Annotated in this window: 56 protein-coding genes (2 of these 56 only partly in view); 40 read left to right on the top strand and 16 right to left on the bottom strand. The window is 61.5% G+C overall.

Annotated features, from left to right (window positions below):
- The 4 genes from lpxK to H0Z09_RS09265 all read right to left on the bottom strand — a co-directional run.
- Window positions 1–881, bottom strand: partial view of a tetraacyldisaccharide 4'-kinase gene (gene lpxK, locus H0Z09_RS09280; RefSeq protein ID WP_186689883.1) — the 5' portion only. Its footprint begins 130 nt before the window's first position; only the first 881 of its 1,011 coding nucleotides appear in the window; its start codon is at window positions 879–881; its stop codon lies off the left edge, out of view.
- Complete coding sequence (locus H0Z09_RS09275) at window positions 881–1,309, bottom strand: biopolymer transporter ExbD (RefSeq protein WP_186689881.1); 429 nt, start codon at window positions 1,307–1,309, stop codon at window positions 881–883. Before H0Z09_RS09275 ends, lpxK begins: the two co-directional genes overlap by 1 nt.
- Window positions 1,306–1,941: a MotA/TolQ/ExbB proton channel family protein gene (locus H0Z09_RS09270; RefSeq protein ID WP_186690115.1), complete on the bottom strand. Its 636-nt coding sequence runs from the start codon at window positions 1,939–1,941 to the stop codon at window positions 1,306–1,308. The genes H0Z09_RS09275 and H0Z09_RS09270 overlap by 4 nt, the downstream gene beginning before the upstream one ends.
- Window positions 1,942–2,024: 83 nt before the next feature.
- Entirely contained in the window at window positions 2,025–4,250 is a 2,226-nt protein-coding gene (locus tag H0Z09_RS09265; RefSeq protein ID WP_238340212.1) for a DNA internalization-related competence protein ComEC/Rec2, read from the bottom strand.
- Window positions 4,251–4,384: 134 nt separating this feature from the next.
- Here H0Z09_RS09265 and H0Z09_RS09260 point away from each other — a divergent pair, with 134 nt between their 5' ends.
- From H0Z09_RS09260 to H0Z09_RS09240, 5 genes are all read left to right on the top strand, one after another.
- Entirely contained in the window at window positions 4,385–4,900 is a 516-nt protein-coding gene (locus H0Z09_RS09260; RefSeq protein ID WP_076950767.1) for a DUF2062 domain-containing protein, read from the top strand.
- A 172-nt stretch (window positions 4,901–5,072) separates the two neighbouring features.
- Complete coding sequence (locus H0Z09_RS09255) at window positions 5,073–7,826, top strand: response regulator (protein WP_186689879.1); 2,754 nt, start codon at window positions 5,073–5,075, stop codon at window positions 7,824–7,826.
- 279 nt (window positions 7,827–8,105) lie between these two features.
- Entirely contained in the window at window positions 8,106–9,095 is a 990-nt protein-coding gene (locus tag H0Z09_RS09250) for a 2-hydroxyacid dehydrogenase (RefSeq protein WP_186689877.1), read from the top strand.
- 71 nt (window positions 9,096–9,166) lie between these two features.
- Complete coding sequence (locus H0Z09_RS09245) at window positions 9,167–9,607, top strand: hypothetical protein (RefSeq protein WP_076950770.1); 441 nt, start codon at window positions 9,167–9,169, stop codon at window positions 9,605–9,607.
- Complete coding sequence (locus H0Z09_RS09240; protein WP_186689875.1) at window positions 9,604–10,008, top strand: META domain-containing protein; 405 nt, start codon at window positions 9,604–9,606, stop codon at window positions 10,006–10,008. Before H0Z09_RS09245 ends, H0Z09_RS09240 begins: the two co-directional genes overlap by 4 nt.
- Before the next feature lie 147 nt (window positions 10,009–10,155).
- Here the strand turns inward: H0Z09_RS09240 and H0Z09_RS09235 are convergent, their stop codons facing one another.
- Complete coding sequence (locus H0Z09_RS09235; RefSeq protein WP_186689873.1) at window positions 10,156–10,617, bottom strand: TlpA disulfide reductase family protein; 462 nt, start codon at window positions 10,615–10,617, stop codon at window positions 10,156–10,158.
- Between the two features lie 115 nt (window positions 10,618–10,732).
- Here H0Z09_RS09235 and arsC point away from each other — a divergent pair, with 115 nt between their 5' ends.
- Genes arsC through H0Z09_RS09220 form a run of 3 tightly spaced genes read left to right on the top strand, consistent with a single transcriptional unit; the run spans window position 10,733 to window position 12,097 of the window.
- Window positions 10,733–11,086, top strand: coding sequence for an arsenate reductase (glutaredoxin) (arsC, locus tag H0Z09_RS09230; protein WP_186689871.1), 354 nt, complete (start codon window positions 10,733–10,735; stop codon window positions 11,084–11,086).
- Window positions 11,083–11,697, top strand: a complete 615-nt coding sequence (gene wrbA, locus H0Z09_RS09225; protein ID WP_186689869.1) for an NAD(P)H:quinone oxidoreductase — start codon at window positions 11,083–11,085, stop codon at window positions 11,695–11,697. The genes arsC and wrbA overlap by 4 nt, the downstream gene beginning before the upstream one ends.
- On the top strand, window positions 11,681–12,097 hold the full coding sequence (locus H0Z09_RS09220) for a DUF2069 domain-containing protein (protein WP_186689867.1): 417 nt from the start codon (window positions 11,681–11,683) through the stop codon (window positions 12,095–12,097). The genes wrbA and H0Z09_RS09220 overlap by 17 nt, the downstream gene beginning before the upstream one ends.
- Before the next feature lie 41 nt (window positions 12,098–12,138).
- Here the strand turns inward: H0Z09_RS09220 and H0Z09_RS09215 are convergent, their stop codons facing one another.
- Window positions 12,139–12,810, bottom strand: a complete 672-nt coding sequence (locus H0Z09_RS09215; protein WP_065872088.1) for a DNA-3-methyladenine glycosylase I — start codon at window positions 12,808–12,810, stop codon at window positions 12,139–12,141.
- A gap of 68 nt (window positions 12,811–12,878) precedes the next feature.
- Window positions 12,879–13,703, bottom strand: coding sequence for a tRNA 2-thiocytidine(32) synthetase TtcA (gene ttcA, locus H0Z09_RS09210; RefSeq protein WP_186689865.1), 825 nt, complete (start codon window positions 13,701–13,703; stop codon window positions 12,879–12,881).
- 301 nt (window positions 13,704–14,004) lie between these two features.
- Between ttcA and H0Z09_RS09205 the strand changes: the two genes are divergently transcribed.
- The 8 genes from H0Z09_RS09205 to H0Z09_RS09170 all read left to right on the top strand — a co-directional run bounded on the left by H0Z09_RS09205 (window position 14,005) and on the right by H0Z09_RS09170 (window position 18,991).
- Entirely contained in the window at window positions 14,005–14,607 is a 603-nt protein-coding gene (locus tag H0Z09_RS09205) for a Yip1 family protein (protein WP_076950778.1), read from the top strand.
- A gap of 128 nt (window positions 14,608–14,735) precedes the next feature.
- A complete protein-coding gene (locus H0Z09_RS09200) occupies window positions 14,736–15,230 on the top strand; it encodes a SprT family zinc-dependent metalloprotease (protein ID WP_186689863.1) in 495 nt (164 codons plus the stop codon).
- 312 nt (window positions 15,231–15,542) lie between these two features.
- Window positions 15,543–15,935, top strand: coding sequence for a sulfurtransferase complex subunit TusD (gene tusD / locus H0Z09_RS09195; RefSeq protein WP_186689861.1), 393 nt, complete (start codon window positions 15,543–15,545; stop codon window positions 15,933–15,935).
- A 1-nt stretch (window position 15,936) separates the two neighbouring features.
- Window positions 15,937–16,287, top strand: coding sequence for a sulfurtransferase complex subunit TusC (gene tusC, locus H0Z09_RS09190; RefSeq protein ID WP_186689859.1), 351 nt, complete (start codon window positions 15,937–15,939; stop codon window positions 16,285–16,287).
- Window positions 16,287–16,565 carry a sulfurtransferase complex subunit TusB gene (gene tusB, locus H0Z09_RS09185; RefSeq protein ID WP_186689857.1) on the top strand — a complete coding sequence of 93 codons (279 nt, stop codon included), beginning with the start codon at window positions 16,287–16,289 and terminating at the stop codon, window positions 16,563–16,565. The genes tusC and tusB overlap by 1 nt, the downstream gene beginning before the upstream one ends.
- Window positions 16,562–16,897 carry a TusE/DsrC/DsvC family sulfur relay protein gene (locus tag H0Z09_RS09180; protein WP_186689855.1) on the top strand — a complete coding sequence of 112 codons (336 nt, stop codon included), beginning with the start codon at window positions 16,562–16,564 and terminating at the stop codon, window positions 16,895–16,897. Before tusB ends, H0Z09_RS09180 begins: the two co-directional genes overlap by 4 nt.
- On the top strand, window positions 16,894–17,895 hold the full coding sequence (locus H0Z09_RS09175) for a glycosyl transferase family protein (RefSeq protein WP_186689845.1): 1,002 nt from the start codon (window positions 16,894–16,896) through the stop codon (window positions 17,893–17,895). The genes H0Z09_RS09180 and H0Z09_RS09175 overlap by 4 nt, the downstream gene beginning before the upstream one ends.
- A gap of 88 nt (window positions 17,896–17,983) precedes the next feature.
- Complete coding sequence (locus H0Z09_RS09170) at window positions 17,984–18,991, top strand: glutathione S-transferase family protein (RefSeq protein WP_186689843.1); 1,008 nt, start codon at window positions 17,984–17,986, stop codon at window positions 18,989–18,991.
- Window positions 18,992–19,130: 139 nt separating this feature from the next.
- Here H0Z09_RS09170 and cysG read toward each other — a convergent pair whose 3' ends face one another.
- From cysG to H0Z09_RS09140, 6 genes are read right to left on the bottom strand one after another with little or no spacing between them, the layout of a single operon-like run.
- Complete coding sequence (cysG, locus tag H0Z09_RS09165; protein WP_076950785.1) at window positions 19,131–20,525, bottom strand: siroheme synthase CysG; 1,395 nt, start codon at window positions 20,523–20,525, stop codon at window positions 19,131–19,133.
- The gene (serS, locus tag H0Z09_RS09160; RefSeq protein WP_186689841.1) at window positions 20,526–21,806 is read right to left on the bottom strand and encodes a serine--tRNA ligase; all 1,281 of its coding nucleotides are present in this window, start codon (window positions 21,804–21,806) and stop codon (window positions 20,526–20,528) included.
- A gap of 16 nt (window positions 21,807–21,822) precedes the next feature.
- Window positions 21,823–22,197: a fluoride efflux transporter CrcB gene (crcB, locus tag H0Z09_RS09155; protein ID WP_071493379.1), complete on the bottom strand. Its 375-nt coding sequence runs from the start codon at window positions 22,195–22,197 to the stop codon at window positions 21,823–21,825.
- The gene (locus H0Z09_RS09150; protein WP_186689839.1) at window positions 22,194–23,519 is read right to left on the bottom strand and encodes a replication-associated recombination protein A; all 1,326 of its coding nucleotides are present in this window, start codon (window positions 23,517–23,519) and stop codon (window positions 22,194–22,196) included. The genes crcB and H0Z09_RS09150 overlap by 4 nt, the downstream gene beginning before the upstream one ends.
- A gap of 27 nt (window positions 23,520–23,546) precedes the next feature.
- Window positions 23,547–24,170 carry an outer membrane lipoprotein chaperone LolA gene (gene lolA / locus H0Z09_RS09145; RefSeq protein ID WP_076950788.1) on the bottom strand — a complete coding sequence of 208 codons (624 nt, stop codon included), beginning with the start codon at window positions 24,168–24,170 and terminating at the stop codon, window positions 23,547–23,549.
- Window positions 24,171–24,224: 54 nt separating this feature from the next.
- A complete protein-coding gene (locus H0Z09_RS09140) occupies window positions 24,225–26,633 on the bottom strand; it encodes a DNA translocase FtsK (RefSeq protein ID WP_186689836.1) in 2,409 nt (802 codons plus the stop codon).
- A 498-nt stretch (window positions 26,634–27,131) separates the two neighbouring features.
- Here H0Z09_RS09140 and aat point away from each other — a divergent pair, with 498 nt between their 5' ends.
- The 3 genes from aat (at window position 27,132) to infA (ending at window position 28,895) form a co-directional block, all read left to right on the top strand.
- Entirely contained in the window at window positions 27,132–27,812 is a 681-nt protein-coding gene (gene aat / locus H0Z09_RS09135) for a leucyl/phenylalanyl-tRNA--protein transferase (RefSeq protein WP_186689826.1), read from the top strand.
- A gap of 56 nt (window positions 27,813–27,868) precedes the next feature.
- The gene (locus tag H0Z09_RS09130; RefSeq protein WP_186689824.1) at window positions 27,869–28,576 is read left to right on the top strand and encodes an arginyltransferase; all 708 of its coding nucleotides are present in this window, start codon (window positions 27,869–27,871) and stop codon (window positions 28,574–28,576) included.
- A 100-nt stretch (window positions 28,577–28,676) separates the two neighbouring features.
- A complete protein-coding gene (gene infA, locus H0Z09_RS09125; protein WP_002553999.1) occupies window positions 28,677–28,895 on the top strand; it encodes a translation initiation factor IF-1 in 219 nt (72 codons plus the stop codon).
- 381 nt (window positions 28,896–29,276) lie between these two features.
- Here the strand turns inward: infA and clpA are convergent, their stop codons facing one another.
- On the bottom strand, window positions 29,277–31,547 hold the full coding sequence (gene clpA / locus H0Z09_RS09120) for an ATP-dependent Clp protease ATP-binding subunit ClpA (protein WP_186689822.1): 2,271 nt from the start codon (window positions 31,545–31,547) through the stop codon (window positions 29,277–29,279).
- Between the two features lie 29 nt (window positions 31,548–31,576).
- Window positions 31,577–31,945 (bottom strand): ATP-dependent Clp protease adapter ClpS, encoded by a 369-nt coding sequence (clpS, locus tag H0Z09_RS09115; RefSeq protein ID WP_076950793.1) that lies wholly within the window; start codon window positions 31,943–31,945, stop codon window positions 31,577–31,579.
- Between the two features lie 224 nt (window positions 31,946–32,169).
- On the opposite strand from clpS, the gene cspD reads away from it, so the two are divergent.
- Window positions 32,170–32,445, top strand: coding sequence for a cold shock domain-containing protein CspD (gene cspD / locus H0Z09_RS09110; RefSeq protein ID WP_186689820.1), 276 nt, complete (start codon window positions 32,170–32,172; stop codon window positions 32,443–32,445).
- 64 nt (window positions 32,446–32,509) lie between these two features.
- Here the strand turns inward: cspD and icd are convergent, their stop codons facing one another.
- Window positions 32,510–33,766 (bottom strand): NADP-dependent isocitrate dehydrogenase, encoded by a 1,257-nt coding sequence (icd, locus tag H0Z09_RS09105; protein ID WP_169375558.1) that lies wholly within the window; start codon window positions 33,764–33,766, stop codon window positions 32,510–32,512.
- A gap of 495 nt (window positions 33,767–34,261) precedes the next feature.
- On the opposite strand from icd, the gene H0Z09_RS09100 reads away from it, so the two are divergent.
- From H0Z09_RS09100 to nuoL, 20 genes are all read left to right on the top strand, one after another.
- On the top strand, window positions 34,262–36,487 hold the full coding sequence (locus H0Z09_RS09100; protein WP_186689818.1) for an NADP-dependent isocitrate dehydrogenase: 2,226 nt from the start codon (window positions 34,262–34,264) through the stop codon (window positions 36,485–36,487).
- A gap of 433 nt (window positions 36,488–36,920) precedes the next feature.
- Window positions 36,921–37,367, top strand: a complete 447-nt coding sequence (locus H0Z09_RS09095) for an NUDIX hydrolase (protein ID WP_186689816.1) — start codon at window positions 36,921–36,923, stop codon at window positions 37,365–37,367.
- A 59-nt stretch (window positions 37,368–37,426) separates the two neighbouring features.
- Complete coding sequence (mnmA, locus tag H0Z09_RS09090) at window positions 37,427–38,551, top strand: tRNA 2-thiouridine(34) synthase MnmA (protein WP_076950797.1); 1,125 nt, start codon at window positions 37,427–37,429, stop codon at window positions 38,549–38,551.
- Entirely contained in the window at window positions 38,548–39,171 is a 624-nt protein-coding gene (gene hflD, locus H0Z09_RS09085) for a high frequency lysogenization protein HflD (protein WP_016969254.1), read from the top strand. Before mnmA ends, hflD begins: the two co-directional genes overlap by 4 nt.
- Window positions 39,172–39,296: 125 nt before the next feature.
- Window positions 39,297–40,667: an adenylosuccinate lyase gene (purB, locus tag H0Z09_RS09080; RefSeq protein WP_186689814.1), complete on the top strand. Its 1,371-nt coding sequence runs from the start codon at window positions 39,297–39,299 to the stop codon at window positions 40,665–40,667.
- A gap of 83 nt (window positions 40,668–40,750) precedes the next feature.
- Window positions 40,751–41,917, top strand: coding sequence for a cupin domain-containing protein (locus H0Z09_RS09075; protein ID WP_186689812.1), 1,167 nt, complete (start codon window positions 40,751–40,753; stop codon window positions 41,915–41,917).
- Window positions 41,910–42,332, top strand: coding sequence for a GNAT family N-acetyltransferase (locus tag H0Z09_RS09070; RefSeq protein ID WP_186689810.1), 423 nt, complete (start codon window positions 41,910–41,912; stop codon window positions 42,330–42,332). The genes H0Z09_RS09075 and H0Z09_RS09070 overlap by 8 nt, the downstream gene beginning before the upstream one ends.
- Before the next feature lie 229 nt (window positions 42,333–42,561).
- The gene (locus H0Z09_RS09065; RefSeq protein WP_186689808.1) at window positions 42,562–43,299 is read left to right on the top strand and encodes a secretin N-terminal domain-containing protein; all 738 of its coding nucleotides are present in this window, start codon (window positions 42,562–42,564) and stop codon (window positions 43,297–43,299) included.
- 177 nt (window positions 43,300–43,476) lie between these two features.
- Complete coding sequence (aceA, locus tag H0Z09_RS09060) at window positions 43,477–44,802, top strand: isocitrate lyase (RefSeq protein WP_186689806.1); 1,326 nt, start codon at window positions 43,477–43,479, stop codon at window positions 44,800–44,802.
- Between the two features lie 559 nt (window positions 44,803–45,361).
- Entirely contained in the window at window positions 45,362–45,775 is a 414-nt protein-coding gene (locus H0Z09_RS09055) for an NADH-quinone oxidoreductase subunit A (RefSeq protein WP_015372409.1), read from the top strand.
- A gap of 10 nt (window positions 45,776–45,785) precedes the next feature.
- Complete coding sequence (locus tag H0Z09_RS09050; protein ID WP_076950803.1) at window positions 45,786–46,460, top strand: NADH-quinone oxidoreductase subunit B; 675 nt, start codon at window positions 45,786–45,788, stop codon at window positions 46,458–46,460.
- 72 nt (window positions 46,461–46,532) lie between these two features.
- The gene (gene nuoC, locus H0Z09_RS09045) at window positions 46,533–48,317 is read left to right on the top strand and encodes an NADH-quinone oxidoreductase subunit C/D (RefSeq protein WP_076950804.1); all 1,785 of its coding nucleotides are present in this window, start codon (window positions 46,533–46,535) and stop codon (window positions 48,315–48,317) included.
- A 2-nt stretch (window positions 48,318–48,319) separates the two neighbouring features.
- The gene (gene nuoE / locus H0Z09_RS09040; RefSeq protein WP_003232080.1) at window positions 48,320–48,817 is read left to right on the top strand and encodes an NADH-quinone oxidoreductase subunit NuoE; all 498 of its coding nucleotides are present in this window, start codon (window positions 48,320–48,322) and stop codon (window positions 48,815–48,817) included.
- On the top strand, window positions 48,814–50,172 hold the full coding sequence (nuoF, locus tag H0Z09_RS09035) for an NADH-quinone oxidoreductase subunit NuoF (RefSeq protein ID WP_186689804.1): 1,359 nt from the start codon (window positions 48,814–48,816) through the stop codon (window positions 50,170–50,172). The genes nuoE and nuoF overlap by 4 nt, the downstream gene beginning before the upstream one ends.
- 137 nt (window positions 50,173–50,309) lie before the next feature.
- Window positions 50,310–53,024, top strand: a complete 2,715-nt coding sequence (gene nuoG / locus H0Z09_RS09030; RefSeq protein WP_186689802.1) for an NADH-quinone oxidoreductase subunit NuoG — start codon at window positions 50,310–50,312, stop codon at window positions 53,022–53,024.
- Window positions 53,021–54,028 (top strand): NADH-quinone oxidoreductase subunit NuoH, encoded by a 1,008-nt coding sequence (gene nuoH, locus H0Z09_RS09025; RefSeq protein ID WP_169376054.1) that lies wholly within the window; start codon window positions 53,021–53,023, stop codon window positions 54,026–54,028. The genes nuoG and nuoH overlap by 4 nt, the downstream gene beginning before the upstream one ends.
- An 11-nt stretch (window positions 54,029–54,039) precedes the next feature.
- Window positions 54,040–54,588 (top strand): NADH-quinone oxidoreductase subunit NuoI, encoded by a 549-nt coding sequence (gene nuoI / locus H0Z09_RS09020; protein WP_076950807.1) that lies wholly within the window; start codon window positions 54,040–54,042, stop codon window positions 54,586–54,588.
- A 9-nt stretch (window positions 54,589–54,597) separates the two neighbouring features.
- Window positions 54,598–55,101, top strand: coding sequence for an NADH-quinone oxidoreductase subunit J (gene nuoJ / locus H0Z09_RS09015; RefSeq protein WP_057024313.1), 504 nt, complete (start codon window positions 54,598–54,600; stop codon window positions 55,099–55,101).
- A gap of 2 nt (window positions 55,102–55,103) precedes the next feature.
- Complete coding sequence (gene nuoK, locus H0Z09_RS09010; protein ID WP_003174727.1) at window positions 55,104–55,412, top strand: NADH-quinone oxidoreductase subunit NuoK; 309 nt, start codon at window positions 55,104–55,106, stop codon at window positions 55,410–55,412.
- Window positions 55,409–56,817, top strand: partial view of an NADH-quinone oxidoreductase subunit L gene (gene nuoL, locus H0Z09_RS09005; protein ID WP_169376055.1) — the 5' portion only. 445 nt of this gene lie beyond the right edge of the window; 1,409 of the gene's 1,854 nt are visible here — the first part of the coding sequence; its start codon is at window positions 55,409–55,411; its stop codon lies beyond the right edge, outside the window. Before nuoK ends, nuoL begins: the two co-directional genes overlap by 4 nt.

The following is a 56,817-nucleotide window of genomic DNA, read 5'->3' as shown; positions in this document are numbered from 1 at the left end:
GCGTCCTTCTCGGTCATGACCAGCGGTAATGACGGCGTAAAATTCAGCACCTGGGCGCTATACGGCGCATGGTCGGCGAACGCATGGGGTATCGGCTGCCAGTGTAGCGTTTCAAGGGTCTTGAAGAAACGCTGCGGGTTACCGATGCCCGCGACCGCATGCACCGCCTGGCCCGCGGCAAAGGAGTCGACCGGCCGGCGCTCGCCGGTCTTCAGATTGACCAGAGCGGTGGGCTGCAAGTGAAAGGCAAACCCATCGTCTCGATCACTGGCGGCGCCGTTATATAAAAGCGCATCGACACTTTGCAGCCGCTGCACCGGCTCGCGCAGCGGCCCCGCCGGCAAACAACGGCGGTTGCCCAGGCCACGGGCGGCGTCGATCAGCACCAGTTCAAGGTCACGGGCCAGGCGGTAATGCTGCAGGCCATCGTCGGAGAGGATCAGGTCGAGGGTTTCGCTGGCCAGCAGCGCCTTGACCGCCCGGCTGCGATCCGGGTCGATCATCAAGGGAACGCCGCAACGCTGCACAATCAACAAAGGCTCGTCACCGGCCACTTCAGCGCTGTGGCTGGCGTCGACCCGCCAAGGCAGCAGGGGTGGCTTGGCGCCATAACCGCGGCTGACAACCCCCACGCGCAAGCCGCTGCGCCGGCAGTGGTCGATCAGCCATAGGATCAGCGGCGTCTTGCCGGTGCCACCCACGGTGATATTACCCACCACCACCACCGGCACCGGCGATCGGTAGATATCGCCCTCGCCCGCCAGGAAGCGCGCGCGCTTGCGCTGTACCACCCGGCGGTACAGGGTTTCCAGCGGACGCAACAGCGCAAGCGCCGGGTGGCCCTCGTACCAGGCCTTGAGCAAACGATCGGATATGGCCATCAGGGCGCGCTCGCCGCCTCGATGGTGGTCATGCGCAGGTGGCTGAAACCGAGCTTGCCGGCGGCATCCATCGCAGTGATCACGGACTGGTGCGGGGTTTTGCCGTCGGCACTGATCGATAGCGGCATTTTAGTATCGCCGCCGGATTCTTTCTGCAAGGCGTCCATCAGGCTATTAAGGTCATTTTTCTCGAGCAACTGGTTATTCACCGAGAACACCCCTTCGGCGCTGATGGCGATGTCCAGCTGCTTGATCTCTTGGTCTTCGGCCGGCGAACCGCTCACGGCTTCCGGCAGGTCGACGCGCAGCTCGGTCTGCCGGTTGAAGGTAGTAGTAACGACAAAAAACAGCAGCAGGATAAACACCACGTCAATCAGCGACGCGAGGTTGATATCAACGTTTTCCCGGCGCTTACGGCGAAATTTCACGCGTTGCCCCCAACCAGGTCCACGTCACGGTCGCCCTGCACCACTTCCACCAGCTTGATGGCTTCCTGTTCCATGCCGACCACCAGTTCATCGATACGACGCTGCAGGAAACGATGGAAAAACACCGAAGGAATCCCGACCATCAGGCCCGCCGCCGTGGTGATCAGTGCCTTGGAGATGCCCCCCGCCAGCACGGCGGCGTTGGAGGTCATGCCGGCGCCCATGAACGAGCTGAAAATATCGATCATGCCCAGCACCGTGCCGAGCAGGCCGAGCAACGGCGCCATGGCGGCAATGGTGCCCAGGGCGTTGATGTAGCGCTCCAGCTCATGGATGACGCGGGCGGCGGCTTCTTCGATGCACTCTTTCATGATCTCGCGACCATGCTTGGAGTTGGCCAGGCCCGCGGCGAGGATTTCACCCAGCGGGGAGTTGGCGCGCAGCTCCTTGAGTTTTTCCTTGTCGAGCTGCTTGTTCTTGATCCAGGCCCAGACCTGACCCAGCAGATGCTCGGGAGTGACACGACTGGCGCGCAGGGTCCACAGGCGCTCGGCGACGATGCCAAGTGCGGCGATAGAACTCATGATGATCGGCAACATCATCCAGCCGCCGGATTTGACCAATTCCCACACAGTGAATGTCCCCTCGAAAAAGTGCGCCACTTTACCATATAGGTTCACCGGCCACAGACCCCATCGGCTGCGGCGACGAGCGCCTAGGGTAACCGCTCGCGCCAGAACCTTCGTTGACTGCGCGCAACAATCGGTGGCGCGAAGGCCCCCAATTGCAGGCGCACGGCCCCTTGCTCGGCGCTGTCATACACCTGGCTGCCCAAGCGCTGGTAACGTGCCATGACCTGCGGATGGGGATGGCCGAACGCATTGCCGCGCCCCCGTGAAATGAGCACGGAGCGCGGCTGGAGGCGTTCCAGGAACGCCCAGGACGACGATGTGCGACTGCCGTGGTGCGGCGCTTGCAACCAATCGGTGGACACCGCCAGGGGTGAGGCGAGCATGGCCCGTTCGGCCGCGCGATCAATATCGCCGGTGAGCAACAGGCGCTCGCCGTTGGCCTGCACCTGCAATACGCAGGACTTCGGGTTGCCGTTGATAGCGTCAGGCCATTGCCACAGTTCGAACGTGACACCGTCCCAACTCCACCGTTCGCCACTGACGCACGGCTGGGTGGCGAGAAACGCCGGCAGCCCCTCGGTCTCCCCGCCCACCACGCGCTTGATCGGCATTCCCCTGGCAACCGCGGCCGCGCCACCGGCATGATCCGCGTCGGCGTGGCTGAGCAACATCATGTCCAGTTCGCGCACCCCGAGCTTGCGCAACGACGGCAACACCACGCGGGCGCCCAGGTCAAAGCTTCCGGTACGCGGGCCGGCGTCATACAGCAAAGTATGGTGACGGGTGCGCAAGATCAGCGACTGCCCCTGGCCGACGTCCAGTTGCAGCACCTCCACTTGCCCGTGAGGTACCTCTTCGCGCGGGGGAAACGCCGCCAGCAACAGCATCGGCCAGCCCAGCACCCGAAACGGCAGGCCTTTTGGCAGCAATAGCAGCACGGCGCCAAGCAGGCTCACCAGCCAATACCCCAATGCAACCTCGGCGGGAATCCAGGCGGGCATCTGCCCTGCGAGCCAGGCCAGGGCGTCGAACAACCCACCCAGCGCGCCGCCCGCCAGCCACAGCAACCCTTCACCTACAAAGGGTAAAGGCAGCAATGCCGTGCCGAGCAACGCCAACGGCAAGACCACCAGGCTGATCCAGGGCACCGCCACCAGATTGGCCAGCGGCGCACTCAGGCTGATGGGCAGCCCCAACACCAGCAAGGCGGGAAACAATCCAATTGCAATCAGCCATTGTGGGCGGGTCCAGGCCTGCCACAGGCTCCAGGGCCCCAGCCGCCCACCGAATGCCAGGATCAGCACTGCCACCGCGGCAAACGACAACCAGAAACCCGGCTGCAGACTGGCCAGCGGCTCCAGCATCAGCACCCCATCGAGTGCCAGCAGCAACGGCCACCACAGCCCCAAATGCCGAAAGCGCAGCCTCCACAACAACACCAGCCCGACCATCACGCAGGCGCGCTGCACCGGCACGCCAGACCCGGCAAGCAAGCCATAACCCAGCGCGGCGCCGAACGCCAGGCCACACGCCCACGGCAGCCACGGCCAGGTGCGGGGCCAGCATCCATAGCGCGCCAACCCAGCGATCAACCCGTAGATCAAGCCCGCCAGCAAACCGATGTGCTGGCCGGAAATGACCAGCAGATGCACGGTGCCGGTGTCCTGCAATACCTGCCAATCGGTGGTCGCCAGCCCAGAGCCGTCGCCCAGCACCAGCGCAATCAGCCCCGCTTCACGGCCTTGGGCATCCACCGCCATCAGGCGCTGGCGCACGCTGTCGCGCCAAGCGTTTCGGGCAGGCGCCAGGCGCTCGCCGTCCTTCACCGTGCCCGTGGCGCCGATGCGCTGGGCCAGCAGCCAGGCTTCCTGGTCAAAGCCATGGAAGTTCAGCAACCCGGCCGGCCGCTTGAGGGTGATTGCCAGCCGCCAGCGTTCACCGCTGTGCACCGGCGGCCCACCGCGCCAGGACACCCGGATACGTTTGGGCAACCGGGCATTTCGCGACCGACTGTCGGCCAACTCGAAACGCACCGCCTCCCCCGTGCGTTGTGGCAGCCCGATGACTCGCCCTTCTACCCAGCGTGTCTGGCCGTCCAGCGCCGGCTTCAGGCGATCATCCAGCGCCGACTGCGCGCTGATGCACGCCCAGCTCAGCCCCAGCAGGAAAAACGCCAGCGGGTAGGTGCGAAACGGCAACAGCATCAATGCCAGCGCCAACACGGCAATCAGCCATCCGGTGGACGGCAATGCCGGTAGAAAGCGCAAGGCCAGCAGCCCCAGCGCCAACGCGAACATCCCTGTTCTCATGAATCATCCTTTTCAAGTGATCCACTAGTCTTAACCGGGAACCCGACGCTGCCTCTGATGTTTTGTCACAAAGTCTGAATTTTCTGTTTATAGAATGCGCGCATACTTGCCCCTCGAACTGACCTGGACCCCTTATGCCCCGGCGCTTATTCAAACGGTACATGCCCGACCCCAGCAGTATCCGGGAACACAAGTCATTACAGTTTCTCGGCACGTTGCTGCATGACCCGAACCTGTGGCACCTGAACCGGCACTCGGTTGCGCGCGCGATGGCCGTGGGTTTGTTCGCGGCCTTTATCCCGATTCCCCTGCAAATGCTGCTCGCTGCGCTCCTGGCGATTGCGGTGCGCGGCAATATGCCCATCGCAGTCAGCCTGGTGTGGCTGACCAACCCGATCACGATGCCGGTGGTGTTCGTGTGCACCTACATGACCGGCGCCTGGCTGATGAATGTGCCACCGCGCAGCCTTCCGGACGACCTGACCTGGGAGTGGATCAGCGGGCAATTGAGCACACTGTGGCAGCCGTTCCTGCTGGGTTCGGTGGTGTTGGGGCTGGTGCTGGGCGCACTCGCCTATTGCCTTACCATGGGGTATTGGCGCTGGTGGGTTGCCCACCAGTGGAAAAAACGCAAACAGCGCCGCGCCTGACCGCTGACATCGGTACACCATCGCCGTCAAACGCCACCAAATCCTCTGAAGATTGCCATCCGTCATTAATTTACGAGATTCCACACCGTGCAAATGGCTACACTGCGCAGTGTGACGCGGGCTGGACGCCTGCGTGAAACCGTAGATATCAATGTGGTAGCAGGAGAGTGGCGTGCTGACAAGAATGGGGATAAAAGGCCGCGTACTGTTGCTGACCTTATTACCGACCAGCCTGATGGCCTCGTTGCTGGGCGGCTACTTCACCTGGATGCAGCTCTCGGAGTTGCAGGCCCAATTGCTGCAGCGCGGCGAAATGATCACCGAACAGTTGGCGCCGTTGGTGGCGCCAGCCCTGAGCGCGCGCAACACCGACCTGCTGGAGCGCATCGCCACCCAGTCCCTGGAACAACCGGACGTACGCACCGTGGCCTTCCTCAGCCCAGACCGTGCGCCCCTCGCCCATGCGGGGCCGACCATGCTCAACCAGACGCCCGTCGGCAACAGCTCGCACCTGTTGCAGCGCACCGGCAACGACGCCACCCGCTACCTGCTGCCAGTGTTCGGCCGTCATCGCAACCTCGCCGGCGACCTGATCCCGGATGAAGCCGACCGCCTGCTCGGCTGGGTCGAAGTGGAACTGTCCCACACCGGCATGTTGCTGCGCGGTTACCGCAGCCTGTTCGCCAGCCTGCTACTGATCGCCATCGGCCTGATCTGCACCGCGGCCCTGGCCCTGCGCATCAGCCGCACGATCAATTCGCCGATCGGCCAGATCAAGCAAGCCGTGGCGCAACTCAAGGACGGCAACCTGGAAACCCGCTTGCCACCGCTGGGCAGCCAGGAACTGGACCAGCTCGCCCTGGGCATCAACCGCATGGCCGAAACGCTGCAAAATGCCCAGGAGGAACTGCAACACAGCATCGACCAGGCCACCGAAGACGTGCGCCAGAACCTGGAAACCATCGAGATCCAGAACATCGAGCTGGACCTGGCCCGCAAGGAAGCCCTGGAAGCCAGCCGTATCAAGTCGGAGTTCCTGGCCAACATGAGCCATGAGATCCGCACGCCGCTCAATGGCATCCTCGGTTTTACCCATTTGCTGCAAAAAAGCGAGCTGACGCCACGCCAGCTCGACTACCTGGGCACCATCGAAAAGTCCGCCGACAACCTGCTGGGCATCATCAATGAGATCCTCGACTTCTCGAAAATCGAAGCCGGCAAGCTGGTGCTCGACAGCATTCCGTTCAACCTGCGCGACTTGCTGCAAGACACCCTGACCATCCTCGCCCCGGCCGCCCATGCCAAGCAGCTGGAGCTGGTGAGCCTGGTCTATCGCGACACGCCGCTGGCGTTGGTCGGCGACCCGCTGCGTCTCAAGCAGATCCTCACCAACCTGATCAGCAACGCGATCAAGTTCACCCGCGAAGGCACCATCGTGGCTCGGGCGATGATCGAGGACGAGCAGGAAGACAGCGTGCAACTGCGCATCAGCGTGCAGGACACCGGCATCGGCCTGTCCAGCCAGGACGTGCGCGCGCTGTTCCAGGCCTTCAGCCAGGCCGATAACTCATTGTCGCGCCAGCCGGGCGGTACGGGGTTGGGCCTGGTGATTTCCAAGCGCCTGATCGAACAGATGGGCGGTGAGATCGGCGTCGACAGCACGCCGGGCGAAGGCTCGGAGTTCTGGATCAGCTTGAACCTGCCCAAGACCCGTGACGACGTCGAGGACTTGCCTTGCGCGCCGCTGCTGGGCCATCGCGTGGCCGTGCTGGAAAACCACGAGCTGGCGCGCCAGGCATTGCAGCACCAATTGGAAGACTGCGGCCTGGAAGTCACGCCGTTCAACACCCTGGAAAGCCTGACCAACGGCATCACCAGCGCGCATCAGACCGACCAGGCCATCGACCTTGCGGTACTCGGCGTCACCGCCAATGACATCCCGCCCGAGCGCCTCAACCAGCACCTGTGGGATTTGGAACACCTGGGCTGCAAGGTGCTGGTGCTCTGCCCCACCACCGAACAGATGCTGTTCAACCAGTCCGTGCCCAACCCCAACAGCCAATTGCAGGCCAAGCCTGCGTGCACGCGCAAACTGCGCCGCGCGTTGTCCGACCTGATCAGCCCGCGCCCGTCGCGCAGCGAACCGGGCGAGCCGCTGTCCAGCCGGGCACCGCGCGTGCTGTGCGTGGATGACAACCCGGCGAACCTGCTGTTGGTGCAGACGCTGCTCGAAGACATGGGCGCACGGGTAAGCGCAGTGGAAAGCGGGTATGCCGCGGTCGACGCGGTGAAACAGGACACCTTCGACCTGGTGCTGATGGACGTACAGATGCCCGGCATGGACGGCCGCCAGAGCACCGAGGCGATTCGCCAGTGGGAAAGCGAACGCAGCGGCACGCCACTGCCGGTGGTGGCCCTCACCGCCCACGCCATGGCCAACGAAAAACGTGCCCTGCTGCAAAGCGGCATGGACGATTACCTGACCAAACCCATCAGCGAGCGGCAATTGGCCCAGGTGGTGTTGAAATGGACCGGCCTGGCCCTGCGCAACCAGGCGCCGGAACGCGCAACCGAAGGCCTTGGCCCTGGCGTGCAACTGCCGGTGCTCGACCACGAGGAAGGCTTGCGCCTGGCCGCCGGCAAGGCGGACCTGGCGGCCGATATGCTGGCGATGTTGCTGGCCTCCCTGGAAGCCGATCGCCTGGCCATCACCCTCGCGCGTGACGCCAGCGACAACAACGCCTTGATCGAACGTGTGCACCGCCTGCATGGCGCGACCCGTTACTGCGGCGTCCCGCAACTGCGTGCCGCCTGCCACCGCGCCGAAACCCTGCTCAAGCAGAACGACGCCAAGGCCCTGCACGCGCTGGACGAACTGGACATGTCGATTGCGCGCCTGGCCAGTGAAGCGCGGGTCAAGGCCTGAAGCCTATTCATCAGGTGTGGGAGCCGGGCTTGCCCGCGATGCGCATCGGTAGCTACACATTTTTGTAGTGAGCGGGCTTGTCCCGCGCTGGGTGGCGAAGCCGCCCCAATAAAGACACCGAGCAGTGTCAGACAAACCCAATTCGCCTGGTTTGGGGCCGCTTCGCAGCCCAGCGCGGGACAAGCCCGCTCACTACAAAGAGGTGTAGATACTTATAGCTATCGCGGACAAGCCCACCGGGGCAGCCTATCCAGCCTTACGATTGCAGGGAGCTTTCCAATGCGCGTCATTCTTTTCAGCAGCCAGGCGTACGATCACGACAGTTTTCTCGGCGAGCCGCTGCCAGCGGGCCTGGCGCTGCAGTTCCAGCCCGCCCGGCTGAACCTCGACACCGTGGCCCTGGCCGAACATCACGAAGTGGTGTGCGCCTTTATCAACGACGACCTCAGTGCCCCGGTGCTGGAACAGCTGGCCAAGGGCGGCACGCGGCTGATCGCCCTGCGCTCGGCGGGCTACAACCATGTGGACCTGGCCGCCGCCAAGCGCCTGGGCCTGGCCATCGTGCGCGTGCCGGCCTATTCGCCCCACGCAGTGGCCGAGCATGCGGTCGCGCTGATCCTGGCCCTCAACCGCCGCCTGCATCGCGCCTATAACCGCACCCGCGATGGCGATTTCAGCCTGCATGGCCTCACCGGTTTTGACTTGGTGGGCAAGACCGTCGGGGTGGTCGGCACCGGGCAGATCGGCGCGACCTTCGCCAGGATCATGGCCGGCTTCGGTTGCCGGCTGCTCGCCTGCGACCCCTTTCCCAACCCCGAGGTCCTGGCGCTCGGCGCAGGCTACGTGAGCCTGCCCGAATTGCTCGCCCAAGCGCAGATCATCAGCCTGCACTGCCCGCTGACCGCCGACAGTCAACACCTGATCAACGCCCGCTCCCTGGCGCAGATGCAGCGCGGCGCGATGCTGATCAACACCGGTCGCGGTGGCCTGGTCGACACTCCGGCACTTATCGAAGCGCTCAAGGACGGCCAGTTGGGCTACCTCGGGCTGGATGTGTACGAGGAAGAAGCCCAACTGTTTTTCGAAGACCGCTCCGACCTGCCCTTGCAGGACGATGTCCTCGCGCGTCTGCTGACCTTCCCGAATGTGATCATTACCGCCCACCAGGCATTCCTCACCCGCGAAGCCCTCGCGGCCATCGCCGGCACCACCCTGGCCAATATTGCCGCCTGGGCCGATGGCCGGGCGCAGAACCTTGTCGAAGGTTGATCAGCGGTCACATACCAGGCTCATGATGAGCAAGCACCCGTGATAGGATGCCGCGCCTATTTGGAGGATCCATGGCCGAACACGATTTCCGCTTCAGTTTGCTGAGCCCGCAACACACCCTGATCGAATGCCGTGCTCTGGTGCCGGGCCGTTACCAGGTCACTGGCAACGGCGGTTCGATCAAGCATGGCGACGTGTTGATCGTCACCCTGCGTGGCAGTAAAACCCTGTCGATGCGCCTCACCGTCGAAGGCGACGCGCGCTACTCCATCCGCCCGGCGGGCCAGTGGGTCGCCATGGCCCAAGGGCCGAAGTTCGGCGAGCTGGAGATTCACACCTGGAAGGTCAACTGCGACAGCTGCGATGCAGTGTTGGAGTTCGAATTCGCGGTGGAAACCAAGCTGACCAAGGAGCCACTGCAACCGGCGGCCAACGCACGCATCGCCGAGTTGGGCTGGGCCAGCGAGGGCGACACGCACCGCTGTCCGAAATGCCAGAAGGCCGCGCAATGAAAGGCCTGCTTCTGCTCGCCGCCCTCGGAGCGGCCCTGACCGGTTGCGCCGGGGACGCGGTCAAGCTCAAGCGCGATCACAGCTATGTGGTGGAATGGATCGGTGAGCGGCCGCTGATGGATTACGCGCACCTGACCGTCACCCTCGGCGCCGATGGCCGCGCCTATGGCAATGGCGGTTGCAATCACTGGTTTGCGCCGTACACCGTCGACGGCAACACCCTCAGCTTCGGCAAGATCGGCAGCACCCGCAAGCTCTGCGCCGAGGCGTTGATGGAGCAGGAACAGCGCTTCTTCCAGGCCCTGCAAAACGTGCAACGCTGGGACATTTCGCCGATCGAGCAGACGCGTTTCTGGCCGGCCGAGGGCAAGCCGATTCGCCTGTGGCTGGAAGAGGGCTGACTCTGGCCTCTCGCGATCCAAATGTGGGAGCGGGCTTGTGTGGGAGCGGGCTTGCTCGCGAATGCGGTGGGTCAGTCAAAGATGTATTCACTGACACACCGCTTTCGCGAGCAAGCCCGCTCCCACAGTTAGGTTTGTGCTGTTGCTTTAACCGCGTAAAGCCTTGAGCCTGGCCAACACACCCTCGGCCGTCTGCTCGCCCATCAATTGCTCACGCACCTTGCCCTTGTCGTCAATGATGTAGGTCACCGGCAACGCTTCGCTGCGCGGAATATCGAAAAAACCTTCCGGGTTCTGCGCCAGTACCGTGAACTTGATGCCCAGCTTGTCGCTGGCGGCTTTGAGTTCCTCACCCTGCACATTGTCGAAATTGACCCCGAACACGCCCACGTTCTGCGCCTTCAACTGTTCGGCCAAGGCATTGAGCTCAGGGATTTCCGTGCGGCACGGGCCACACCATTCGGCCCAGTAATTGACCACCAGCCACTGTTTGTCCAAGCGTTCGGCCGCCACCTTCTGACCATTCTGGTCAACGCCGTAATCGTTACCGCAGCCGCTGAGCAGCAGGGTCGTGATGATCGCCAATGCACCGATCAGTCGCTTAGTCATGGGGTAATCCTTCGCAAAAATGAACGTTGGCTGCGACCTATCGCCTCTTACGGTTTAAGGACGGGCCGCAGCGCAGGTAGAATACCCGCCACCTTACGCAAGATGCGACCCGCACATGACCGATCTGACGCTTTATCACAACCCGCGCTGCTCGAAATCACGCGGTGCGCTGGAACTGCTGCAAGCCCGCGGGCTCACCCCCACCGTGGTGCGCTACCTGGAAACCCCGCTGGACGCCGCGCAATTGAAGGCCCTGCTCGGCAAGCTGGGCATCAGCGCGCGCCAACTGCTGCGCAGCGGTGAGGACGAGTACAAGACCCTCAACCTCGCCGACGCCAGCCTCAGCGAAGCGCAGTTGATTGCCGCCATCGCCGCCCACCCGAAGCTGATGGAACGCCCGATCCTGGAAACCGCCGATAAAGCCATCATTGGCCGCCCGCCGGAAAACGTAGTGGAGATACTGCCGTGACGTCGCCGTATGTGTTGGTGCTGTATTACAGCCGCCATGGCTCGGTGAGCGAAATGGCTCGGCAGATTGCCCGAGGCATCGAGCAAGGCGGGATGGAAGCGCGTTTGCGCACCGTGCCGGCGATCTCCACCGAATGCGAAGCCGTGGCGCCGAGCATTCCGGACGAAGGCGCACTGTATGCCAGCCTGGATGACCTGAAAAACTGCTCAGGCCTGGCCTTGGGCAGCCCGACCCGCTTCGGCAACATGGCCGCGCCGCTCAAGTACTTCCTCGACGGCACCAGCAACCTGTGGCTGACCGGTGCGCTCGTCGGCAAGCCGGCCGGTGTGTTCACCTCCACCGCCAGCCTGCACGGCGGCCAGGAAACCACACTGATGTCGATGCTGCTGCCGCTGTTGCACCACGGCATGTTGATCACCGGCCTGCCCTACAGCGAACAGGCCTTGCTCGACACCCAGGGCGGCGGCACGCCTTACGGGCCCACCCACCATGCCGGGCCTGACGGCAAGCGCCTGCTCGATCAACATGAAATCACTTTGTGCCGGGCCCTGGGCCTGCGCCTGGCCACCACTGCCACGCTGCTGGAGAACGGCCGTGGCCAGAACGCCTAAGGTCCCGCCGCCCCAGGCGTGGCTGGCGCCGCGCGTAAAGCTTGCACGGGCACTGAGCCTGCTGGCGTTTTTCGCGTTGGTGGCGTTGCTCTGCGTGTACTACCTGTTCATCGCCGACCTGCACGGTGCTCGGCCCTGGGTGATCCTGCTGATCGAACTGGTGCCGCTGCTGGTACTGGCGCCGGGGATGCTGATCGGCAGCGCACGGGGGCATTCGTGGATGTGCTTTGTGGTGAACCTGTATTTCATCAAGGGCGCGCTGGCGGCGTATGACCCCAACCGCCAAGGGTTCGGGGTGCTGGAGATGCTGGCAAGCCTGGCGGTGTTTTGTACGGCGCTGCTGTATGTGCGCTGGCGGCATCAGTTGAATCGGCGGTTGGCGGCAGATCAGGGTGCCTGATAGTCAGTCTTCGACTTGCTTGCGAAGGCATCACCTCGGTCTCAATGATTCACCGTATAAGCCAACATCATCGACAACTGGCACATCGGCCGCCCACTCTCGGCGTGCCACTGGTTGAACGCGCCCTGCACCGCCGCCAGGTCGCGCAGGCTGGTCGGCGCCTTGTCGACGATCTTCTGCGCGTTCAAGGCCGCGACCACGTCATAACTCGGCACAAACGTGTCCTTGCCGACCATGCGCAGGAAGCGCGGCGCCGACAGCCCGCCGAGTTGATGGCCGTGCTTGCTCAGGTATTTCCACAGCCCGACGATGTCGGTCACCGGCCAGTCGGCGACAAACGCACCAAAGCTGCCCTTCTCCTGCTCGATATCCAGAATCATCTGCGCGTTACGCGGCACGCTCTTGAGCTTGCCCAGGTGGCGAATGATCCGCGTGTCCTGCATCAGCCGTTCCAGGTGCTCGGCGCCCATCAACACGACTTTTTCCGGGTCAAAGCCGAAGAACACCTGCTCGAACGCCGGCCACTTGGCGTCCACTACGCTGTGCTTCAAGCCCGCACGGAACACGCGCAGGGCCAATGTCGACAAATAGCGATCATCACTGATCTTGCGCAACTGCGCCGGGGTCTTGGGTACAGGCAGATGGGCCTCCAGCTCGGCCGCCGAACCGAAGCGGTTCAGACAATATTCGTGCAGCCACTTGTAATCGCGCATGCCCTCTCCTGGGATTGAAAAATGAAAACGGCGCCCATGAGCGCCGTCTTTGAGAACGTTGAATAGCGTCAGAGGTTCACTACATTGACGAAGCGCGACGCGGCCGTCTCGTCGATTTTCAGGCTGGCGAAGTCGAACAGGTTGCGGTCGGCCAGCTGCGACGGCTGCACGTTCTGCAGGCTGCGGAAGATACTCTCGGTGCGGCCAGGGGTCTTGCGCTCCCAGTCCAGGAGCATCTCCTTGACCACCTGGCGCTGCAGGTTTTCCTGGGAGCCGCAGAGGTTGCACGGGATGATCGGGAATTGCTTGAAGTCGGAGTAGGCCTGGATGTCCTTCTCGTTGCAATACGCCAGCGGACGGATCACCACGTTGCGCCCGTCATCGGCACGCAGCTTGGGCGGCATGGCCTTGAGCGAGCCGTTGAAGAACATATTGAGGAAGAAGGTCTCGACGATGTCGTCGCGGTGGTGACCCAGGGCCATCTTGGTGGCGCCGATCTCGTCGGCAAAGGTGTACAGCGTGCCACGGCGCAGACGCGAGCACAGCGAGCAGGTGGTCTTGCCTTCCGGGATCAACTCCTTGACCACCGAATAGGTGTCTTTCTCGACGATGTGGTACTCGACGCCCAGCGCCTCGAGGTAGGCCGGCAGCACCTGTCCAGGAAAGCCCGGCTGCTTCTGGTCCATGTTGACGGCGATGATCTGGAACTGGATCGGCGCGACCTTTTGCAGGTGCAGCAGCACGTCGAGCAGGGTGTAGCTGTCCTTGCCGCCGGAGAGGCAGACCATGACCTTGTCGCCGTCCTCGATCATATTGAAATCGGCGACCGCTTCACCGGCCAGGCGACGCAGGCGTTTTTGCAGTTTGTTCTGGTTGACCGTAAGAGTGCCCATGGCGCTTGGATCCGCTGGAGGTGTGTGACGAAAAGCGCGGTATTTTACCTTCATGAACGACCGAGTTCCATTGTGGGAGCTGGCCTGCCTGCTGCCGCATTGCACCGTACCGAATCTGACAGACCGCTCAGCGATTAGGAACGCCGTTTACAGCGCAATTTGCTCTAAAGGCCCTACAGTCATTCCGGTCATCCCTTCCTATACTGCGACTTGAGGTCGCACAGCTATCCAGGACCTTGAGGCCACCTGGCCCGTGGGCGCTCCGATGGGGGCGATGGCAATAACGACAGGAGTGACTGGCATGATCCATCACGTCGTGGGGCTTTTTACCCACCCCGACCAGGAATGGCGGGAAATTCGTGGCGATAAAGAAGAAAGCATCAGCCACATGTACCTCACCCATACCCTGATTCTCGCGGCGATCCCCGCCGTATCCGCCTTTATCGGCACCACCCAGGTCGGCTGGGTCATCGGCAACCGCGCGCCGGTAATGCTGACCCAGGAAAGCGCACTGTGGATGACCCTGATGTCGTACGCTGCCATGCTCGGCGGCGTGGCGGTGATGGGTGCGTTCATTCACTGGATGGCGCGTACCTATGACGCCAACCCCAGCATGGCGCGTTGCGTGGCTTTTGCCACCTACACCGCGACGCCGCTGTTCATCGGCGGGCTGGCGGCGCTCTATCCGCATATGTGGCTGGGTATGGTGGTAGGCACGGCGGCGATCTGCTACACGGTTTACCTGCTGTACGTGGGCGTGCCGACCTTCATGAGCATCGATCCGGACGAAGGCTTCCTGTTTTCCAGCTCGATACTGGCCGTAGGGCTGGTGGTGCTGGTAGCGATCATGGCGTTCACGGTGATCGTCTGGGGCCTGGGCGTAGGTCCGATTTATACCAGTTGAGGTGATGACACCGCAGGCAAGGCCACCGCAAGGTGGCCTTGTGCGTTATGCATGACCATTCGGCGCCTGACAGATTCGGAAACACTCAGCTTTGCGGCATACTGGGCGTCTCTGGAGAGATGTACAGCATGCCCGAGCAACTCAATACCCGCGTCGAAGAGTGTTACCTGCAAGCCGAATCCTTTTTCAAGCGAAGCTTCAAACGCCCTCAGGTCAGCCTCAAGCTGCGGGGCCAAAAGGCCGGTGTCGCGCATTTGCACGAGAACCTGCTGCGTTTCAACCCGCAGTTGTACCGTGAAAACAGTCAGCATTTCCTGAAACAGACCGTGGCCCATGAAGTGGCGCACCTGATTGCCCACCAATTATTTGGCGAGCGCATCCAGCCCCATGGCGAGGAATGGCAACTGATCATGCGCGGCGTCTATGAACTGCCGCCGGACCGCTGCCATACCTATGCGGTGAAGCGCCGCCAGGTGATGCGCTATATCTACCGATGCCCGTGTGCGGACAGTGATTTTCCGTTTTCGTCGCAGCGCCATGGCATGGTGGCCAGGGGGCGGCGGTATTTGTGTCGGCGGTGTCGGCAGACACTGGTGTATACCGGGGAAACTCGGGTGGAATAAGGGCCCTATCGCAGCATAGGTATCTACACAACTTTGTAGTGAGCGGGCTTGTCCCGCGCTGGGTGGCGAAGCCGCCCCAATAAAGGCATCGCCGAGCTTCAGGTAGAATCCGGTCGCCTGGTTTGGGGCGGCTTCGCAGCCCAGCGCGGGACAAGCCCGCTCACTACAATGTGTATGCCTATCGCAGGCAAGCCAGTCACCACCCAACCACTCCGGCCCGGAACGGTCAACCACAGTGACCGTTTTGATCACGGCGGGCTTTTTCTTGGCGACGGCTTTATCATTGGCCCAGGTTTGCTTGCAGAGTCTTTCATGAAGTTTGCGATCGCAGTATTCAGCGCAGCCCATGCGCCCTCCTCGCGCCGCGCCCTGCTGTTCGCCCAGGCGGCGCTGGCCGGCGGGCATGAGATTGTACGGCTGTTTTTTTATCAGGACGGGGTGCACAGCGCCTCCAACAACATTGTTGCTCCCCAGGACGAGCAAGACATCGCCCGCCAATGGCGCGAGTTTGTCAGCCAGCACCAGCTCGACGGCGTGGTGTGCATCGCCGCGGCGTTGCGCCGTGGCGTGCTTGACCAGGGGGAAGCCACGCGCTATCAACGCAGCGCGGTCAACCTGGAGGCGCCGTGGGCGTTGTCGGGCCTGGGCCAGTTGCACGACGCGGCGCAGAACGCCGACCGCCTGATTTGTTTTGGAGGCACGTGACATGGCCAAATCCCTGTTGGTGATCAGCCGCCAGGCACCGTGGTCGGGCCCGAGTGCGCGGGAAGCCTTGGACATTGTCTTGGCCGGCGGCGCCTTCGATCTGCCGATTGGCCTGCTGTTCATGGACGACGGCGTGTTCCAGTTGACGCCGCACCAGGACGCAAAGGCCGTGCAGCAAAAAGACCTGAGCGCCAACCTGCAAGCGCTGGGGCTGTTCGGCATCGATGAGGTGTTTGCCTGCGCGCACAGCCTGGCCGTGCGTGGCCTCACGCCGCCCGCCAGCGCCGCGCCTCTGGACAACCCCGGCATCACCCAGTTGATTGACCGCTACGATCAGGTGATTACCCTCTGATGTCGACTCTACACGTGGTATCTCATTCCCCGTTTACCGATAGCCGCCTCGACAGCTGCTTGCGCATCTGCGGCAACCAGGACGCTATCCTGCTTTGCGGCGACGGCGCCTACGGCCTGCAACAATCGGCCCTGCACACCCAGGGCGTGAAGGTCTTTGTATTGGCCGAAGACCTGCAGGCGCGCAACCTGCCGCTACCGGACTGGGCCGAGCGCGTCGATTACCCAGGTTTCGTGCAGTTGTCGATCACCTACGACAAGGTCAACGCCTGGCTATGAACACCCTGACCGTCGGCGCACGCGCGCTGGAACTGGACAAGGACGGCTACCTGGTCAACCTGGACGAATGGTCGGCTGAGGTGGCCAACGCCCTGGCCGCCGCCGAAGCCCTTGAGCTGACCCCCGCCCACTGGGAGGTTCTCGAGCTGCTGCGCCAGTTCTACGCCGAATTCCAGCTGTCCCCGGCCACGCGCCCGCTGATCAAGTACACCGCACTCAAGCTGGGCCCGGAAAAGGGCAACAGCCTGCGCCTCAACAAACTGTTCAACGGCACTCCCGCCAAACTCGCCGCCAAGCTGGCGGGCCTGCCCAGGCCGACGAATTGCTTATGACCGACTTTGCCCCGCTGACCCTGCAAACCCCCGACGAGCACCCGTTCGCGCCGTTCGTGCGCATCCTGGGCAAAGGCAAGCGCGGCGCACGCAACCTTACCCGCGAGGAAGCCCGCGAAGCCATGGGTATGCTGCTCGACGAAAAAGTCGAAGACACCCAGCTGGGCGCCTTCCTGATGCTGCTGCGCCACAAGGAAGAAAGCCCGGAAGAACTCGCCGGTTTCACCGAAGCCGTACGCGAGCGCCTGAACCCTCCGGCGCTGAACGTGGATGTCGACTGGCCAACCTACGCCGGCAAGAAACGCCACCTGCCGTGGTACCTGCTGGCAGCCAAGTGCCTGGCGCAACATGGCGTGCGCATTCTGATGCACGGCGGCGGTGCGCATACGGCAGGACGGTTGTACACCGAGCAATTGCTGCAAGGTTTGCAGATACCGCTGTGCCGCAACTGGCAACAGGTCGAGGCAGCCTACGGGCACGGCAACCTGGCGTTCATCCCGCTGGGCGATTGGGCACCGCAGTTGCAGCGCATGATCGACCTGCGCAACACCCTGGGCCTGCGCTCGCCGATCCACTCCCTGGCGCGGCTGCTCAACCCGCTGAATGCGCGCCTGGGCCTGCAGAGTATTTTCCATCCCGGTTACCAGGGCGTGCACCGCGATGCCAGTGGTTTGCTTGGCGACAACGTGATTGTGGTGAAGGGCGATGGCGGTGAGATCGAGATCAACCCCGATTCGGCCAGCCATCTGTACGGCACCACCGCAGGCATAAGCTGGGACGAAGGGTGGCCCGCCCTCTCCGCCCAGCGCCACGTCAAACCCGCCACGCTGGAACCCGAGCATCTGAAAGCCGTGTGGCGCGGCGACATCGTCGACAGCTACCCGCAACTGGCGCTGATTGCCACCATGGCGTTGGCGTTGCGCGGGCTCGGCCACCCACGTGAGCAAGCCTTCGAATTGGCCCAGCAGTACTGGGATGCACGGGATAAATCGATTTAATCGATCATTCACCTCCGGTCTTTGCGCTTTTAGTTCGAACTCATCCCTTTAGACTGGGCTCCAACGCTTATTAGCCAAGGAGCCAGTCATGGGTTTGCTGATTGAAGGACACTGGAAAGACCAGTGGTATGAAAGTAGCGCAGACGGCGCCTTCCAACGGGAACAGGCACAACGCCGCCACTGGGTGACCGCCGACGGCCGGCCTGGCCCGAGCGGTGAAGGCGGCTTCAAGGCCGAAGCCGGCCGCTACCATCTCTACGTGTCCCTCGCCTGCCCCTGGGCCCACCGTACCCTGATCCTGCGCAAGCTCAAGGAACTCGAAAGCCTGATCGACGTGTCCGTGGTCAGCTGGTTGATGCTCGAAAACGGCTGGACCTTCGACAAGGACCACGGCTCCACCGGCGACAGGCTCGACGACCTTACCTTCATGCACCAGCGCTACACCGCCGATACCGCCGACTACACCGGGCGCGTGACCGTGCCGGTGCTATGGGACAAACAGCTCAAGCGCATCGTGAGCAACGAATCGGCGGAGATCATCCGCATGTTCAACAGCGCGTTCAACGGGCTGACCGGCAACACCCTGGATCTCTACCCTGAGCCACTGCGGGCGACCATCGACACACTGAACGAGCGCATCTACCCCGCCGTGAACAACGGCGTGTACCGCGCAGGCTTCGCCACGTCGCAGCAAGCCTACGACAGTGCGTTTGATGACGTGTTTGCCGAACTCGATCATCTGGAACAGCATTTGGGCACGCACCGTTACTTGGCCGGCGAATACCTGACCGAAGCTGACGTGCGGCTGTTTACCACGCTGATTCGCTTTGATGCGGTGTATTACAGCCACTTCAAATGCAATTTGCGCAGGATTGCGGATTATCCGAACCTGTCGAATTGGCTAAGGGAGATGTACCAGTGGCCGGGCGTGGCCGAGACGGTGGATTTCGAGCATATCAAGGGGCATTACTATGCCAGCCACCGGACGATCAACCCGACGGGGATTGTGCCGAAGGGGCCGTTGCAGGGGTTTGATGTTGAGCATGATCGGGAGCGGTTGACGGGCAACGGTGTCTACGACGCCGGAGCATTGTAGTGAGCGGGCTCGCCCCGCGCTGGGCTGGGCTGCGAAGCAGTCCCAAACCAGGCGGCTCGGTTTATCTGGAACTCGGCGGTGTCTTGATTGGGGCTGCTTCGCAGCCCAGCGCGGGGCAAGCCCGCTCACTACAGGATTGTTAAACCTGAGCCTGGGCCCCTTCGAACCACTTCAGCTTCTCACGCAACACCACCACCTCGCCCACGATCACCAGTGTCGGCGCATGCACTTCATGCTCCGCCACCATGCGTGGCAAATCGGCCAGGGTGCCAGTGAACACGCGCTGGTTCGACGTGGTGCCCTGCTGGATCAACGCCGCCGGGGTATCCGCCGCGCGCCCATGCTTGATCAACTGTTCGCAGATGATCGGCAAGCCAATCAAGCCCATGTAGAACACCAAGGTCTGCGATGGCCCCACCAGGTCAGTCCAGGGCAGGTCCGAAGTCCCGTTCTTCAAATGCCCGGTGATAAAGCGCACCGACTGGGCATAGTCGCGGTGAGTCAGCGGAATCCCGGCGTACGCCGCGCAACCGCTGGCGGCGGTGATGCCCGGTACCACTTGGAACGGGATGCCATGGGCCGCCAGCTCTTCGATTTCCTCACCACCGCGCCCAAAGATGAACGGGTCGCCGCCCTTGAGGCGTAGCACCCGTTTGCCTTGCTTGGCCAGGTCCACCAATTGCTGGTTGATCTGGTCCTGCGGCACGGCATGTTCGGCGCGACGCTTGCCGACATACACCCGCTCGGCGTCGCGACGGCACAGCTCGAGAATCGCAGGCGCCACCAGACGGTCGTACAACACCACATCAGCTTGTTGCATCAGGCGCAGCGCACGAAAGGTCAGCAGGTCGGGGTCACCGGGGCCAGCGCCCACCAGGTAGACTTCACCCGGCGCGTGGGGCGGTGCGCCGTTGACCTTTTCGATCAACAGACGCTCGGCTTCATCGCCCTGCCCGGCCAACTGGCGGTCGGCAATCGGGCCTTGGAACACCTCTTCCCAAAAGGCGCGACGCTGCTGCACATCCGGGTACAAACCTTTTACCTGGGCACGAAAACGCGCCGCCAACCCGGCCAGTTGGCCATAAGTGGAAGGAATCCAGGTTTCCAGCTTGGCGCGGATCAGGCGCGCCAGCACCGGCGCATCGCCACCACTGGACACCGCGATGACCAAGGGCGAGCGGTCGACAATCGCCGGAAAGATCACGCTGCACAGGGCCGGCGCATCCACCACATTGACCGGCACGCAACGGCGCTTGGCATCGCTGGAGACTTGCGCGTTCAACGGCTCGTCATCGGTTGCGGCGATGATCAGGGTGCAACCGTCGAGGTCGGCCTCCTGATAACCGCGCAGAATCAGTTCCCCGCCACTGCCCCGCACCAATTCACGCAGTTGGTCTTCGATCTGGGGGGCAACCACCCGCAGCACGGCGCCGGCATCGGCCAGCAGCCGGGATTTGCGCAAGGCAATCTCCCCGCCACCAACGACCAGCACGCGACTGCCGCGCAGGTTATGAAACAGCGGCAGAAATTCCATTTAGCGGATGACCTCAACGCCCGCCATGTAAGGCTTGAGCACGTCAGGTACGCGGATCGAACCGTCGGCCTGCTGGTAGTTTTCCAGCACGGCTACCAGGGTGCGGCCGACGGCCAGGCCGGAACCGTTGAGGGTATGGACCAGCTCCGGCTTGCCGGTTTCCGGGTTACGGAAGCGCGCCTGCATGCGTCGGGCCTGGAAATCACCGCAGTTGGAGCACGACGAAATCTCGCGGTATTTGTCCTGGCTAGGCACCCACACTTCCAGGTCGTAGGTCTTCACGGCGCTGAAACCCATGTCGCCGGTGCACAGCGCCAGCACGCGGTAGGGCAGCTCCAGCAGTTGCAGGACGCGCTCGGCGTTGGCGGTCATGCCTTCGAGGGCTTCCATCGACGTGGAAGGCTCGACCACCTGGACCATCTCGACCTTGTCGAACTGGTGCTGGCGGATCATGCCGCGGGTGTCACGTCCGGATGCGCCCGCTTCGCTACGGAAGCACGGGCTGTGGGCCACGAACTTCAGCGGCAGTTGCTTGGCGTCGAGGATTTCGCCGGCCACGATGTTGGTCAGCGACACTTCAGCGGTCGGAATCAGGTAGAAATCGGCCTCGCCTTCACGGGTGATCTTGAACAGCTCTTCCTCGAACTTCGGCAACTGGCCGGTGCCCTGCAGGGCCGGCGCCTGTACCAGGTAAGGCGTATAGGCCTCTTCGTAACCGTGTTCGCCGGTGTGCAGGTTGATCATGAACTGCGCCAGCGCACGGTGCATGCGCGCGATCGGGCCGCGCAGCAAGGCAAAGCGCGCGCCGGACATTTTGGCGGCGGTTTCAAAATCCAGGCCGCCGCTCAATTCGCCCAGGGCGACGTGGTCCTTGACCTCGAAATCGAAGGCTTTGGGCGTGCCCCAGCGGCGCACTTCGACGTTGCCGTCTTCGTCTTCGCCAATCGGCACGGATTCGTGGGGCAGGTTGGGAATGCCCAGCAGGATCGAATCCAGTTCGGTTTGAATGCCTTCCAGCTCGATTTTGCCCGCAGACAGCTCGGTGCCCATGCGCTCGACATCCGCCATCAACGGCGCGATATCTTCGCCGCGCTGTTTGGCCTGACCGATGGATTTGGAACGCGCATTACGCTCAGCCTGCAGTGCTTCGGTGCGGGTCTGGACGGTCTTGCGCTGTTCTTCCAGCGCTTCGATGCGCGCAACATCCAAGGCGAAGCCACGGGATGCCAGGCGGTCCGCTACGTCCTGAAGGTTGCTACGTAACAGTTTGGAATCGAGCATGTCGGTCTCTCGTTTATCAAAGTTTGGTCAAGGACAGGCCGGCCCAGGTGGCGAGCAGCCCGCCGAATACACTGATGGCCGCATAGCCAATCGCCAGCGGCACTTGCCCGCTTTCCAGCAGGCGCACGGTATCCAGTGAAAAGGATGAAAAGGTCGTCAGGCCGCCTAGAAAGCCAACCATCAATCCGGCGCGCACCTCGATAGGCACTTCCGGGCGCAACAAAAACAGGCCGTATAACACGCCGATCAACAGGCAGCCCACGATATTAACGGCCAGCGTGGCCGTATAGAAGTGTTTAGGCCAATTGGCGTTGATCCAATTACCTGTTGCAAAGCGCAGCAGTGTACCCGCGATACCACCTGCCGAGACCGCGACAACCAAGGGAATCATGATTTTCTCCGCTGTTTGGGACTTAAACGGTCAAGGCTGGCCAGGTGATTGAGCTTTTCACCGATCTTCAACTCCAGGCCTCGGGGCACCGGCTGATAAAGCGCCAGCGGCTCAAGCTCATCGGGGAAGTAATCTTCGCCGGCGGCATAGGCATCCGGCTCGTCGTGGGCATACCGGTATTCATCGCCGTAGCCCAGTTGCTTCATCAGCTTGGTCGGGGCGTTGCGCAAGTGCAGCGGCACTTCGAGGGAGCCGTATTCGGCGGCGGCGCGCAGTGCGGACTTGAAGCCCATATACACCGCGTTGCTCTTGGGCGCGCAGGCCAGGTAAGTGATGGCCTGGGCCACCGCCAACTCGCCTTCCGGGCTGCCCAGGCGTTCCTGCACGTCCCAGGCCGCCAGGCACAGGCTCAGCGCGCGCGGGTCGGCGTTGCCGATGTCTTCGCTGGCCATGCGCACCACGCGGCGCGCCAGGTACAGCGGGTCGCAACCGCCGTCGATCATCCGCGCGAACCAGTAGAGCGCACCGTCCGGGTTGGAGCCGCGTACGGATTTGTGCAGCGCCGAAATCTGGTCGTAGAACGCTTCGCCGCCCTTGTCGAAGCGCCGACGCGTGTCGCCGAGCAGGCTTTGCAACAGGTCGACACCGATCTCGCTGCCGTCTTCGGCCAGGTCGGAGGCGTTTTCCAACAGGTTGAGAAAGCGCCGGCCATCGCCATCGGCGGCGGTAAGCAGGATCTTGAAGCCTTCCTCGCTCACGCTCAGTTGGCGCTTGCCCAGGCCTTTGTCTTCACTCAACGCGCGCTGCAACAGCTTTTGCATTGCCGCTTCGTCCAGGCTTTTGAGCACATAGACCCGCGCTCGCGAGAGCAAGGCATTGTTCAGTTCAAACGAGGGGTTCTCGGTGGTGGCCCCAATAAAAATCAGGGTGCCGTCTTCCACATAGGGCAGGAATGCATCCTGCTGCGACTTGTTGAAACGATGCACTTCATCGACAAACAGGATGGTGCGCTTGCCGTATTGGCCGGCCTGCTGCTTGGCCACTTCCACCGCCTGGCGGATCTCCTTGACCCCGGCCAGAACCGCCGAGACCGTTTCGAAGTGTGCATCCGAGACCTTCGCCAGCAGGCGTGCCAGGGTGGTTTTACCCACGCCCGGCGGCCCCCAGAAAATCATCGAATGCAGCGCGCCCTGCTCCAGGGCTTCGCGCAGGGGTTTGCCGCGAGCGAGCAGGTGTTCCTGACCGACATACTCATCCAGGTTGGTCGAGCGCAAGCGCGCGGCCAGGGGCTGGGCAATCGGATCACTTCGAAACAGGTCCATGGGCAGCGTCTGAAACCTCTGGCGGATTTATTCCTGGATCACGTCGGCACCCTTGGGGATGTCGAACTTGAACTTGGACGCGGGCACCGGCTGGTTGGCCTTGACCCCGGAAAACAGGATATCGGTGCGTTGGCCGACGCTGTCGACCAAGCGCATGTTATTGATCACGCCATTGCCGAACGACAGCGACAGCGTGTCGAACAGCGTGTCCTTGGATTTGGGCTTGAGCGTGAACTCGATCACGTTGCTGGTTTGCTTTGAGGTGATGTCAAAGCTGTCATTGATCTTCGACACATCCCCCGAAAGCAGCAGCGCCGGCGTCTGGTTCAGGCGCGGGTCGAGTTTCTTGATGGTCGCCTGCTCCAGGTCAGGGTCCCACAGGGTGACTTTCTGGCCATCGGAAACGATGGTTTGCTCAGCCTTGCCTTCGGTATGCCAGTAGAACAGGCCAGGACGCTGCACGGCCATTTCGCCGGCCGTTTCCTGCAACTGGGTGCCACCGGCGTCCAGGGTCAACTGGGAAAAGCGCGCGGTCAGGGTCTGGGATTTGTCCAGCAGGTTTTTCAGGCTGGCCACGGAAGCCGGGTCAGCGTGAGCCGAAACCGCGCTCAGGGCCAGTGCCGGCAACAACAGCATGCGGATAAGACGCATGGGAGTCCTCATTGAGTTGTCAGGACGCGCCGCGTGTTGCCACGCGACGCGGGATCAGTCGCGCATCTGCCCGGGGGCGATGACTTCACGCGAGCCATTGGTGTTCATGGCAGTCACGACGCCGGCGTTTTCCATGGATTCGATCATGCGGGCGGCGCGGTTGTAGCCGATCTTAAGCTTGCGTTGCACCGCGGAAATCGACGCGCGGCGGCTTTCCAGTACAAAGGCCACGGCTTCGTCGTACAGCGCGTCGGTTTCGGCATCATCGTCGCCACCGCCGCTGCCGCCGTCGAAGCCGCTGCCGGCCTCTTCAACACCGGCGAGGATGTCGTCGTTGTATTCCGGAGCGCCGCGCAGCTTCCAGGCTTCCACGACGCGGTGTACTTCATCGTCGGAAACAAACGCGCCGTGGACACGAATTGGCAGGCTGGTGCCCGGCGGCATGTAGAGCATGTCACCGTGGCCGAGCAGTTGTTCGGCGCCGCCCTGGTCGATGATGGTCCGCGAGTCGATCTTGCTCGACACCTGGAACGCCATGCGCGTCGGGATGTTCGCCTTGATCAGGCCGGTGATCACGTCCACCGACGGACGCTGGGTCGCGAGGATCAGGTGGATACCGGCGGCACGGGCTTTCTGGGCGATACGCGCGATGAGCTCTTCGACCTTCTTGCCGACGATCATCATCATGTCGGCAAACTCGTCGACCACCACCACGATGGTCGGCAGCTTGGTCAGCAAGGGCGCTTCGTCGTGGATGCTTTCGCGCTTGTACAGCGGGTCGGTCAGCGGCGTACCGGCGTCCTGGGCTTCCTTGACCTTGGCATTGAAGCCCGACAGGTTACGCACGCCCATCTTGGCCATCAGCTTGTAGCGGCGTTCCATCTCGGCAACGCTCCAGCGCAGGGCGTTGGCGGCGTCCTTCATGTCAGTGACCACCGGGCACAGCAAGTGCGGGATGCCTTCGTAGATCGACAATTCCAGCATCTTCGGGTCGATCATGATCAACTTGGCGTCTTCGGGGCCGGACTTGAACAGGATCGACAGGATCATCGCGTTCACGCCCACCGACTTACCGGAACCGGTGGTACCGGCCACCAGCAAGTGCGGCATTTTCGCCAGGTCGGTGATCACCGGCTTGCCGCCGATGTCGTGGCCCAGGGCCAGGGTGACCGGCGATTTGAAGTTGTCGTATTCCGGCGTGGACAGCACTTCGGAGAAACGCACGATCTGCCGGTCTTCGTTGGGAATCTCGATGCCCACGGTGGTCTTGCCGGGGATCACTTCCACCACGCGCACGCTGGTCACGGCCAGGGAACGGGCCAAGTCCTTGGCCAGGTTGGAAATACGGCTGACCTTGACGCCCGCGGCCGGCTGGATCTCGTAGCGGGTAATCACCGGGCCGGGGTGGATCGAGTCCACCGACACTTCAACGCCGAATTCCTTGAGCTTGATTTCCAACAGGTGGCCGACGGCCGCCAGGGACTCCGGGGAATAGTTGAGTTGTTTCTTTTCGGCCGGGTCGAGGATCGAGATCGGCGGCAAGGTGCCTTCGACGGCGCTGTCGATGAACAACGGCGCCTGTTTCTCTTTCTGCACGCGATGGCTCGGCTCGGGCGCTTTTGGAGGTGCCGGGGCGATCACCGGTGGCACTTGCTTCTCGCGGTCCGACATGTGCTTGCTCAGCGCCTGCTCGCGTTCGATCAGACGTTCCTTGACCTTGGCCTGCTCGCGCCGGTCCGGGGTGGTCGGGGCGACCACTTCGTTGACACGTGTGTCCACCTCGCGCAACTGGGCGACCATGCGCTTGCGCTCGACACGAGCGGCCCACCAGCGGTTGGCGGCGCCCTGAAACAGCTCCAGCAGGTCGAGGGTGATCTTGCCGGTCACATCCATCACCTTGAACCACGACAGGTCGGTGAACACGGTGAGGCCGAACAGGAACAGCGCGATGAACATCAAGGTGCTGCCCTGGATATTCAGGGTCCTGCGCGCCAGGTCGCCGAGGCTTTCACCTAGCGCACCGCCCGCACCCGCCGGCAAGCCGGTGGGTGCATGGAAATGGATATGCGCCAGGGCCGCGCCGGACAATACCAGGAACACCAGGCCAATCAGGCGCCAGGAGAACAGCCAGCCACTCCACTGCCACGGCTCGTGACGCTGGCGGAAGATCTGCCAGGTCTTGATGGCCAGCAGCAACGGGAAGATGTAGGCGAAATAACCCAGCACCATGAACAGGATATCGGCGCTGTAGGAGCCCACCGGCCCGCCGAAGTTCTGCACATCATCGATCTTGCTGTTGTGGCTCCAGCCAGGATCGTCCTTGCCATAGGTGAGCAAGGCCATCATCAGGAACAGGCACAGAGCGCCAATGGCGATCAGCGCGCCTTCCTTGAGGCGATAATGCAGGTGCTGGCGCCAGGCTGGCACCACGGCTGCTTTAGGTACTGCGGCGGATTTCTTCAAAACGGGTCTTTTCCTGCGCCTTTAGCGCGTCCATCTGTTGAATGACTGTAAATACTGCCCAATCCGAGCAGCTGAAAAATGAAGGAGCGTCGTTGCATCTACTTTTTAACATTGGGCGACGGCTGGTTGAAATGACGAAAGCGCCACAATGCCCGCATTGTACGGGTTTGTGCCGGCGATGCCACGCCCCTTGCCCTTCACCCGGCAGCCCAGCGAATCTGCGCACACGACAGGTTCAATTTGAGCATGCATTGTCTTTGCTGACAAAGGCTTATGAGCTGTTTTTATCAATCCGCTCCAGCTTGGCAAATGGCCTGCATGGAACAGACCCGATTACGACCACGTCCCCGGCACGGAGTTGCAGACACACCCGCTCACGCTAATACACGCCAATGGCGGATTCAGGCTGGCCCGATGGCGCCATGTCGACAATAATCAGCACTGCGCAGGTAGGTGTCATACCTGCCACTCCCCTCCCCTTCCGTAAGCCTGGATACCATGCTGACCTGGTTACAACGCGACTCCCTGACGTTCCCCCCGCTGGCCAAGGCCCTGCGCGAACCCAATGGCCTGCTTGCCGCCGGTGGCGACTTGTCGGCCGAGCGGCTGGTGCAAGCCTACCGCCATGGCTGCTTCCCTTGGTTCTCGGAGGGTCAGCCGATACTCTGGTGGTCGCCCGACCCGCGCACCGTCATATTCCCCGACGAACTGCATGTTTCCCGCAGCCTTGGCAAATTATTGCGCCAGCAGCGCTACCAGGTGACCTTCGACCAGGACTTCGCCGCCGTCATCCAGGCCTGCGCCGCGCCCCGCACCTATGCCGACGGCACCTGGATCACCGAGGGCATCCAGAGCGCCTACCTGGCCCTGCATCAGCGCGGCTACGCCCATTCGGTAGAGGTCTGGGACGACGGCGAGTTGGTGGGCGGCCTGTACGGCCTGGCGATGGGCCAATTGTTTTTCGGCGAATCCATGTTCAGCCGCGCCGACAACGCTTCTAAATTCGGCTTTGCCACGCTGACCCGTCAATTACAGGCCTGGGGCTTCGTACTGATCGACTGCCAGATGCCCAACGACCACCTGCACAGCCTGGGTGCCCGCGCCATCTCCCGCAGTGACTTCGCCGGCCTGCTGCGCGACCACCTGGACTTGCCCAACGCCGGACCGTGGGTTTCCTAGGCGACTTTCGCGCTCCTGGCTTACACTTATTTCAAAGCTTATCCCGAGGGTTGATCATGACCGAGTTGGCGCGCTTGAAGTTTTATGCCACTCAACCCCACTCTTGCAGCTATCTGCCGGACGAGCAGGCCACCACGCTGTTCCTCGACCCCAGCCAGCCTATGGACGTGCATGTGTACGCCGATCTGTCGGAAATGGGCTTTCGGCGCAGCGGCGATCATCTGTACCGGCCTCACTGCCAAAACTGTAATGCCTGCGTCCCGGCACGCATTCCCGTGGCGCAGTTTCTGCCGGACCGCAACCAGAAACGCATTCTCAAGCGCAACGCCGACCTGACGGTGACGTCGACCAAGCCGCGCTTCACCGAAGAGTGTTTCGACCTTTATCAGCGCTACATCGAGCAACGCCACGCCGACGGCGATATGTTCCCGCCCAGCCGCGACCAGTTTTCCACGTTCCTGGTGCGCGACCTGCCGTTCTCGCGCTTCTACGAGTTTCGCGCAGCGGGCCGACTGGTGGCCGTCGCCGTGACCGATCTGCTGCCTAACGGGCTGTCGGCGGTCTACACCTTCTACGAGCCCACCGAAGAACGCCGCAGCCTGGGACGCTTCGCCATCCTCTGGCAAATTGGCGAGGCCTTGCGCCTGGAACTGGAGGCGGTGTACCTGGGTTACTGGATCAAAAACTGCAAAAAAATGAATTACAAGACCCAATATCGGCCTATAGAACTGCTGATTAATCAAAGATGGGTCACGCTTAACTAGAACCCCTTGGCTTGAACACCCTTTTTCGGGCACAATGCACGCCGCTTTTGCCTGGCGCAGTTGCACCGGGCCATTCACTGGATACCGAGGGCTTTACTGCATGTCGAAAGAAGACAGCTTCGAAATGGAAGGCACTGTCGTCGACACCCTGCCCAACACCATGTTTCGTGTGGAGTTGGAAAATGGGCACGTCGTAACCGCGCATATCTCCGGCAAGATGCGCAAGAACTACATTCGTATTCTTACCGGCGACAAAGTGCGCGTCGAGCTGACGCCCTATGACTTGAGCAAAGGGCGCATCACTTACCGCGCTCGCTAAGCAAGTCAATACAAAACGCCCGGTTATGCCGGGCGTTTTTGTGTGTGTGCTATTCAACAGTCTCCATATAACTCTGCTGGAGCCAGGACGCAGGAAAAATCTGTAGTGAGCGGGCTTGTCGAATCGTCGCACCGCCCGCGCTGGGCTGCGAAGCAGCCCCAATAAATACACCGCGTAGTTTCAGGTAAATACCATTCGCCTGGTTTGGGGCCGCTTCGCAGCCCGGCGCGGGGCAAGCCCGCTCACTACAAAAAATGTGTAGATACCTATGGCTATCGCAGGCAAGCCAGCTCCCACATTTGATCTTCATTGTCTTGGCGATTGGATTTTAAGACAGCAAAAAGGCGCCTTTCGGCGCCTTTGTGTTATTGCAGCAATCGATCAGGCCATTTCAGCCGTGGTTTCGAAGTCGAAGGTCAGCTCGCCGTCCTTCAGGTCGATGTGCACCACGCCACCATGGTCGGACAGCTCGCCGAACAGGATCTCTTCGGCCAGCGGCCGCTTGATCTTGTCCTGGATCAGACGCGCCATCGGGCGTGCGCCCATTGCCGCATCGTAGCCGCCCTCGGCAATCCAGCTGCGCGCCGCTTCCGACACTTCCAACTGCACGCGCTTGTCTTCCAATTGCGCCTGAAGCTCGGTGAGGAACTTGTCCACCACGCTTTTGATGACCTCATGGCTGAGGCGACCAAACTGGATAATGGTGTCCAGACGGTTGCGGAACTCCGGCGTAAAGCTCTTCTTGATCACTTCCATCGCATCCGAAGAGTGATCCTGATGGCTGAAGCCGATCGAAGCCCGCGCAGCGGTTTCGGCACCGGCGTTGGTGGTCATGATCACGATCACGTTGCGGAAGTCCGCCTTGCGCCCGTTGTTGTCGGTCAGGGTACCGTGGTCCATCACCTGCAGCAGCAGGTTGAAGACTTCGGGGTGAGCCTTCTCGATTTCATCGAGCAGCAACACGCAATGCGGCTGCTTGGTGATCGCTTCGGTCAACAGGCCGCCCTGGTCGAAACCGACATAGCCCGGAGGCGCACCGATCAGGCGCGACACCGTGTGGCGCTCCATGTATTCGGACATGTCGAAACGGACCAGCTCAATGCCCATCGCCTTGGCCAACTGCCGAGCCGCTTCGGTCTTGCCGACGCCGGTCGGGCCGGCGAACAGGAACGAACCCACCGGCTTGTCCGGCGACTTGAGGCCCGCGCGCGACAGCTTGATCGCAGTGGACAGCGCATCGATGGCCGCATCCTGGCCGAACACGGTCAGTTTGAGGTCGCGCTCAAGGTTACGCAGCAGCTCCTTATCGGAACTGTTGACGTGTTTAGGCGGAATACGCGCGATTTTCGCCACAATGTCCTCGACCTGAGGAACATCGATGCGCTTCACACGCTTCTCGACCGGCTGCAGGCGCTGGTAGGCACCCGCCTCGTCGATCACGTCGATCGCCTTGTCCGGCATGTGCCGGTCATTGATATAGCGCGACGCCAGCTCAGCCGCCGCACGCAGGGCTTCATCGGTGTATTCGATGCCATGGTGCGCCTCGAAACGCCCTTTGAGCCCGCGCAGGATGCCGATGGTGTCTTCGACCGAAGGCTCGGACACGTCGACCTTCTGGAAACGACGCGCCAAGGCACGGTCTTTCTCGAAGATGCCGCGGAATTCCTGGAACGTGGTCGAACCAATGCAGCGGATATCACCCGACGACAACAATGGCTTGAGCAGGTTGGACGCGTCCATCACCCCACCGGATGCCGCGCCGGCACCAATGATGGTGTGGATTTCGTCGATGAACAGGATCGCCTGCGGGCGTTTTTTCAGCTCGCCGAGCAGCGCCTTGAAGCGCTTCTCGAAATCGCCACGGTACTTGGTCCCGGCAAGCAAGGCGCCCAGGTCAAGGGAGTAGACGACGCTGTTGGCCAACAGGTCCGGTACCTGGTTATCCACGATGCGCTTGGCCAGGCCTTCGGCAATCGCGGTTTTACCCACGCCCGCTTCACCGACCAGCAACGGGTTGTTCTTGCGACGACGCGCGAGGATCTGCGCTACGCGCTCAACTTCCAGCTCGCGACCCACGAGCGGATCGATCCGCCCCTGGCGCGCCAGTTCATTGAGGTTGCTGGCATAGGCATCCAGTGGGTTGCTTGAAGAAGAAGACTCACCGCCCTCGTCGTCCTGCATTTCCTGTTCACCCTCGGAATGATCGCCGTGCCCAGGCACCTTGGAGATACCGTGGGCGATGTAGTTCACGACATCAATACGGGCAACGCTCTGCTGCTTAAGCAGGAACACTGCCTGGCTTTCCTGCTCGCTGAAGATCGCCACCAGCACATTGGCGCCTGTGACTTCGCGCTTGCCGGAGCTCTGCACGTGGAACACTGCACGCTGAAGCACGCGTTGAAAGCCCAGCGTCGGCTGGGTTTCACGGTCTTCATCGTGAACGGGAATAAGTGGCGTAGTGGAGTCGATAAATTCCTGCAGGTCATGCTTGAGCTTATCGAGATTGGCGCCGCACGCGCGTAGAACGGTGGCGGCAGCTTCGTTATCCAAAAGTGCCAGCAGCAGGTGCTCGACGGTCATGAATTCATGACGCTTCGAACGAGCCTCCTTGAAGGCAAGATTGAGGGTGACTTCGAGCTCGCGGTTTAACATAGCTTCACCTCATACCCAAGTGGTCGGCGTTAACCGTCCTTCTCGATTTCACAGAGTAGCGGATGCTGGCTTTCCCTGGCGTACTGGTTGACCTGCATGGCCTTTGTCTCGGCGATGTCGCGGGTAAACACTCCACATACTGCCCGTCCTTCTGTGTGAACGGCCAGCATTACCTTGGTCGCCAACTCGCGGTTCAGGTTAAAAAACACCTCGAGCACTTCGACCACGAAATCCATCGGTGTGTAGTCATCATTGAACAAAACCACCTTGTACATCGGCGGCGCCTGTAGAGCAGGCTTGGCCTCCTGGACAGCAATGCCTGCAGAACCGTGGTCATCATGTTCCTGATCCGGTCGATCCTGATTGAATGTTAGTCGAATCTGGCTGTTTGCATGCATGGAAAGAAAGGTTCGTCAGTGGTTCAATTACAGTGGTGGGGGCGACCTGTCAGAATTTCAACTCTGACCGGCCGGTCGCCTTGACTATCGGCGAAACGGTGTTACAACCAATAGAACCCACAGTGGGTAAAAAAGGTCCGCGCAGTCAACCTTATTTATTCGGGTTAGGACGGATAAACTGGATGATACTCCAGTGATGGAGTCTGGTGCAGAGGGATATGGGTATGCCAATCGGTAAGGTCAAGTGGTTCAACAATGCCAAGGGGTTCGGTTTCATTATTGAAGACGGTAAGGATGAAGACCTGTTTGCGCACTATTCTGCGATTCAAATGGACGGATACAAGACGTTGAAGGCTGGCCAGGCCGTTAACTTCGATATCATCCAAGGACCGAAAGGGCTGCATGCCGTGAGCATCTCCGCCGCCATGGCTACCGTGCCTGCAGAAACAGCGTCAACAGCCGCTCTCAAAGAAAAGAAACACACGGCGCCAAGCGCGTAGATTGCCCTAAAAAAACCGGTCAGCTCAACCCATGAGATGACCGGTTTTTTTGTGCGCATTCCTTTTACATATGCGAAATCAACGCATCCCCAAAGCCCGACGACGACACCAGCGTCGCACCGTCCATCAGACGCTCGAAGTCATAGGTCACGGTCTTCGCTGAAATGGCGCCATTGGTGCCCTTGATAATCAAATCCGCCGCCTCGACCCAACCCATGTGACGCAGCATCATCTCCGCCGACAGGATCAACGAACCCGGATTGACCTGATCCTTGCCCGCATATTTAGGCGCAGTGCCATGGGTCGCCTCGAACATCGCCACGGTGTCGGACAGGTTGGCACCCGGCGCGATACCGATGCCGCCCACCTCCGCCGCCAGCGCATCGGACAGGTAGTCGCCGTTCAGGTTGAGGGTCGCGATCACGTCATATTCGGCCGGACGCAGCAGGATCTGCTGGAGCATGGCGTCGGCAATGGCGTCCTTGACCACCACATTCTTGCCGGTCCTGGGATTCTTGAACTGCATCCACGGGCCACCGTCGAGCAGCGTGGCGCCGAACTCTTCGGCCGCCACTTCGTAGGCCCATTCCTTGAAGGCCCCTTCGGTGAACTTCATGATGTTGCCTTTGTGCACGATGGTCAGCGACTCACGGTCGTTATCCACCACGTATTGCAGGGCCTTGCGCGCCAGGCGCTTGGTGCCCTCCTTGGAGACCGGCTTCACGCCAATCCCGCAATCCTGGTCGAAACGAATCTTGGTGACGCCCATTTCTTCCTTCAGGAACTTGATCACCTTGATCGCCTCGGGCGAGCCGGCCTTCCACTCGATCCCGGCGTAGATGTCCTCGGAGTTCTCGCGGAAGATGGTCATGTCCACATCGCCAGGTTTCTTGACCGGGCTGGGCACGCCTTCAAACCAGCGCACCGGGCGCAGGCAGACATAAAGGTCGAGTTGCTGGCGCAGGGCCACGTTCAGCGAGCGGATACCGCCGCCGACGGGCGTGGTCAGCGGGCCCTTGATGGACACCACGTAATCCTTGACCGCATCCAGGGTTTCCTGAGGTAGCCAGGTATCCTGGTCGTAGACTTGAGTCGCTTTTTCGCCGGCGTAAACCTCCATCCACGAGATTTTTCGCTTGCCGCCGTAGGCTTTTTCAACAGCAGCGTCGACCACCTTGATCATCACCGGGCTGATGTCGACGCCGATACCGTCACCTTCGATGTAAGGGATGATCGGTTGGTCAGGAACATTGAGAGAATGGTCTGCATTGACGGTGATTTTGTCGCCGACTGCCGGAACCTGAATCTTCTTGTATCCCATGCTGAACTCCATCTATGGATTGAACATCTGGCTGCGTCCGAGCCTACTCCAGATAAATGGCGACTGAAACCTCACGCCATGCTCATTTGCCTCGAAAACAGCATAATTTGTCGCCTACAAGCCTGAAAGCAAAGGGAAAAGCGCCAATCTTGAGCACATCGTGCGACTTTAGGCGCAACCCGGTACCTGCGACCTTTAGACCAATGGACGACACACCTTTTGTATGAAGGCTCGGCGTAAGCATAGCGACCTATGTATAATGCCGCCGCTGACCAAAGAGTCACGACCGCCGACCGCTCTGGAACAGACGCCTTCGGCTCGCAAAGCAGGACTATTACAATAGTCCACCCGCTTGACGCTCGACTGATGCAACCCAACATCACCGCGAAGAAACCTCGACATTTCGCTCATGGATGACTTTGAACGAACGCGCTCCACCCGGCGCATCTCGAGTTTCTGCGCACGCTTTCAGCAAAGAAGAGAGTTAATCCGAATATGCCCACCCGCTCGAAGATCATCTATACCTTCACCGACGAAGCCCCGGCCCTCGCCACCTATTCACTGCTGCCTATCGTAGAGGCCTTCACCGCTTCCGCTGATATTGCCGTGGAAACCCGCGACATCTCCCTCGCCGCGCGCATCCTCGCAAGCTTCCCCGAGCAATTGGGCGCCAAGGCCATCCCGGACCACCTCGCCGAACTGGGCGACCTGGCCGTTACGCCTGAAGCCAACATCATCAAGCTGCCTAACATCAGCGCCTCGACTCCGCAGCTGCAAGCCGCGATCAAGGAACTGCAGGCCCAGGGCTACGCCCTGCCGGACTACCCGGAAACCGTAACCACCGACGCGGAAAAAGAAACCCGTGCCCGTTACGACAAGGTCAAGGGCAGCGCCGTGAACCCGGTCCTGCGCGAAGGCAACTCTGACCGTCGCGCACCGCTGTCGGTCAAGAACTACGCGCGCAAGCACCCACACAAGATGGGCGCCTGGGCTGCCGACTCCAAGTCGCACATTGCCCACATGGACAATGGCGATTTCTACGGCAGCGAAAAAGCCGTGCAGATCGAAGCCGCCGATGCTGTCAAAATCGAGCTGATCGCCAAGGACGGCACCGCCACCGTCCTGAAGGAAAAGACCTCGGTACAGGCCGGTGAAATCATCGACACCGCCGTGCTGAGCAAGAAAGCCCTGCGCAGCTTCATCGCCGCCGAGATCGAAGACGCCAAGAAGCAAGGCGTGCTGCTGTCGGTTCACTTGAAAGCCACCATGATGAAGGTCTCCGACCCGATCATGTTCGGCCAGATCGTTGCCGAGTTCTATAAAGACGCCCTGACCAAGCACGCCGCCGTGCTCGAGCAGATCGGCTTTAACCTGAACAACGGCATCGGCGACCTGTACGCCCGCATCAAGGCGTTGCCGGCTGATCAGCAAGCGCAGATCGAAGCCGACATCCAGGCCGTCTACGCCGCTCGTCCGTCCCTGGCGATGGTCAACTCCGACAAAGGCATCACCAACCTGCACGTGCCGAGCGACGTCATCGTCGACGCCTCGATGCCAGCCATGATCCGTGACTCCGGCAAGATGTGGGGCACCGACGGCCAGTTGCACGACACCAAGGCCGTGATCCCGGATCGCTGCTACGCCACCATCTACCAGGCGGTCATCGAAGACTGCAAGGCCAATGGCGCGTTCGACCCGACCACCATGGGCAGCGTGCCAAACGTCGGCCTGATGGCGAAGAAAGCCGAAGAGTACGGCTCCCACGACAAGACCTTCCAGATCAAGGCTGACGGCGTGGTCCGCGTCACCGACAGCAAGGGCAACCTGCTGATGGAACAGAACGTCGAAGCCGGCGACATCTTCCGCATGTGCCAGACCAAAGACGCGCCGATCCAGGACTGGGTCAAGCTGGCCGTCAACCGCGCCCGCGCCAGCGGCACCCCGGCCATCTTCTGGCTGGACCCCAAGCGTGCGCACGACGGCGTCGTGGTCGAGAAAGTTCAGGCTTACCTCAAAGACCACAACACCGAAGGCCTGGACATCCGCATCATGTCGCCGGTCGAGGCGATGAAGTTCACCCTGGAGCGCACCCGCAAGGGCCTGGACACCATTTCGGTGACCGGCAACGTGCTGCGCGACTACCTGACCGACCTGTTCCCGATCATGGAACTGGGCACCAGCGCCAAGATGCTGTCGATCGTGCCGCTGATGAACGGCGGTGGCCTGTTCGAAACCGGCGCCGGCGGCTCGGCTCCGAAACACGTGCAGCAACTGGTGGAAGAGAACTTCCTGCGCTGGGATTCCCTGGGCGAGTTCCTGGCCCTGGCCGCGTCCCTTGAGCATTTGGGTGTGACGTACAACAACCCGAAAGCCCTGGTACTGTCCAAGACCCTGGACCAGGCCACCGGCCAGTTCCTCGACAACAACAAGTCGCCATCGCGTAAAGTCGGCAACATCGACAACCGCGGCAGCCACTTCTACCTGGCGCTGTACTGGGCACAAGCCCTGGCCGCCCAGACCGAAGACACCGCACTGCAAGCGCAGTTCGGCGAACTGGCCAAGACCCTGGCCGATAACGAGGCGACCATCGTTGCCGAGCTCAACGCGGTACAGGGCAAGCCAGTGGACATCGGCGGCTACTACGCGCCGAACCCTGAGCTGACCAGCCAGGCCATGCGTCCGAGCAACACCCTCAATGCGGCGATTGCCAAGTTGAAGTAAGGTTGTAACGATGCAAAGAAGCCCCGGCCCTGTGCCGGGGTTTCTGTTTGTGCCTACCACCCATGCAATTGAAGAAACCCAATCGAACGTGGGAGTTGGCTTGCCTGCGATAGGCACAGGTATCTACACATCTTTGTAGTGAGCGGGCTTGTCCCGCGCTGGGCTGCGAAGCGGCCCCAAACCAGGCGACTTATATTTATCTGGAACTCGGCGGCGTTTTTATTGGGGCGGCTTCGCCACCCAGCGCGGGACAAGCCCGCTCACTACAGATGCCCACATGCCCTCAGAAAAGATATGTAGATACCCATAGCTGCGATAGCGGTCTACCAGAAAGCTATTCAGCAACTGACCCACCGCTATCGCAGGCAAGCCAGCTCCCACATTGAATGCAATTTCTAACCAAGATCACGTCGCATCCAGAATCGAGGCACCCATGACCTGGCAACCCCACATCACTGTCGCCACCCTCGTCGAAGACAACGGCCGCTTCCTGATGGTCGAAGAACTCAAGGGCGGCCGCGCGGTGCTCAACCAGCCGGCCGGCCACCTTGACCCGGACGAAACCCTCACCGAAGCCGCCGTGCGCGAAACGCTTGAGGAAACCGGTTGGGACGTCGAGCCCACCGGCATCGTCGGCATCTACCTGTACACCGCCCCAAGCAATGGCGTGACCTATCAACGCGTCTGCTTTATCGCCAAGGCGCTGAAACACCACCCCGACTATCAACTCGACGAAGGCATCCTGCGCGCCCGCTGGCTGACCCGTGACGAGCTGATGGCCTTGCGCGACGACTGGCGCAGCGAGCTGATCATCCGCTGTATCGATGATTATCTGGCCGGCCACAGCCACAGTCTCGAATTGATCCGCCCTTCTCTTTAGCCTTGAAGGCTGGAGCCTGATAGAATCGCGTCCTTTTTCAAGACACCCGTTGAAACCCTATGCGTGATCCAGCCCCTTCTGACACACAAAAGAAGCGCGTCATCGTCGGCATGTCCGGCGGCGTGGATTCTTCCGTTTCCGCCGTTCTGCTCATGGAGCAGGGCTATGAGGTGGAAGGCCTGTTCATGAAGAACTGGGAAGAAGACGATGGAACGGAATATTGCACCGCCATGGACGACCTGGCGGATGCCCAGGCCGTGTGTGACAAGATCGGTATCAAGCTGCACACCGCCAACTTCGCCGCCGAGTACTGGGACAATGTGTTCGAGCACTTCCTGGCCGAGTACAAGGCCGGCCGCACGCCGAACCCGGATATCCTGTGCAACCGCGAGATCAAGTTCAAGGCGTTCCTCGACTACGCCATGATGCTCGGTGCCGACCTGATTGCCACCGGCCACTACGTGCGCCGTCGCGATATCGATGGCCGCACCGAACTGCTCAAGGGGCTGGACCCGAACAAGGACCAAAGCTACTTCCTGCACGCCGTCGGCGCTGAACAGATCGCCAAGACCCTGTTTCCGGTGGGCGAGCTGGAAAAACCCGAAGTGCGCAGGATCGCCGAGCAACACGGCCTGGCCACCGCCAAGAAGAAGGATTCCACCGGCATCTGCTTTATCGGCGAGCGGCGTTTCAGCGACTTCCTCAAGCAGTACCTGCCGGCGCAACCGGGCGAGATCAAGACGACCGAAGGCGATGTCATCGGCCGCCACCACGGCCTGATGTACCACACCATCGGCCAGCGTCAGGGCCTGGGCATTGGCGGCTTGAAAGACGCAGGCGAAGAGCCGTGGTACGTGCTGGTCAAGGACCTGGAAAACAACGTGCTGGTCGTCGGCCAGGGTAACGAACACCCGCTGCTGTTCTCCGGCGCGCTGCTGGCTTCGGAGATCTACTGGGTCAACCCGATCGACCTGAGTACGCCACGTCGCCTGACCGCCAAGGTGCGTTATCGCCAGGGCGACCAAGCCTGCACTCTGGAAAAAACCGCCAGCGGCTACCGCGCCACCTTTGATGAGCCGCAACGCGCGGTCACCCCTGGCCAGTCCGTGGTGTTCTACGACGGTGAGATTTGCCTGGGCGGCGGCGTGATTGAAGTCGCGCAGGCCTGGGGCACCCCGGCATGAGCCCGACCCAGGAGCAGTTGACCGCACTCGGCGGGGTTTTCCTCGCCGCGGTACTGGTGGACAAAATCGCCAAGACCGGCCAGGTCACCGAGGCCGGCCTGACCTGCATGCTCGGCAGCCTGCTGATCCGCGACCCCAAGGACACCCTTGAGGTCTACGGTGGCGATGACCTGGCGCTGCGTGAAGGCTACCGCGCGCTGATCGGCGCCCTGGAGCGCGACCCCAGCACTTTGCAGCGCGAACCGTTGCGCTACGCCCTGTCGATGCTCGGCCTGGAGCGTCAACTGGCCAAGCGCGAAGACATGCTGGAAACCATCGGCAAGCGACTGCCGCAGATCCAGTCGCAGGTGGAGCACTTCGGCCCGGCTCATGAAAACGTGATCGCCGCCTGTGGCGCGCTTTACCAGGACACCTTGAGTACCTTGCGCCAGCGCATTCAGGTGCACGGCGACATGCGCAACCTGCAACAACCGAACAACGCCTCGAAAATCCGCGCGCTGCTGCTGGCGGGTATTCGTTCGGCGCGGTTGTGGCGCCAGTTGGGCGGGCATCGCTGGCAACTGGTGATCAGCCGGCGCAAATTGCTCAAAGAGCTTTACCCGTTGATGCGCAACGAATAAGTCGCACCCGCGGGCTTTTTTCAAGCCGTTACGCGTAATACGCCGGTCAGTTGGCAACGGACCGGCGGATTTTTTCATGTATGATACGCGCCCCATTTCGTTGCCCGACTGTCCGAGAACACCCCATGCAGCTCTCTTCGCTCACTGCGGTTTCCCCTGTTGACGGCCGCTACGCCGGCAAAACCCAGGCCCTGCGCCCTATTTTCAGCGAATACGGCCTGATCCGTGCTCGCGTGCTGGTTGAAGTGCGCTGGCTCCAGCGCCTGGCCGCTCACCCCGCTATCAGCGAAGTGCCGGCGTTTTCCGCCGAGGCCAACGCTGTCTTGAATACCCTGGCGGAAAACTTCTCCCTGGAGCACGCCGAGCGTGTGAAAGAGATCGAGCGCACCACCAACCACGACGTAAAAGCCATCGAATACCTGCTCAAGGAGCAGGCGGCCAAGCTGCCGGAACTGGCCCAGGTCAGCGAGTTCATCCACTTCGCCTGCACCAGCGAGGACATCAACAACCTGTCCCACGCCCTGATGCTGCGCGAAGGCCGCGATGACGTGATGCTGCCACTGATGCGCCAGACCGCCGACGCGATTCGCGAACTGGCCATCCGCTTCGCCGACGTGCCGATGTTGTCGCGCACCCACGGTCAGCCGGCGTCGCCGACCACTTTGGGCAAGGAACTGGCCAACGTGGTGTACCGCCTCGAGCGCCAGGTCGCTCAGGTCGCGGCTGTCCCGCTGCTGGGCAAGATCAACGGCGCCGTCGGCAACTACAACGCGCACCTGTCGGCCTACCCTGAGATCGACTGGGAAGCCAACGCCCGCGCCTTCATCGAAGACGAACTGGGCCTGGGCTTCAACCCGTACACCACGCAGATCGAACCGCACGACTACATTGCCGAACTGTTCGACGCCATTGCACGCTTCAACACCATCCTGATCGATTTTGACCGCGATATCTGGGGCTACATCTCCCTGGGCTATTTCAAGCAGCGCACCATTGCCGGTGAAATCGGTTCGTCGACCATGCCGCACAAGGTCAACCCGATCGACTTCGAAAACTCCGAAGGCAACCTCGGCATCGCCAACGCGCTGTTCCAGCATCTGGCCAGCAAGTTGCCGATCTCGCGCTGGCAGCGCGACCTGACCGACTCCACCGTACTGCGCAACCTCGGCGTGGGCTTTGCCCACAGCGTGATCGCGTACGAAGCCAGCCTCAAGGGCATCAGCAAGCTTGAGCTCAACGCGCAGAAGATCGCCGCTGACCTGGACGCCTGCTGGGAAGTCCTGGCCGAGCCGATCCAGACCGTGATGCGTCGCTACAACATCGAAAACCCCTACGAGAAGCTCAAAGAGTTGACGCGCGGCAAGGGCATTACCTCCCAAGCGCTGCAAACTTTCATCGACGGCCTGGACATGCCAGCCGCGGCCAAGGCCGAGCTGAAGCTGCTGACCCCGGCCAACTACATCGGCAACGCTGTCGAGCAAGCCAAGCGCATCTGATCCACGCAAGACCCTTGAGACGCCCGGCCGCGCCGGGCGTTTTTATTCCAGTCTTAAAAGTGCTTTTTTTCAATAGGTTACACATGAATCCTGATATCCCTCTTCAACTTCTGGGCGGCATCACGGCACGGGAATTCCTGCGCGATTACTGGCAGAAGAAACCCTTGCTGATCCGCCAGGCCATCCCTGACTTCGAAAGCCCGATCGACGCCGACGAACTGGCTGGCCTGGCGCTGGAAGAAGAAGTCGAATCGCGCCTGGTGATCGAACACGGCGAACGCCCATGGGAACTGCGTCGCGGCCCGTTCGCCGAAGACACCTTCAGCACCTTGCCCGAGCGCGAGTGGACCCTGCTGGTGCAGGCGGTCGACCAGTTCGTGCCGGAAGTCGCCGAGCTGCTGGAACAGTTCCGCTTCCTGCCGAGCTGGCGCATCGACGATGTGATGATCAGCTTCGCCGCGCCGGGTGGCAGCGTCGGTCCGCACTTCGATAACTACGATGTGTTCCTGCTGCAAGCCCAGGGCAAGCGCAACTGGAAGATCGGCCAGATGTGCAGCTCCGAGAGCCCATTGCTGCAGCACGCCGACCTGCGCATCCTCGCCGACTTCGAAGAAAGCGCCGAATGGGTGCTGGAACCGGGCGACATGCTCTACCTGCCGCCGCGCCTGGCGCATTTCGGCATCGCTGAAGATGACTGCATGACCTACTCGGTCGGGTTCCGCGCACCGAGCGCCGCTGAAGTGCTGACCCACTTCACCGACTTCCTCGCCCAATACCTGACCGACGAAGAACGCTACACCGACGCCGACGCCCAGCCGGTCAGCGACCCGCACCAGATCCAGAGCGACGCCCTCGACCGCCTCAAGAGCCTGCTGGCCGAGCACATGAGCGACGAGCGCATGCTGCTGACCTGGTTCGGCCAATTCATGACCGAGCCGCGCTACCCGGAAATGGTCGCCGGTGAAGAAGTGGCCGAAGAGGATTTCGTCAGCAGCCTGCAAGACGGTGCGATCCTGGTGCGCAACCCGAGCGCACGCATGGCCTGGTCGGAAGTGGACGACGACGTGCTGCTGTTCGCCAGCGGCCAGAGCCGTTACCTGCCGGGCAAGCTGCGCGAGTTGCTCAAACTGATCTGCGCCGCCGACGCCCTGCACGCCGACAACCTAGGCCCATGGCTGGCGGACGAAGACGGCCGCGACCTGCTGTGCGAACTGGTCAAGCAAGGAAGCCTGGGATTTGCCGATGAATAAGATTCACGTGAGTGTCGCGGATTGGCAAAAGGACATCGCCGAGATCAGGCGCATTCGTGAAGCGGTGTTTATCGCCGAACAATCGGTTCCACCCGAGCTGGAATGGGACGCGGACGACGCCGGTGCGATGCACTTTCTGGCGTTCGAGGGCGACTTCCCGATTGGCACCGCTCGGCTGCTGCCCAGTGGCGAGATCGGCCGCGTGTCGGTCCTCAAGGACTGGCGCGGGCTGAAGGTCGGCGACAAGCTGATGGAAACGGTGATCGGCGTCGCCGAGAAGCGCGGCCAGACTCGGCAGTTTCTGAGTGCCCAGGTGTATGCGGCGCCGTTCTATGAGCGGCTGGGTTTCAAGATCGTCAGCGACGAGTTTCTTGAAGTCGGGATTCCGCATGTGGACATGGTGCGCGGGGACTGATCCGAAACCGCGCTGTCTCGTTCGCGAGCAAGCCCGCTCCCACATTTGACCGCATTCCAAGGGATGTACTCGGTCAAATGTGGGAGCGGGCTTGCTCGCGAAGGCCATTTCAGCAACACCTCAAAATGCCCTGCCTGCCAGGGCATTTTGCCGTCTACGATTCAATTTGCGACCCCTCAGGCCGACAAACTGGCACTATCCAGCCAAATGACTCGCAGAGATCACGGACATGTCCCTACGCACCCTGCTCACCGCCCTCCTCCTGACCGTCAGCGTCTCGGCCGTGGCCGACACCGCAGTCGTCAACCTGAGCAACCGCACCAGCGCCGACCTGCTGCCCGTGGCGCAGAACTTCATCGGCAAGGACGGCACCGTCAGCGCCTATGGCAACCAGCTGATCGTTAACGCTGACCCCGCAAAAATCGAAGGCCTGCGCGCCTTGCTATCCCAGCTCGACACTCCGGCCAAACGCCTGCTGATCACCGTCGACACCAATGAAACCAACCAGCAGAACCGCGGCGACAGCCAGGCCCGCATCATCAGCTACGGCACCACCAGCCGAGATGGCGGCATCCAGCAGATCCAGGCCAGCGAAGGCATCCCCGCACTGATTCAGGTGGGCCAGAGCGTACCGCTGACCACCACCCAGCCAGACAGCTATGGCCGCCCGCAGAACCAGACCCAATACCGTAACGTCACCCAGGGTTTCTACGTGACCGCCAGCGTCACCGGCGAGACCGTTCACCTGGCGATCAGTACCAACCGTGACCGCATGGGCCAGGAACGTCCCGATGTAGTGAACGTGCAAAGCACCGACACAACGGTCAGCGGACGCCTCGGCGAGTGGATCACCCTGGCCGGGATCAATCGCCAAACCCAGGCTGACAAATCCTCTACAACCCGCAGTTACTCTACTCAGGGCCGCGACGACCTGACTGTACGGGTCAAGGTCGACACCTTGAACTGAAGCACCAAAAACTGACTGATGAGTCGTATTAGACCAAAGATGTAGTGCTTTGAAAAAAGCACTACAAAATGTTTGACGACCCCAAAAAGGCTGTGCATGATGGCCTCGCTCCCGCTAATCAGGGCCCTGGCAAGGGCCTTCGAACCCTTACAAAATGCGACGACGAGGTTTATCTACATGGCACTGACACGCGAACAGCAAATTGCAGCCCTCGAGAAAGACTGGGCTGAAAACCCACGCTGGAAAGGCGTGACCCGCGCTTATTCCGCTGCTGACGTCGTCCGCCTGCGCGGCTCGGTTCAACCTGAGCATACCTTTGCAAAACTCGGCGCCGAGAAACTGTGGAACCTGGTGACCCAAGGGGCCAAGCCGTCCTTTCGTCCCGACAAAGACTTCGTCAACTGCATGGGCGCCCTCACTGGCGGCCAGGCAGTGCAGCAGGTGAAAGCCGGTATCCAGGCGATCTACCTGTCCGGCTGGCAAGTGGCGGCGGACAACAACTCCGCCGAATCCATGTACCCCGACCAATCGCTGTACCCGGTGGACTCGGTGCCTACCGTGGTCAAGCGCATCAACAACGCGTTCCGTCGCGCCGACCAGATCCAGTGGAAAGCCGGCAAAGGCCCGGGCGATGAAGGCTACATCGACTACTTCGCACCCATCGTGGCGGATGCCGAAGCCGGCTTTGGCGGCGTACTCAACGCCTACGAACTGATGAAGAGCATGATCGAGGCAGGCGCTGCCGGCGTGCACTTCGAAGACCAGCTTGCGTCAGTGAAAAAATGCGGTCATATGGGCGGCAAGGTACTGGTGCCTACCCAGGAAGCCGTACAGAAGCTGACCGCCGCGCGCCTGGCCGCTGACGTGGCCGGCACGCCGACCATCATTTTGGCGCGTACCGACGCCAACGCCGCCGACCTGCTGACCTCGGACTGCGACCCGTACGACTTGCCATTCGTGACTGGCGAGCGCACCCAGGAAGGTTTCTACAAGGTGCGTGCCGGTCTCGACCAGGCGATCGCCCGCGGCCTGGCCTACGCGCCGTACGCCGACCTGATCTGGTGCGAAACCGCCAAGCCGGACCTGGACGAAGCGCGTCGTTTCGCTGAAGCGATCAAGAAGGAATACCCGGACCAACTGCTGTCCTACAACTGCTCGCCTTCCTTCAACTGGAAGAAAAACCTGGACGACGCGACCATCGCCAAGTTCCAGCGCGAACTGTCCGCCATGGGCTACAAGCACCAGTTCATCACCCTGGCCGGCATTCACAACATGTGGCACAGCATGTTCAACCTGGCGCACGACTACGCCCGCAACGACATGACCGCCTACGTGAAGCTGCAAGAGCAGGAATTTGCTGACGCAGCGAAGGGCTACACCTTCGTGGCGCACCAGCAAGAGGTGGGCACCGGCTACTTCGACGACATGACCACCGTGATCCAGGGCGGCACCTCGTCCGTGACCGCGCTGACCGGCTCGACCGAAGAAGAGCAGTTCCACTGATCCACTGAGTACACGGCCACTGCGGCCCCAAGGAAGACCTAACCGCAGTGCCGCACAGCGATCACGCCCCGACTGGTTCGGGGCGTTTTTTTGTTTTCAGGAATTCCCCGGACATCCCACAGGGCAATGCATTCAGCTTCAGGTTTTGTGCAAAAACATTGATCCAGAGCGGTATTAACGCTCGCAAAAACGGTTAAAAGATCCCCGTCGGCAACTAAGCGACAAACCAGCAAGTAACGGCAACTTCCCTCGCCACACGAGAAACATTCGCTTAAACCCCACGCAAACAATATTCATTATCATTTGGCGCCTGGAAACTTCGTTACCCGTTAAACAAAACACAATTGATTAAATGCCCGCTGATGCCCGCCACACAAGGGCTGCAGCCCCAAGAAGGTGCACTATGTGGTTATTCAACCGAATAATTTCGCCTTGGGAATTTTACTTGCCCGGTGTTTAGCCATAAAATCATCCCGATTGATTGCAGTGCGACATATCGTCACTGCGTCGTTACTTTTTCGAGCTCAGAGACCTTTGCTCTCTGTTAAGGATTTCCAGCATGACCGAAGCGACAGGACTCATCGCCCACAACTGGGGCTTTGCCATTTTCCTCCTCGGTGTCGTGGGCCTCTGCGCCTTCATGCTCGGCGTGTCCAGCCTCCTCGGGTCAAAAGCCTGGGGTCGCAGCAAAAACGAACCGTTCGAATCCGGCATGCTGCCTACAGGTGGCGCCCGCTTGCGGCTCTCAGCCAAATTCTATCTGGTCGCGATGCTGTTCGTGATCTTCGATATCGAAGCCCTTTTTCTCTTTGCCTGGTCTGTGTCCGTCCGCGAAAGCGGCTGGACCGGATTCGTCGAAGCCCTCGTTTTCATAGCAATTCTGTTGGCAGGCCTTGTCTACCTATTCCGAGTGGGCGCCCTTGACTGGGCTCCGGAAGCTCGTCGTAAGCGGCAAGCGAAGCTGAAACAATGAGGCTTTGGCGATGCAATACAATCTCACCAGGATCGACCCGGATGCTCCTAACGAGCAGTACCCCATCGGCAAGCGGGAAACCGTTTCCGACCCGTTAGAAGACCAAGTCCACAAGAACATCTATATGGGCAAGCTCGAAGACGTGCTGAATGGCGCGGTCAACTGGGGGCGTAAAAACTCCCTGTGGCCGTACAATTTCGGTCTTTCGTGCTGCTACGTGGAAATGACCACCGCCTTCACGGCGCCCCACGACATCGCGCGCTTTGGCGCCGAGGTTATCCGGGCATCACCGCGCCAGGCGGATTTCATGGTTATCGCCGGTACGCCGTTCCTGAAAATGGCCCCCATCATCCAGCGCCTGTATGAACAGATGCTGGAACCCAAGTGGGTCATTTCCATGGGCGCCTGTGCCAATTCCGGCGGCATGTACGACATCTATTCCGTGGTTCAGGGGGTCGACAAGTTCCTCCCGGTGGATGTCTATGTGCCCGGCTGCCCGCCCCGCCCCGAAGCGTTCCTGCAAGGCTTGATGCTGCTGCAGGAATCGATCGGACAGGAGCGTCGCCCGTTGTCCTGGGTCGTCGGCGATCAAGGCGTGTATCGCGCCGACATGCCGTCGCAAAAGGAACAGCGCCGCGAACAGCGAATCGCAGTCACCAATCTGCGCAGCCCCGACGAAGTCTGATCCAGCTCAGCTCTGCATAAGAAACGAGACACTGGCTTCATTCTTTACGTTGACCGAAAGCGATAAATAACCATGACTACAGGCAGTGCTCTGTACATCCCGCCTTATAAGGCAAACGACCAGGACGTGGTCGTCGAACTGAACAACCGTTTTGGCGCCGAGGCGTTCACCGCCCAGGAGACCCGCACCGGCATGCCCGTGTTGTGGGTTGCCCGCGCCAGGCTCATCGAAGTCCTGACCTTCCTGCGCAACCTGCCCAAGCCCTACGTCATGCTCTATGACCTGCATGGCGTGGACGAGCGTCTGCGCACCAAGCGCCAGGGCTTGCCGACTGGCGCCGATTTCACCGTGTTCTACCACTTGATGTCGCTGGAACGTAACAGCGACGTGATGCTCAAGGTCGCCCTGTCCGAAAGCGACCTGAGCGTACCGACCGTGACCGGCATCTGGCCGAACGCCAACTGGTACGAGCGTGAAGTCTGGGACATGTTCGGTATCGACTTCCCGGGCCACCCGCACCTGACCCGCATCATGATGCCACCGACCTGGGAAGGTCACCCGCTGCGCAAGGACTTCCCGGCGCGCGCCACCGAGTTCGACCCCTACAGCCTTACCCTGGCCAAGCAACAGCTCGAGGAAGAAGCGGCGCGTTTCAACCCGGAAGACTGGGGCATGAAGCGTTCGGGCACCAACGAGGACTACATGTTCCTCAACCTGGGCCCCAACCACCCTTCGGCTCACGGTGCCTTCCGGATCATCCTGCAGCTGGACGGTGAAGAAATCGTCGACTGCGTACCAGACATCGGCTACCACCACCGTGGTGCCGAGAAGATGGGCGAGCGCCAGTCGTGGCACAGCTACATCCCCTACACCGACCGCATCGACTACCTCGGCGGCGTGATGAACAACCTGCCGTACGTGCTCTCGGTCGAGAAGCTGGCCGGCATCAAGGTACCGGACCGCGTCGACACCATCCGCATCATGATGGCTGAGTTCTTCCGGATCACCAGCCACCTGCTGTTCCTGGGTACCTACATCCAGGACGTGGGCGCCATGACGCCGGTGTTTTTCACCTTCACCGACCGCCAGAAAGCCTACACCGTGATCGAAGCGATCACGGGCTTTCGCCTGCACCCGGCCTGGTACCGCATCGGCGGTGTGGCCCACGACCTCCCGCGCGGCTGGGAACGCCTGGTCAAGGAATTCATCGACTGGATGCCCAAGCGCCTGGACGAATACCAGAAAGCCGCCCTGGACAACAGCATCCTCAAGGGTCGTACCATCGGCGTCGCCCAGTACAACACCAAGGAAGCGCTGGAATGGGGCGTTACCGGCCCAAGCCTGCGCGCTACCGGCCTGGACTTCGACTTGCGCAAGGCGCGCCCATACTCGGGCTACGAAAACTTCGAGTTCGAGGTGCCGCTGGCGGCCAAGGGCGATGCCTACGACCGCTGCATCGTGCGCGTCGAAGAAATGCGCCAGAGCCTGAAGATCATCGAGCAGTGCATGCGCAACATGCCGGCAGGCCCGTACAAGGCGGATCACCCGCTGACCACGCCGCCGCCCAAAGAGCGCACGCTGCAGCACATCGAAACCCTGATCACGCACTTCCTGCAGGTTTCGTGGGGCCCGGTGATGCCGGCCAACGAATCCTTCCAGATGATTGAAGCGACCAAGGGTATCAACAGTTATTACCTGACGAGCGATGGCGGCACCATGAGCTACCGCACCCGGATTCGTACGCCAAGCTTCCCGCACTTGCAGCAGATCCCTTCGGTGATCAAAGGCGAGATGGTCGCGGACTTGATTGCGTACCTGGGTAGTATCGATTTCGTTATGGCCGACGTGGACCGCTAAGCATGAACAGCACGCTTATCCAGACAGACCGTTTCACCTTGAGTGAAACCGAGCGCTCGGCCATCGAGCACGAGCTGCATCACTACGAAGACCCGCGCGCGGCGTCGATCGAAGCCTTGAAGATCGTCCAGAAGGAACGTGGCTGGGTGCCGGACGGCGCCCTCTACGCCATCGGCGAGATTCTCGGCATCCCCGCCAGCGACGTTGAAGGCGTGGCGACGTTCTACAGCCAGATCTTCCGCCAGCCGGTGGGCCGCCACATCATTCGCGTGTGCGACAGCATGGTCTGCTACATCGGTGGCCACGAGTCCGTGGTCAGCGAAATCCAGGCCAAGCTCGGCATCGGTCTGGGCCAGACCACCGCAGACGGCCGCTTCACGCTGCTGCCGGTGTGCTGCCTGGGCAACTGCGACAAGGCGCCGGCGTTGATGATCGACGACGACACATTCGGTGACGTGCAGCCTGCTGGCGTGACCCAATTGCTCGAGGGCTACCCATGACCCTGACATCTTTCGGCCCGGCCAACCTGATCAAGCGTTCGGCCGAGACTCACCCGCTGACCTGGCGCCTGCGTGACGACGCCGAGCCCGTGTGGCTCGACGAATACCAGGCCAAGAATGGTTACGCGGCCGCGCGTAAAGCCTTCGCCGACATGGCCCAGGACGACATCGTCCAGACCGTGAAGGACGCCGGCCTCAAAGGCCGCGGCGGTGCAGGCTTCCCCACGGGCGTGAAGTGGGGCCTGATGCCCAAGGACGAATCCATCAACATCCGTTACCTTTTGTGCAACGCGGATGAAATGGAGCCTAACACCTGGAAAGACCGCATGCTGATGGAGCAACTGCCCCATCTGCTGATCGAAGGCATGCTGATCAGCGCACGCGCGCTGAAAACCTACCGGGGCTACATCTTCCTGCGCGGCGAATACACCACCGCCGCCAAGCACCTCAACCGCGCCGTGGCCGAAGCCAAGGCCGCGGGCCTGCTGGGCAAGAACATCCTCGGCTCGGGTTTCGACTTCGAACTGTTCGTGCACACCGGCGCCGGGCGTTATATCTGCGGTGAAGAAACCGCACTGATCAACTCCCTCGAAGGCCGCCGCGCCAACCCGCGTTCCAAGCCGCCCTTCCCGGCCGCCGTGGGCGTGTGGGGCAAGCCGACCTGCGTGAACAACGTCGAGACCCTGTGCAACGTACCGGCGATCATCGCCGACGGCGTCGACTGGTATAAATCGTTGGCGCGCCCCGGCAGTGAAGACATGGGCACCAAGCTCATGGGCTTCTCCGGCAAGGTCAAGAACCCCGGCCTGTGGGAACTACCGTTCGGCGTGACCGCGCGCGAGCTGTTCGAGGACTACGCCGGCGGCATGCGCGACGGCTACACCTTGAAAGCCTGGCAGCCAGGCGGCGCCGGCACCGGGTTCCTGCTGCCCGAGCACCTTGACGCACAAATGTATGCCGGCGGCATCGGCAAGGTGGGCACCCGCATGGGTACCGGCCTGGCGATGGCGGTGGACAACACGGTCAACATGGTCTCGCTGCTGCGCAACATGGAGCAGTTCTTTGCCCGTGAATCCTGCGGCTTCTGCACGCCATGCCGCGACGGCCTGCCGTGGAGCGTCAAGCTGCTGATGGCCCTGGAAAACGGCGAAGGCCGCGAGGGTGACATCGAAACCCTGCTGGGCCTGGTCAATTTCCTCGGCCCTGGCAAGACGTTCTGTGCTCACGCACCGGGCGCCGTGGAGCCACTGGGCAGCGCAATCAAATACTTCCGCCCTGAATTCGAAGCCGGCATCGCGCCAACCCGCGCGGGCGAGCTCACTCAGGTGGTAACGCCGACCATGGTCGGCGCGTAACGTTTCAAGGAAGCGAAGGGTCCGTGCCCTTCGCCTTTCTCATGTGCTGACGCCTTGATGGCTGTGTAGATGCACATGAATAACAAGATTCCATTAGCCACGCCCGCTGACAACGGGCCAACGAAGAACTTTGAACCATGGCCACTATCCACGTAGACGGCAAAGCGCTCGAAGTCGATGGGGCGGACAACCTGTTACAGGCTTGTCTGTCACTCGGCCTCGACATCCCGTATTTCTGCTGGCACCCCGCGCTTGGTAGCGTCGGTGCCTGTCGCCAGTGTGCGGTCAAGCAGTACACCGACGAGAACGACACCCGTGGTCGTATCGTCATGTCGTGCATGACCCCAGCCACCGACAACACCTGGATCTCCATCGACGATGACGAATCCAAGGCGTTCCGCGCCAGTGTCGTCGAATGGCTGATGACCAACCATCCCCACGACTGCCCGGTCTGTGAGGAAGGCGGTCACTGCCACCTGCAAGACATGACGGTGATGACCGGCCACAACGAGCGCCGTTATCGCTTCACCAAGCGCACCCACCAGAACCAGCAACTGGGCCCGTTCATTTCCCACGAGATGAACCGCTGCATCGCCTGCTATCGCTGCGTGCGCTTCTATAAGGACTACGCCGGCGGCACCGACCTCGGCGTGTTCGGCGCCCACGACAACGTGTACTTCGGTCGCGTTGAAGACGGCGTGCTCGAAAGCGAGTTCTCCGGCAACCTCACCGAGGTCTGCCCGACCGGTGTGTTCACCGACAAGACCCACTCCGAGCGCTACAACCGCAAGTGGGACATGCAATTCGCCCCGAGCATCTGCCATGGCTGCTCCAGCGGTTGCAACATCTCCCCGGGCGAGCGCTACGGCGAGCTGCGCCGTATCGAAAACCGCTTCAACGGTTCGGTCAACCAGTACTTCCTGTGCGACCGTGGCCGTTTCGGCTACGGCTACGTCAACCGCGAAGACCGCCCACGCCAACCGCTGCTGGCCGATGGCGCCAAGCTGAGCCTGGACGCCGCGCTGGATAAAGCCGCCGACCTGCTGCGTGGCCGCAACATCGTCGGGATCGGCTCGCCACGCGCCAGCCTCGAAAGCAACTTCGCGTTGCGCGAGCTGGTCGGCGCCGAGCACTTCTACAGCGGTATCGAAGCCGCCGAGCTGGAGCGCATCCGCCTGGTTCTGCAGGTGCTCAATGACAGCCCGCTGCCCGTGCCGAACATGCGCGACATCGAAGACCACGATGCGATCTTCGTGCTCGGTGAAGACCTGACCCAGACCGCCGCGCGTATCGCGCTGTCGCTGCGCCAGTCGGTCAAAGGCAAGGCTGAAGACATGGCCGACGCCATGCGCGTACAGCCCTGGCTCGACGCGGCGGTGAAAAACATCGGCCAGCACGCGCTGAACCCGCTGTTTATTGCCAGCATCGCTGAAACCAAGCTCGACGATATCGCCGAAGAATGCGTACACGCCGCGCCGGACGACCTGGCCCGCCTCGGTTTCGCCGTGGCTCACGCCCTGGACGCCAGCGCGCCTGCGGTCGAAGGCCTGGACGCTGAAGCCGTTGAGCTGGCCCAGCGTATCGCCGACGCCCTGCTGGCCGCCAAGCGCCCATTGATCATCGCCGGTACCTCGTTGGGTTCCAAGGCGCTGATCGAAGCCGCCGCCAACATCGCCAAAGCCCTGAAGCTGCGCGACAAGAACGGTTCCATCAGCCTGGTCGTGCCGGAAGCCAACAGCCTTGGCCTGGCCATGCTCGGTGGCGAGTCCGTGGACGCAGCCCTGCAAGCGGTGATCGACGGCACCGCCGACGCCATCGTGGTGCTGGAAAACGACCTGTACACCCGCCTCGACGCGGCCAAGGTCGACGCTGCGCTGAACGCGGCCAAGGTCCTGATCGTCGCCGACCACCAGAAGACCGCCACCAGCGAGCGTGCCGACCTGGTGTTGCCGGCGGCGACCTTCGCCGAAGGCGACGGTACCCTGGTCAGCCAGGAAGGCCGCGCCCAGCGCTTCTTCCAAGTGTTCGATCCGAAGTACATGGACGCCGGCATCCTGGTGCACGAAGGCTGGCGCTGGCTGCATGCCCTGCGCGCCACCCTGCTGAACCAGCCGATCGACTGGACCCAGCTCGACCACGTCACCGCCGCCACCGCCGCCAGCGCGCCGCAGTTGGCGCGTATCGTCGATGCCGCGCCGTCCGCCGCGTTCCGCATCAAGGGCTTGAAACTGGCCCGTGAGCCGCTGCGTTATTCCGGTCGTACCGCCATGCGCGCCAACATCAGCGTGCACGAACCGCGTACCCCGCAAGATAACGACACCGCGTTCGCCTTCTCCATGGAAGGTTACTCGGGTTCGGTCGAACCGCGTCAGCAGGTGCCGTTCGCCTGGTCGCCGGGCTGGAACTCGCCGCAGGCCTGGAACAAGTTCCAGGACGAAGTCGGTGGTCACATCCGCGCCGGCGACCCGGGCACCCGCCTGATCGAAAGCAGCGGTGATTCGCTGAACTGGTTCGCCGCCGTACCGCGTCCGTTCAACCCGGCCCAGGGTACCTGGCAGGTCGTGCCGTTCTTCCACCTGTTCGGCAGCGAAGAGACCTCTTCCAAGGCCGCGCCGGTTCAAGAACGCATTCCCGCGCCTTACGTGTCCCTGGCCAAATCCGAAGCCGATCGCCTCGGCGTCAACGACGGTGCACTGCTCAGCCTGAACGTGGCCGGCCAGACCCTGCGCCTGCCGCTGCGCATCAACGAAGCGTTGGGCGCCGGCCTGGTGGCATTGCCAAAAGGCATCGCGGGGATTCCTGCGGCAATCTTTGGCAAAACCGTTGACGGTCTGCAGGAGGCAGCGCAATGACCTGGTTCACCCCTGAAGTGATCGACGTGATCATCTCGGTCGTCAAGGCCATCGTGATCCTGTTGGCCGTGGTCGTTGCGGGCGCCCTGCTCAGCTTCGTCGAGCGTCGCCTGCTGGGCTGGTGGCAGGACCGTTACGGTCCGAACCGCGTTGGCCCGTTCGGCATGTTCCAGATCGCCGCCGACATGCTGAAGATGTTCTTCAAGGAAGACTGGACGCCGCCGTTTGCCGACAAGGTGATCTTCACCCTGGCGCCGGTGGTGGCCATGAGCGCCTTGCTGATCGCCTTCGCCGTCATCCCGATCACCCCGACCTGGGGCGTGGCGGACCTGAACATCGGCTTGCTGTTCTTCTTCGCCATGGCCGGTTTGTCGGTGTATGCCGTGCTGTTCGCCGGTTGGGCCAGTAACAACAAGTTCGCCCTGCTGGGCAGCTTGCGTGCCTCGGCGCAAACCGTATCCTATGAAGTGTTCATGGGGTTGGCGCTGATGGGCATCGTGGTGCAGGTCGGCTCGTTCAACATGCGCGACATCGTCGAGTACCAGGCGCAGAACCTGTGGTTCATCATTCCGCAGTTCTTCGGCTTCTGTACCTTCTTCATCGCGGGCGTCGCCGTGACTCACCGTCACCCGTTCGACCAGCCGGAAGCGGAACAGGAACTGGCCGACGGTTACCACATTGAATATGCCGGCATGAAGTGGGGCATGTTCTTCGTCGGTGAGTACATCGGCATCATCTTGATCTCGGCCCTGCTGGTCACGCTGTTCTTCGGCGGCTGGCACGGTCCGTTCGGCATCCTGCCGCAGTTGGCGTTCTTCTGGTTCTTCCTGAAGACCGCGTTCTTCATCATGTTGTTTATCCTGCTGCGCGCTTCCATTCCGCGTCCACGATACGACCAGGTGATGGATTTCAGCTGGCGCTTCTGCCTGCCGCTGACCCTGATCAATTTGCTGGTGACCGCTGCCGTTGTGTTGTTGAACACGCCAGCGGGCGCGGTTCAGTGAGGATTTGACCCATGTTCAAATATATTGGCGACATCGTTAAGGGTACCGGTACCCAGTTGCGAAGCCTGGTGATGGTGTTCGGTCACGGCTTCCGCAAACGCGACACCCTGCAATACCCGGAAGAAGCGGTGTACCTGCCGCCGCGCTATCGCGGCCGTATCGTGCTGACCCGCGACCCCGATGGCGAAGAGCGTTGCGTTGCCTGCAACCTGTGCGCCGTGGCGTGCCCGGTGGGTTGCATCTCCCTGCAGAAAGCTGAAACCGAAGACGGTCGCTGGTACCCGGACTTCTTCCGCATCAACTTCTCGCGCTGCATTTTCTGCGGCCTCTGCGAGGAAGCCTGCCCGACCACCGCGATCCAGCTCACGCCGGACTTCGAGATGGCCGAGTTCAAACGTCAGGACCTGGTGTACGAGAAAGAAGATCTGCTGATCTCCGGTACCGGTAAAAACCCTGATTACAACTTCTATCGTGTTGCAGGTATGGCCGTTGCCGGTAAGCCCAAAGGCGCCGCACAAAACGAAGCCGAGCCGATCAACGTGAAGAGCTTGCTGCCTTAAGGAAGAAAGATGGAATTCGCTTTCTATTTCGCATCGGGTATCGCAGTTGTGGCCACGCTTCGCGTGATCACCAACACCAACCCCGTGCACGCCCTGCTCTACCTGATCATTTCGCTGATCGCCGTGGCCATGACCTTTTTCAGCCTCGGCGCGCCGTTCGCCGGTGTGCTGGAAGTGATCGCCTATGCCGGCGCCATCATGGTGCTGTTCGTGTTTGTGGTGATGATGCTCAACCTGGGGCCGGCTTCGGTCGCCCAGGAACGCGTCTGGCTCAAGCCCGGCATCTGGCTCGGCCCGGTTGTCCTCGCAGCACTGCTGCTGGGTGAACTGCTGTATGTGCTGTTCGCTCACCAGAGCGGCCAGGCCATCGGCCACACCACCGTGGACGCGAAAGCCGTGGGCATCAGCCTGTTCGGCCCGTACCTGCTGGTGGTAGAACTGGCTTCGATGCTGCTGCTCGCCGCAGCCATCACCGCCTTCCACTTGGGCCGCAACGAAGCCAAGGAGCAATGACGATGCCTGCTATCCCTTTGGAGCATGGTCTGGCGGTCGCCGGCATCCTGTTCTGCCTTGGCCTGGTCGGCCTGATGGTCCGCCGTAACATTCTGTTTGTGTTGATGAGCCTGGAAATCATGATGAACGCCGCGGCACTGGCGTTCATTGTCGCGGGTGCACGTTGGGGCCAGCCGGATGGACAAGTCATGTTCATCCTGGTGATCAGCCTGGCTGCCGCCGAGGCCAGTATCGGCCTGGCGATCCTGCTGCAACTGTATCGTCGCTTCCACACGCTTGATATCGATGCTGCCAGTGAGATGCGCGGATGAACATGATCTTTCTGACTTTCGTATTTCCCCTGATCGGTTTCCTGCTGCTGTCGTTCTCTCGCGGGCGCTGGTCGGAAAACCTCTCAGCCCTGATCGGCGTTGGCTCGATTGGCCTGTCGGCGATCGTTGCCGCCTATGTCATCTGGCAATTCAACGTGGCGCCGCCCGAAGGCGGTCACTACACCCTGGTGCTGTGGCAGTGGATGTCGGTGGAGGGCTTCAAGCCCAACTTCGCCCTCTATGTCGACGGCCTGTCGATCACCATGCTCGGCGTGGTGGTGGGTGTCGGCTTCCTGATCCACCTGTTCGCGTCCTGGTACATGCGCGGTGAAGCGGGCTACTCGCGCTTCTTCGCGTACACCAACCTGTTTATCGCCAGCATGCTGTTCCTGGTGCTGGGCGATAACCTGTTGTTCCTGTACTTCGGCTGGGAAGGCGTGGGCCTGTGCTCGTACCTGTTGATCGGTTTCTACTACAGCAACCGCAACAACGGCAACGCGGCGCTCAAGGCGTTTATCGTCACGCGCATCGGTGACGTGTTCATGGCCATCGGCCTGTTCATCCTGTTCCAACAGGTGGGCACGCTGAACATCCAGGAACTGCTGGTGCTGGCACCGCAGAAATTCCAGGTCGGCGACTTCTGGATCACCCTGGCGACCCTGATGCTGCTGGGTGGCGCCGTCGGTAAATCGGCGCAACTGCCGCTGCAAACCTGGCTGGCGGATGCGATGGCTGGCCCTACCCCGGTGTCGGCACTGATCCACGCCGCAACCATGGTGACCGCCGGTGTCTACCTGATCGCGCGTACCCACGGCCTGTTCACCCTGGCGCCGGATATCCTGCACCTGGTGGGCGTGGTCGGCGGCGTGACCCTGGTGCTGGCCGGTTTTGCCGCGCTGGTGCAGACCGACATCAAGCGCATCCTCGCCTACTCGACCATGAGCCAGATCGGCTACATGTTCCTGGCCCTGGGCGTCGGCGCCTGGGACGCGGCGATCTTCCACCTGATGACCCACGCCTTCTTCAAGGCCCTGCTGTTCCTCGCTTCCGGTGCGGTGATCGTGGCCTGCCACCACGAGCAGAACATCTTCAAGATGGGCGGCCTGTGGAAGAAACTGCCGCTGGCCTACGCCAGCTTCATCGTCGGTGGTGCCGCCCTGGCCGCCCTGCCGTTGGTGACCGCCGGTTTCTACTCCAAGGACGAAATCCTCTGGGAAGCCTTCGCCAGCGGTAACCAGAACCTGCTCTACGCAGGCCTGGTGGGTGCCTTCATGACCTCGCTGTACACCTTCCGCCTGATCTTCATCACCTTCCACGGTGAAGCCAAGACCGAAGCGCACGCAGGCCACGGCATTTCCCACTGGTTGCCGCTGTCGGTGCTGATCGTGCTGTCGACCTTCATCGG

It is taken from the genome of Pseudomonas sp. SWRI18 (assembly GCF_014268345.1).
GTDB classification, from domain to species: domain Bacteria; phylum Pseudomonadota; class Gammaproteobacteria; order Pseudomonadales; family Pseudomonadaceae; genus Aquipseudomonas; species Aquipseudomonas cedrina.
Note: the sequence above shows the minus strand (reverse complement) of the source record. Positions and strands in the feature narration are given on the sequence as shown.

Bases quoted from the DNA above. Each gene is read 5' to 3' on its own strand.
- H0Z09_RS09265 (WP_238340212.1), bottom strand. From the start codon at position 4,250: ATGAGAACAGGGATGTTCGCGTTGGCGCTGGGGCTGCTGGCCTTGCGC.
- H0Z09_RS09215 (WP_065872088.1), bottom strand. From the start codon at position 12,810: ATGCGCGATTACAAGTGGCTGCACGAATATTGTCTGAACCGCTTCGGT.
- ttcA (WP_186689865.1), bottom strand. From the start codon at position 13,703: ATGGGCACTCTTACGGTCAACCAGAACAAACTGCAAAAACGCCTGCGT.
- tusB (WP_186689857.1), top strand. From the start codon at position 16,287: ATGTCGACTCTACACGTGGTATCTCATTCCCCGTTTACCGATAGCCGC.
- crcB (WP_071493379.1), bottom strand. From the start codon at position 22,197: ATGATTCCCTTGGTTGTCGCGGTCTCGGCAGGTGGTATCGCGGGTACA.
- infA (WP_002553999.1), top strand. From the start codon at position 28,677: ATGTCGAAAGAAGACAGCTTCGAAATGGAAGGCACTGTCGTCGACACC.
- H0Z09_RS09130 (WP_186689824.1), top strand. From the start codon at position 27,869: ATGACCGAGTTGGCGCGCTTGAAGTTTTATGCCACTCAACCCCACTCT.
- H0Z09_RS09065 (WP_186689808.1), top strand. From the start codon at position 42,562: ATGTCCCTACGCACCCTGCTCACCGCCCTCCTCCTGACCGTCAGCGTC.
- H0Z09_RS09170 (WP_186689843.1), top strand. From the start codon at position 17,984: ATGGGTTTGCTGATTGAAGGACACTGGAAAGACCAGTGGTATGAAAGT.
- tusC (WP_186689859.1), top strand. From the start codon at position 15,937: ATGGCCAAATCCCTGTTGGTGATCAGCCGCCAGGCACCGTGGTCGGGC.
- nuoH (WP_169376054.1), top strand. From the start codon at position 53,021: ATGACCTGGTTCACCCCTGAAGTGATCGACGTGATCATCTCGGTCGTC.
- nuoI (WP_076950807.1), top strand. From the start codon at position 54,040: ATGTTCAAATATATTGGCGACATCGTTAAGGGTACCGGTACCCAGTTG.
- H0Z09_RS09235 (WP_186689873.1), bottom strand. From the start codon at position 10,617: ATGACTAAGCGACTGATCGGTGCATTGGCGATCATCACGACCCTGCTG.
- clpS (WP_076950793.1), bottom strand. From the start codon at position 31,945: ATGCATGCAAACAGCCAGATTCGACTAACATTCAATCAGGATCGACCG.
- nuoC (WP_076950804.1), top strand. From the start codon at position 46,533: ATGACTACAGGCAGTGCTCTGTACATCCCGCCTTATAAGGCAAACGAC.
- serS (WP_186689841.1), bottom strand. From the start codon at position 21,806: ATGCTCGATTCCAAACTGTTACGTAGCAACCTTCAGGACGTAGCGGAC.
- hflD (WP_016969254.1), top strand. From the start codon at position 38,548: ATGAGCCCGACCCAGGAGCAGTTGACCGCACTCGGCGGGGTTTTCCTC.
- H0Z09_RS09055 (WP_015372409.1), top strand. From the start codon at position 45,362: ATGACCGAAGCGACAGGACTCATCGCCCACAACTGGGGCTTTGCCATT.
- mnmA (WP_076950797.1), top strand. From the start codon at position 37,427: ATGCGTGATCCAGCCCCTTCTGACACACAAAAGAAGCGCGTCATCGTC.
- H0Z09_RS09100 (WP_186689818.1), top strand. From the start codon at position 34,262: ATGCCCACCCGCTCGAAGATCATCTATACCTTCACCGACGAAGCCCCG.
- nuoG (WP_186689802.1), top strand. From the start codon at position 50,310: ATGGCCACTATCCACGTAGACGGCAAAGCGCTCGAAGTCGATGGGGCG.
- clpA (WP_186689822.1), bottom strand. From the start codon at position 31,547: ATGTTAAACCGCGAGCTCGAAGTCACCCTCAATCTTGCCTTCAAGGAG.
- aat (WP_186689826.1), top strand. From the start codon at position 27,132: ATGCTGACCTGGTTACAACGCGACTCCCTGACGTTCCCCCCGCTGGCC.
- H0Z09_RS09260 (WP_076950767.1), top strand. From the start codon at position 4,385: ATGCCCCGGCGCTTATTCAAACGGTACATGCCCGACCCCAGCAGTATC.
- H0Z09_RS09250 (WP_186689877.1), top strand. From the start codon at position 8,106: ATGCGCGTCATTCTTTTCAGCAGCCAGGCGTACGATCACGACAGTTTT.
- H0Z09_RS09240 (WP_186689875.1), top strand. From the start codon at position 9,604: ATGAAAGGCCTGCTTCTGCTCGCCGCCCTCGGAGCGGCCCTGACCGGT.
- H0Z09_RS09150 (WP_186689839.1), bottom strand. From the start codon at position 23,519: ATGGACCTGTTTCGAAGTGATCCGATTGCCCAGCCCCTGGCCGCGCGC.
- aceA (WP_186689806.1), top strand. From the start codon at position 43,477: ATGGCACTGACACGCGAACAGCAAATTGCAGCCCTCGAGAAAGACTGG.
- H0Z09_RS09245 (WP_076950770.1), top strand. From the start codon at position 9,167: ATGGCCGAACACGATTTCCGCTTCAGTTTGCTGAGCCCGCAACACACC.
- H0Z09_RS09050 (WP_076950803.1), top strand. From the start codon at position 45,786: ATGCAATACAATCTCACCAGGATCGACCCGGATGCTCCTAACGAGCAG.
- H0Z09_RS09175 (WP_186689845.1), top strand. From the start codon at position 16,894: ATGACCGACTTTGCCCCGCTGACCCTGCAAACCCCCGACGAGCACCCG.
- arsC (WP_186689871.1), top strand. From the start codon at position 10,733: ATGACCGATCTGACGCTTTATCACAACCCGCGCTGCTCGAAATCACGC.
- icd (WP_169375558.1), bottom strand. From the start codon at position 33,766: ATGGGATACAAGAAGATTCAGGTTCCGGCAGTCGGCGACAAAATCACC.
- purB (WP_186689814.1), top strand. From the start codon at position 39,297: ATGCAGCTCTCTTCGCTCACTGCGGTTTCCCCTGTTGACGGCCGCTAC.
- H0Z09_RS09205 (WP_076950778.1), top strand. From the start codon at position 14,005: ATGATCCATCACGTCGTGGGGCTTTTTACCCACCCCGACCAGGAATGG.
- cysG (WP_076950785.1), bottom strand. From the start codon at position 20,525: ATGGAATTTCTGCCGCTGTTTCATAACCTGCGCGGCAGTCGCGTGCTG.
- nuoE (WP_003232080.1), top strand. From the start codon at position 48,320: ATGAACAGCACGCTTATCCAGACAGACCGTTTCACCTTGAGTGAAACC.
- H0Z09_RS09095 (WP_186689816.1), top strand. From the start codon at position 36,921: ATGACCTGGCAACCCCACATCACTGTCGCCACCCTCGTCGAAGACAAC.
- cspD (WP_186689820.1), top strand. From the start codon at position 32,170: ATGCCAATCGGTAAGGTCAAGTGGTTCAACAATGCCAAGGGGTTCGGT.
- H0Z09_RS09075 (WP_186689812.1), top strand. From the start codon at position 40,751: ATGAATCCTGATATCCCTCTTCAACTTCTGGGCGGCATCACGGCACGG.
- lolA (WP_076950788.1), bottom strand. From the start codon at position 24,170: ATGCGTCTTATCCGCATGCTGTTGTTGCCGGCACTGGCCCTGAGCGCG.
- nuoK (WP_003174727.1), top strand. From the start codon at position 55,104: ATGCCTGCTATCCCTTTGGAGCATGGTCTGGCGGTCGCCGGCATCCTG.
- nuoJ (WP_057024313.1), top strand. From the start codon at position 54,598: ATGGAATTCGCTTTCTATTTCGCATCGGGTATCGCAGTTGTGGCCACG.
- tusD (WP_186689861.1), top strand. From the start codon at position 15,543: ATGAAGTTTGCGATCGCAGTATTCAGCGCAGCCCATGCGCCCTCCTCG.
- H0Z09_RS09200 (WP_186689863.1), top strand. From the start codon at position 14,736: ATGCCCGAGCAACTCAATACCCGCGTCGAAGAGTGTTACCTGCAAGCC.
- nuoF (WP_186689804.1), top strand. From the start codon at position 48,814: ATGACCCTGACATCTTTCGGCCCGGCCAACCTGATCAAGCGTTCGGCC.
- H0Z09_RS09070 (WP_186689810.1), top strand. From the start codon at position 41,910: ATGAATAAGATTCACGTGAGTGTCGCGGATTGGCAAAAGGACATCGCC.
- H0Z09_RS09180 (WP_186689855.1), top strand. From the start codon at position 16,562: ATGAACACCCTGACCGTCGGCGCACGCGCGCTGGAACTGGACAAGGAC.